Raw genomic sequence first — 57,671 nt, forward strand, 5'->3', positions numbered from 1 at the left:
GCGCCCCGCCGCCCTGCGCCGTTTTTATCGCCGTCTGCTAATGCCCAAGCCGACCTTCTTCTCCTTTCCTGAATGTGCATTGCTGGGGTGGAGGGGTCGCATCCATTTAAACGATTCAAGCCGTTTATGAAAAGCCGGATTATTTGCTGAGTTCAATGGGCGATTGGCATGATCCAATACTGACATGGTGTAGCTGGGGTGCGAAAGAATTAGGCATGGGTCAGATGTCGTTGTTCAGCCGGGCCGAGACTGCTGCTATGCGCGATCGGACTCTGGGGCGCAGATACTCGGCGGAGCGGGAAGCGTTTCGGCGTGAGCATGAGCGGCATCGTTCGTGGGGGCTGAAGCGGCGTCATGCGGAGAAGATGCGGCGGCTGCGTGAACTTGGTCTGGCGTCGTCTGTCCAGTTGCCCGAAGCTGAGCGGCCCAGCCAGCCGGTCTCGCCTGCGCCGGAGGAGGAGCTGATGGCGCCGGTTCCGCCGTCGCGGTCGGTTTCAGGGTCTGCCCCGCCAGTCCGGGCTCGAGTTGTCGGTTCGCGGGCTGCCGGTGGACCGTCTGAGCCGGGTCGGGTCGTCGGCCTGCGTCGGGGTTCGGGTTCTGCGGTTAGAGAACGGAGCTTGGATGGGGGTTTATTGCATTTCTTTGGTTCCTGTTCGGGAATGGTTTCGGTTACAGTCGATGCCGTATTCAGGCGTCGGGTGCGGGAAACTCATCGTGCTGTGGTCGAGGTTAGAAAAGATCTCTTGGCGATGTTGGGTGGCGGCGGGCTGGTTTGTGGTGGGGGGATTGGAGCGGCAGTTTCTGTCGGGGGGCGACATGGCTGCGTTGGGGGATGTGGCAGTTGCGCTGCTAAAGCAGATGCGGCACGGCTTGAACGGGCCTTGGATTGGGGTTTGGCATTTTTGACTTTCACTTGCGCTGGAGGTTGGCAAAGAAGCCGGCCTGGCGGGGTGGCGTGTTCGAGGCAACCCCTAGGTGTGCTCAGCTCCTTGCGGGATGGGGGACCGCTTGACTCCCTCGAGCGGGATCGCCATGCGTGGTGGTCGGTGAGGATTAGCTGCTCCTCCGGAGGACGACCAAGGTCATGCCCTGAGCTGGAAGGCGGCCGCGAACAGAGACGAGAACTGGTGCGGCGCCGAGGTGGTGGCGGGTGCGGCTGTCAGACCTCCGGCCTACGCCTCAGCTCAGACCTAACCAGGTTCAGGCTGGTCACGCTCGGGGCGCGCCCAAGCCCGGCGGGATGCCGAGGCTCAACCGGACGCACGGGCTCAAGTCGGCCGCCGAGGGCCAGTGGGAGGCCCGGGTTCAACAGCGTCGCCCCCGGCGGGGCGGGCCGACTGCGGAACAGGTTGAGCGACGCGAGCATGCTCGCCGCCGCCGAGGAACTGGCGGAGCGAGATCCCCGGAATCAGCGGCCGCCAGGTCCAGCAGCGCCAGGTCTAGGTCACGGCCAAGCCCCGACCAGGCCAAGCATGCCGAGCCGAATAGGGTCCAAGCCCGATCCGAGGAGCACTCCAGCCCGGTCCAAACAGATCCCGCCCGACCCATCCGAGCAGACCCAAGCCCGTCCCGAGCAGGCCCAAGCCCGTCCCGAGCAGAGCCAAGCCCGACCGAGCAGCCCCGCACCGATCCGAGCAGACCGAAGCCCGGCCAAGCAGGCCTGGCCCGACCGAACCGACCCAGCCCGGCCCGAGCAGGCCTGGCCCGGGCCGAGGGCTAACGACGGGGCGTGGAAAGGAGTTCGTCGAGGACGGCCGCAACCAGGGTGTGGTTGTGGACGTCGACTACGCGGACGAGAGGGGAGGCCGCAATGGCAGCCAGGCGTTTGTTGCGGCAGGTGGTGGGGTTTGTGGCTGCGGCGGCGATGTTGTCGGCGGCTCGGCCTGTGCCTGCCAGCACCAGCACGGGGCGGTGCTGGGCCAGGCTGTGTTCGGCGTCGGTTATGGCTATTTCGCCGCCGTTTGCCAAGACGGTCAGGCTGGGGCGGTTGGCGGAGAGGGCCGCGGCCACGGCGGCCAAGTAGGGGACCTCGTCGCCCCACGTGTCGCCTGGGGTCAGTACGAAGTGTGAGTGGTGGTGGTCCAGGGGGGCCGCGTCGGGGTTGGGCGGGTGGTGGCCGGGATAGGTGATTGTTCCGGTTGCCGCCACGCCGATCAGGGGGAACGGGAAGCCGGCGGCTCGGGATTCGCCCAGCAGGCGCATTACGCCGGCGTTGGTGCCTCCGTCGACTGCCGCCGCCTGGTGGGTTCGGATGGCGGGGGCGATCAGGTCGGTGAAGACGGGGGCTAGATTTTCGCCGGTGAGGCCGCCTGCGCCGCCGACCATGACCAGCACGGGGGTGGGGGCGGGTAAGGCCAGTGCGGCCACGGCGGCGGGCACGGCGTCGGGGGTGGTGACGAACGCCGCGACGGCGCCGTGTGAGCCGGGGAGCCGCACCACGGTCGGCATGCAGGGAACCCTACTGGGGACCGTGGTGCGGGCACCATTCAGCTAGACGAACGTGCGCGCCAGGACGCCGATGTCGGGCTGGTCGGTGAACAGGCCGTCGATGCCCGTACGGAGGAAGGTGATCTGCTCGTCGATGGCCTTGCCGTACGCGTTCGGGTCGGTGCCTACCCGCAGGTCGGCCGGCAGGAACTGGTTTTCGGCGCGGAACGTGTAGGGGATGACCTTGAGTCCGGCCGCGTGGGCGTCGCGGACCAGCGGGGTCGGCGTGCCCAGGGTTCCGTCGGCGTTGCGGGGGATGATCTGGTTCTTGTCGGGGCCGATTCCGTCGACGTACGACGAAAGCTCCTTGAGCCCGGCGGGGGTCAGATACTGGGCGTACGTCCTGGTGTCGTTGAACGGGCTGCCCGCGGCGCTCGTCAGGAACACCAGGTTGACCTGCACCCGGTACTGCTGGTGCAGCACCTTGAGGTTGGCCGCCTCGAACGACTGGATCCACACCCGGGCGCCGCGCCGGTCCAGACGGTTGCGGCGCAGCGTCTGCACGAGCGGGGTCTCCAGCTCCAGGCCCAGCCGGCGGAAGTACGTGGGGTGCTTGGTCTCCGGGATGACACCGATGTCGCGGCCCAGCTCCTTCGACAGCCGGGCCCGCAGCTCCAGCACCTCCTGGAAGGTCGGCACCTGGAACAGGCCGTCGTAGAGGGTGTTCTCCTGGCGTACGGCGGGCAGCCGCTCAACCGCGCGCAGGGTCTTCAGCTCGGCCAGCGTGAAGTCCTCGGTGAACCAGCCAGTGACGCTGACCCCGTCGAGCGAGACCGTCTTGCGGCGCCCGGCGAACTCCGGGCGGCTCGCCACGTCGGTGGTGCCGCCGATCTCGGGCTCGTGCCGGCACACCAGCACGTGGTCCTTGGTCGTGACCAGGTCGGGCTCCATGTAGTCGGCACCCATCCGGGCCGCGAGCTCGTACGACGCGAGGGTGTGCTCCGGCCGGTAGCCGGAGGCGCCGCGGTGGCCGAACACCTCGGTTTCCTTGCGGCCCCCGCTGTGCGTGAAAGCGGGCGAGGCAACCGCCCCGGCCAGAGCGGGAGCCGGCGAGGCAACCGCCCCGGCCAGAGCGGGAGCCGCTGCGGCGACGGCGCCCATGCGCAGCACCTGACGTCGGTCAGCCACGAATCCTCCACGGGACTCGCCGCCGGCGTACCTCGCCGGGGGTCCCGTGTGCAGTCGAAGGGACTGGATCGACGCCCCGGCGACCTTGACGTGGCGGGCGCGGAAACGGATCAGGAAGCGTCTGTCCGACCCGGCTCCGGCGCGCCGGCCGCCCGCCGGTGGCCGAGCATCCGGGCCTTGCTGCGCGGTCCGGGCCGGCTCGCCCGGCGGGGCTGCGGCTCCGGGAAGACGAACCGCTTCAACGCCCACAGCCGGAACACCATGGCGATCAGCGTGCCCAGAACGATGCCGCTCACGAAGTCGGCGACCTCCTGCACGGGCCGGGTCACGTCGGGCACCCGCAGGTCGAGCACGTAACGCGAGACGCCCAGCGGAATCAGGTTGAGCACGATGGCGACGGCGCTGACCGTGAAGAACATCAGAGCCTCGTGGTGGCGCTCACGTCCCCCGCGATGCCGGAACGACCACTCCCGGTTCAGCACGTACGACAACACGGTGGCGAGCGTGGTGGCGATGGCCAGCGCGGTGACCGGCTTCTCGTGCAGGACGGTCAGCTTCAGCGCGTAGTTGATGCTCGTCGTCACCAGGAAGCAGACACCCCCGACAAGCAGGAATTTCGCCGCTTCGTGGTGTTTGCTCCACATCCGGGTCAGCCACATTCCCGCGACCGTAGTACTAAAGGACAAGCCGTTCTCGTTCCGAGGTCCGGTTCAGGCGGAGCCCGTACGCCGATGAGTTCGCCCTCCGTTCCGGCGACGCTGCATGCATGTCCAAGCTTGTGCCGGCCGGGCTGATCGCCCTGGCGCTCGTACCCTCCGTGGCCGGAGTGGCCCGCCTGGGCTCCCTGGCCGCCGGTGACGCCCCCGCGCGCTTCGCCGACCTGCCCGCCCCGGTCGTGGCCCACATCGCCGGCGCGCTGATCTACAGCCTCGTCGGCGCCTTCCAATTCGACACTTCGTTCCGCCGTACGCACCCCGCCTGGCACCGCCGAGCCGGCCGGCTGCTGGTGGTGGCCGGCCTGGCCGTCGCCGTCAGCGGCGCGTGGATGACCCTGTTCTCCGACCTGCCCGCCAACGACGGAGCCGTGGTCAACGCCGCCCGCCTCGTCGTCTCCGGCCTGATGGCGTACGGGCTGGTGATCGCGGTCGTGGCGATCCGCCGCGGGAACATTCGCCGCCACCGGGCGTGGATGATCCGCGCGTACGCGCTGGCGCTGGGAGCGGGCACGCAGGCGTTCACCCTGGGCCCGCTCACAGCGGTCAACGGCGGCATGCCCGGCGTCCGGGTTCGCGCGGCCGGCATGCTGCTCGGCTGGGCGATCAACGTGGCCGTCGCCGAGTGGATCATCAGGCGGCGCGGCTACAGGCGCAGCTCCGGCCAGTCCAGCAGGCCCTCGCCCAGATCGCGGACGGAAGCCAGCAAGCCCAGGCGGGCCGCCCGCAGGGCCGGGTCCTCGGCCATCACGAAGACCTCGTCGAAGAAGCGGGACAGGGGCTCGACCAGCGGTTCCACCGCGGCCGTGAAGGCCACCAGGTCGGTGCCGTAGTCGGCCTTCACGCCGGCCACGGCCTCGTGCAGGGCCAGCTCGGCCGGCTCGGCGAGGACGGCCGGGTCGTAGCCGGCGGCGGTGCCGGCCGGGAGGATGCGGCGGGCCCGCTGGAGGGCGGCGGCCGCCGCCACGAAGCTGGGGTTGCCGGTCAGGGTGTCCAGCTGGGACAGCATGGTGTCGACGACCGACGGGCGGGCGTAGTGGCCGATCGCCGCGCGGACCCGGTCGACCGGCTTGCCCTCCTCGGTGAGCACCTGCTCGAGACGGCGGGCCAGGAAGTCGCCGGCCGCCTCGACCACGGAGGCCGAGACCTCGACCGGCTGCTGGGCGGCCGCGGCGCGCAGGCCGTCGAGGAGCGAGAGGCCGGACAGGGCCGGGTGGGCGCGGTGCACCGCGAGCAGACCGAGCACGGCCCGGCGTACGGCGAAGGGGTCGCTGCTTCCCGTGGGCAGCCCGACCGTTGCGGCCAGGCCGGCCACCAGGTCGAGGCGGTCGGCCAGGGAGAGCAGGGCCCCGGGGATCGAGGCGGGCAGGGCGTCGCCGGTGTTGCGGGGGAGTTCGGCCTCGTAGACGGCCTGGGCGACGTCGCGCGGCTCGCCCGCGTGCAGGGCGTAGTCGCGGGCCATCACGCCGGCCAGGCTGGTCATCTCGGTGACCAGCTGGGAGCCGAGGTCGAACTTGACCAGGCGGCCCGCGCGGCCCAGCGTGGCCGAGGACAGCCCGAGCGATTCGGCCAGCGAACCGGCCAGGGTGGCGATGCGGCCGGCCCGGTCGGCCATCGAGCCCAGCTTGTCGGTGAAGGTGAGGCGGGACAGGCGGTCGCGCATCTCGGTCACCGGCATGGCTCGGTCGGCGCGGTAGAAGAACGCGGCGTCCTCGTAGCGGGCCCGCAGCACGGCCTCGTTGCCGGCCCGGACCAGTTCGATGTCGACCGGGCCGTTGGCGACCGTGACGAACATGGGGAGCAGCGAGCCGTCGGCCGACCGTACGGGCAGGTAGCGCTGGTGTTTGCGCATGACCGTGGTCAGCACGGCGTCGGGCAGCGACAGGTAACTCTCGTCGAACGTGCCCAGCAGCGGCGTCGGCGACTCGACCAGATAGCTGATCTGCTCGATCAGCGCGGCTTCCCCGGCGACGTCGACGCGGCCCTCGGGATACACCTCGTCCTGCGCGCCGGTGACGATCAGGTCGTGGCGGTCCTCCTGGTCGGCCACGATGCCGGCCAGCGCGAGCGTCTCCATGAACGTCTCGGCCGACGCGACCGCCATGATCGGCTCGGCCGCCGTACGCAGGAGCCGGGTCTTGCGGTCGGCCGAGAGCGTGCCCACCGCGACCGGCACGACGTCGTCGCCCCACAGGGCGGTCAGCCAGCGGATCGGGCGGCTGAATGAGAGCTGCGGGTCGTTCCAGCGCATGTTTTTGGCCGCGCGCAGACCGGTCACGACCTTGGCCAGCACCGGCGCCAGCACCTCGGCCGCGTTGCCGCCGACCTCGTGCTTCTCGACCGCGTGATGCTCGGCGCCGCCGAAGGTCGCGGTCGTCAGGTCGTCCACCGAGACGCCCTGGCCGCGGGCGAAACCGGCCACGGCCTGGTCCGGCGCGCCGACCTTGGGGCCCTTCACCTGGCGTACGTGATCGGCCTCGCGGGCCGCGACCGAGGGCACCAGCGCGATCAGCCGCCGGGGGGTCGCGAACACCCGCACCTCGTCGTGCTCGAGGCGGGTGCCGGCCAGGCCCTCGGTCAGCACCCGCCGCACCTGGTCGCGGGCGGCGCGGGCCTCGGACGGCGGCAGTTCCTCGGTGCCGATCTCGAAGATCAGCGCACGGGCGTCCGCGCGGGCGGCGGGCGCGGCCAACGCGGAGGCGGCGGGCAGCGGCGGCACGAGGCCGAGCGGGTGACCCATCTCGTCGCGGCGGGCCACCCACAGCTTGGCGACCTCGCCGGCCAGGCGGCGCATGCGACCGAACTCGGAGGCCCGGTCGGCGGTCGAGACGGCGCCGCGCGAGTCGAGCACGTTGAACGCCTGCGAGCACTTGAGCACGTACGTGTGCGCGGGGACCGGCAGTCCGGCGTCGATCAGCCGCTGCGCCTCGGCCGCGTAGATCTCGAGCAGCTGACGGTTGGCGGCCACGTCGGCGTCGTCCAGGTAGTACCGCGACATCTCGTACTCGCTCTGGCCGAACACCTCCCCGTACGAGATGCCCGGGGCGTACTCGATCTGCTTGAAGTGGGTCTTTTCCTGCAGGGCCATGAGGATGCGCTCGATGCCGTAGGTGATCTCGACCGACACCGGCTCCAGGTTGAGCCCGCCCGCCTGCTGGAAGTACGTGAACTGGGTGATCTCGAGGCCGTCCAGCCAGACCTCCCAGCCCAGGCCCCACGCGCCGAGCGCCGGCGAGGCCCAGTTGTCCTCGACGAACCGGACGTCGTGCCGGGCCACGTCGATGCCCAGAGCGGCCAGGCTGCCCAGGTAGAGCTCCTGCGGGTTGCCCGGATCGGGCTTGAGGATCACCTGCATCTGGGTGTGGGTCTGCAGCCGGTTCGGATTTTCGCCGTAGCGCGAGTCGTCGGGCCGCACCGACGGTTCGACGTAGACCACGCGCCACGGCTCCGGGCCCAGCACCCGCAGGAAGGTGGCCGGGTTGAGCGTGCCCGCGCCGACCTCGGTGTTCATGGGCTGGACGGTCAGGCACCCCTGAGCCGTCCAGTACGCGGTCAACCGGGCCAGCGCGTCCTGCATGGTGAGCATGGGACCGAAGTCTAGGACGGGCCCCGCGCGGGTAGGTACCGAACATGCTCGCCGGAGACCTTTACGCCTTTCAGGACCTGTTGCCGGCCGACGAGGCCGCCGTCGTGGAGCGGGTGCGCGCGTTCCTCGACGACGAAGTCGTGCCAATCGCGAACGATCAGTGGCAGCGGGCCGAGTTCCCGCAACATCTGATCAAGCGGTACGCCGGGCTCGGCATCGCCGGGCGGGAAGGCTCGTCGCTGCTCAACGGCTGGCTGGCCCTCGAGATGGCCCGGGCCGACGCGTCGATGGCCACGTTCTACGGCGTGCACGCGGGTCTGGCCATGGGCAGCATCACGATGTGCGGCTCGGCCGGGCAGCGGGAGCGCTGGCTGCCCGCGATGGCGTCGTTCGACCAGGTCGGGGCGTTCGCGCTGACCGAGCCGACGGGTGGCTCGGACGTGGCGGCCGGGCTGCGCACGACGGCCCGGCGCGAGGGCGACGAGTGGGTGCTCGACGGGCAGAAGCGCTGGATCGGCAACGCGACCTTCGCCGACCTGATCGTGGTCTGGGCCCGTGACATCGAGGACGACCAGGTCAAAGGCTTTGTCGTACGCGGTGACGCCCCCGGCTACGAGGCCACCAAGATCGAGAACAAGATCGCCCTGCGTACGGTGCAGAACGCCGACATCAAGCTGACCGGCGTACGGGTGCCCGAGGCGGACCGGCTGCAGAACGCGAACTCGTTCAAGGACACCGCGAAGGTGCTGCGGCAGACGCGCAGCGGGGTCGCCTGGGAGGCCGTGGGGGTGATGCTGGCCGCGTACGAGATTGCCCTGAACTATGCCAAGGAGCGCGAGCAGTTCGGGCGGCCGATCGCCAAGTTCCAGCTCGTGCAGGACCTGCTCGTGCGCATGCTGGGCAACGTCACCGGCTCGCTGGGCATGTGCGTGCGCCTGGCCCAGCTGCAGGACGAGGGAAAGTACCGCGACGAGCACTCGGCGCTGGCCAAGGCGTACTGCACGACCCGGATGCGCGAGGTGGCCGGCTGGGCCCGCGAGCTGCTGGCCGGCAACGGCATCGTCCTCGACTACAACATCGGCCGTTTCGTCGCCGACGCCGAGGCGCTCTACTCGTACGAGGGCACCCGCGAGATCAACACGCTGATCGTCGGGCGGGCCGTCACCGGCGAAAGCGCTTTTGTCTGAGGCCCGTGCGAGACTGCCCTGCATGTGGGGGTGGGTGCTGGGGCGTGACCCGCAACTTGTCGTCGTGCGGCGGGCCGTCCGGGTCACGCTGGTCGCCTGCCTGGGGTTCTACCTCTGCCGGTACGTGCTCGGCAGCGCGTCCATGGCGCCGTACGCGTTGTTCGGGGTGGTCGCCCTGGGTGCGCTCTCGCAGATACCGGGCTCGCCCCGGCAGCGCGCGCGCACGCTGATCGCCGTCCTGCCGGTCGGGTGGGCGCTGGTCACGCTGGGCACGATGCTGTCGTTCAACGACGTCGCGGCGGCCGCGGGCGTGTTCGTGCTCGGCTTCGCGGTGAGCTTCGTCGGCGTCGGCGGGCCGCGTCTCGTCGGGCTGGCGGCCGGCATGCAGCTCCTCTACATCCTTCCGTGCTTCCCGCCGTACGATCCGGGTTCGCTCCCGGAGCGGCTGGCCGGGCTCACCCTCGCCGTCGTGCTGCTGGCCGGGGCCGAGCTGGTGCTGTGGCCCGACCCCACGCCGCCGCCCTACCGGCACCGGCTGGCCGGCGCGGTCTCGGCGCTGGCCCTGTGCCTGCGGGCGCTGGCCGACGACCGGTCGCGCCTGGCCGCGCTGGTGCCCGAGGCGACCGAGGCGGCCGACGCGCTGCGGCCCTCGCGCCTGCCGCCGACCGAACGACCCGCCTCGGCCGGGCGCCGCGACCGGGCGCTCTCGGCCGCCGCGGGCACGGCCCGGCTGCTGCTCGGCCGGGCCGTCGACCTCTATTTCACCGACGATCGCGAGGCGGTGACCGCGCCCGCCGCGCGGAAGCTGCTGCGGGCCACAGCGGGCTGTGTCGAGGCCACCGGCGTCTGGCTGCGCGGCGACGGGCCGCTGCCCGACACCGACCACGTCACGGCGGCGATCAGCGACTTCCGCGCGGCCCGCATGAACACCGACCCCGGCGGGCTGCCGCCCGAGCGGCTGCGGTTCGGCGCGCTGGCCCTGTCGATGGGGGAGTGGACCAAGTCGCTGGTCGTCGCGGTGCGCGTGGCCGCCGGCGAGCCGCCGGGGCACCCCGATCCCACGCCGGCGTCCGCGCAGCCGGGGCAGTTCTGGTACGCGTACGAGCGAACGCCTCATCTCTGGTGGCACCGGCTCCGGGAAAATCTGACGCCCCGCTCGGTCGCCTTCCAGGGTGCCCTGCGCCTGGCCGCCGCGCTCGGCGCGGCCCGCCTGATCGCCGGGGTGCTCGATCTGTCGCACGGCTTCTGGGTGCTGCTGACGATCCTGACCGTGCTGCGCGCCTCGGCCGCCGAAACCCGTTCGACGCTGCGTCCCGCGCTGGCCGGCACGGTCGCCGGGTCGATCGTGGCCGCCCTGCTCCTGATGCTCGGGCTCGACCCGCTGGTCTACGTGATCGCCCTGCCGGTCGTGATGATCGCCGGGTTCGCGGCCGGCCCGCTGCTCGGCCTGGGCTGGTCGCAGGGCCTGTTCACGCTGGTCATCACGCTGGTGTTCGCGCAGGTGACCCCGGTCGACTGGCGCCTGGCCGAGCAGCGCGTGACCGACGTGCTCGTGGGCGCGGCCATCGGCGTGCTGATCGGCCTGTTCGCCTGGCCGCGCGGCCGCGCGGGCGAGCTGCAGCGCGCGGTGGCCACGTTCCTGGCCTCCGCGGCCGCGGTCGTGCGCGAGACGGTCGACGTCATGGCGATGGGCCGCACGCCGGGCGACGCGTTGCCCAGGGCCCGGCGTGCGGGACAGCTGGCCGAGGCCTCGTTCGCGCTCTACCAGAGCGAGGGGCACCCCACCGCGTCGCTCGACTGGCAGGCCACGCTGATCGCCGGTCATCACGCGGTCCGCGGCGCCGAGGCCCTGGTGCGCTCCTGCCCGGCCGGCGGCCTGCTGCCGTGCGTGACCCAGCTGACCGCCCTGGCCGGGGACGTCGCCGCGAGCTACGACCGTGCGGCCGGACGGCTGGCGCGCGGCGAGACCCCGGCCCGGCCGCCGGCGGTCGCCGCACCCCAGGAATGGCCGGACGACCTCGGCCAGGACCTCTACGTCATCGCCGACCTGCGGGTGTGGCTCGACGGCCTGCGCGAGGACCTGACCAACCTGACCGGCCGCCCCGAGCTCGGCGACGACCTGCGCGATCGGGTGGCCCACGTGGCGGACGGCGCGACGTGAGCGGACCGCGTTAGATTCCGGATAAACCGGACCTTGTCCCGGTGGATGCGGGACGCTGGGTCGGGTGAAGGCCGGGCGTACGGAAGCTGCCGAGGGCGTCGAGCAGCGCATCGAGACGACGCTGCACGCGTACCCGGGGCTGAGCCTGACCAGGATCCCGCCGGCGCAGCTGGTGTCGCCGCCGACCCGCGAAGGGGTCCGGGTGCTGCGCGGCGGCCGGCTGCCGGGGCTGGGCGAGCTGACCGACGAGGTGTACGCGACCATCCGCGAGCTGTGGGAGCAGGCCGGCTGCCGCATCGAGGGCTACGGCCGCACGCTCGTCGTGCACGACCCGGCCGGCTACGTGATCACGCTGACGCAGCAGCCTGGCGACGACCCGATCCTGACCGTGGCGTCCCCGCCGATCCCGGCCCGGCTCATCGACCCGCCGCTGCTCGCGGGGCTGCTCGGCGGGCTCGCGCTGGGCTGCATCGGCCCGTGCTCCGCGGTCGGGCCGATGACGCTCTTCCCGTCGCTGGCCGGGCTGGCCGCGCCGTTCTGGGGCTGGATCCCGCTCTACCTGCTGATCGGCGCGGGCTCGGTGTGGCGCCCGGAGACCCGGCGGTTCGGCGTGGGCCTACTGGTCAGCGGCGCCCTGGTCGGCATCACCGTGGCCTGGTTCTTCTCCTGAGAACCGCCGGAAGCCGCCCCCGTCGTCCTTGGTGTCCCGTTTCGCCTCGTACATGGCCGCGTCCGCGCCCTTCATCAGCGCCTCGTAGCCGGTCGCGTCCTCGGGGTAGAGCGCGATGCCCACGCTGCCGCCGACCCGCAGTTCCCGGCCCTCGATCGTGAACGGCTGACGCAGCCGCTCGCAGATCCGCGCGGCCACGGCGTTCGCCACGGAGTCGTCCGGGTCGTGGGTGAGCAGGATCGCGAACTCGTCGCCGCCCAGCCGGGCCACCACGTCGTTGTCGCGCACCGCCCCGAGCAGCCGCTTGGCCACCTGCTGCAGCAGCACGTCGCCGGCCTGGTGCCCCGCGGTGTCGTTGACCTGCTTGAACCCGTTGAGGTCGAGCATCATCAGCGCCACCCGGCCGCGCGTGGCCTGAGCCTCCAGTACGGCCTGTCCCGCCTGCTCGATCAGGTGCGTACGGTTGGGCAGGCCGGTCAGCGAGTCGTGGAACGCCTGGTGGCTGAGCTGGGCCACGTGGGCCTGGGCGGCCTGGCGCATGCCGGCGCTGTCGATGATGAGCGCGCCCTCGACCGAAACCTGCTCGGCCAGGATGCGGTCCTGGCTGGTCCACCCGCGGACCGCGGCCGAGTCCCCGACCACGATCAGGCCGACCGGTCCCTGGGCCGACATCAACGGCAGGGCCACGTACGCCTGCAGGTTCATCCGCCGGACCAGGCCGCCGGGGTGCAGCGGAGTGATGGCGGCGTTGCTGACGAGCGACGCCTGCCCGCCCTTGGTCGCCTGCCACACCGGTGACTCCGCGGCCGCCTGCCCGACCAGCTCGTGCAACTGGTCGTCGCCGCCGGGCAGGTTGACGCCGTGCACGTAGCGGATCGTGCCCTCGGCGTCGGTCAGATACACGGCGCCGTGCTCGGCCCGGAATCCGTCGGCGGCCGAGGAGACCAGGATTCGGGCGGCGGCCTCGACGCTGGAAGCGGCCATGCCGGCCTCGAACAGCTGGCGGATGGTGCTCGACGCGTGCGCGAGGAACTGACGCTGCCGCTCGGCCGCGAGCGACTGCAGCGTGGTCGCCAGGTGCAGGGCGAGCGAGGCCAGCAGGTCGGGGCGCAGCGCTTCGAGCCGGCTGCCGGTGAGCAGCAGCACGCCGACGCTCTGCCCGCCGATCCGCAGCCGTACGGTCATCTGCTCGCCGGAGACCGTCGGCTTGGCCCCGGCCGCCTGCCGCAGCACCTTGCCCGCGGTGAACAGGTCACGGGAGCCGGCCGGGCCGACCCGCGCGATCACGTTCATGCCGGTCTCGGTGTCGAGCTCGAAGACGGTGGCCGCGGTCAGGCCGGCCGCCTCACGCAGGTGGGGTTCGGCCCGGTCGAGCACGTGCTGGACCGAGGGGGTGTCCTTGGTCATGAACGAGACGAGGTCGGCCAGCAGCGCGTCCTGGGGGTCCACCCCGAGGACGGCGGCGGTCCCGCCCGCACTCGTGCTCACGCTCATGCCCTGAGAAATCGGCACCCGTACGCCCGGGTTGACGGACAGCCGGTCGCGTTTCGGGTGCAGTCGGGCACATATCGATCCCCATCAACCCTTGACGGGATCTGAGAAAGATTGTTGAGTTGTGTTTGCTCCTGAGTGGGCCCGAGCGCAACCTTTGCCACCGAAGGGAACATCGCGCGTGAAAACACATCGCGGCGTGCTTGCCGCCCTGTCCGCAGCCGCCCTCCTCGTGGTGGGCGCGGCCGCCCCCGCCAGCGCCGCCCCCGAATGGCATCCCGGGATCCCGCCCCTGGCCACCCCGTGGACCAGCAAGGTCGGCCCGGGCAACGCCCTGCCCGAATATCCCCGCCCCCAGCTGACCCGGTCCAAGTGGCAGAACCTCAACGGCGTCTGGGAGTTCGCCAAGGCCACCGCCGGGCAGGCCGTGCCCACCGGCCAGAGCCTCGGCGAACGCGTCCTGGTGCCGTACCCGATCGAATCTGCCCTGTCCGGCATCCAGCGCCACGAGGACCGCATGTGGTACCGCAGGACCTTCACCGTGCCGGCCGGCTGGAAGATCGGATCGGGCAACCGGCTGAGGGTCAACTTCGGGGCGGTCGACTACGACTCGAAGATCTATGTCAACGGCACCGAGGTCGCCGCCCACCGCGGCGGGTACGACGGCTTCGAGGTCGACGTGACCGACGCGCTTCAGGGCACCGGGCCGCAGGAGCTGATCGTCTGGGCCGAGGATCTGACCGACGCCACCGGGCAGCCCATCGGCAAACAGCGCCGCACCAGCGACCGCGGCATCTTCTATCAGGGCAGCTCGGGCATCTGGCGTACGGTCTGGATGGAACCCGTGCCCGCGGCCTCGATCGGCGGGCTGACGATGACGCCCGCGCTGACCTCGCTGCGGCTCGCCGTGGACGCGCCGGCCGGGCTCACCGTCAAGGCCGTCGCCCGGGACGGATCCCGTACGGTGGCCTCGGTCTCGGGCGCCGCAGGCGCGACGCTGACGCTGCCGATCGCCAAACCCAGACTCTGGTCACCCGACAACCCGTTCCTGTACGACCTCGACGTGTCCCTGATCAGCGGGGGCCGCACGGTCGACACGGTCGGGTCGTACTTCGGCCTGCGCACGATCGGCTCGAAGAAGGGCCCCGACGGCAAGCTGCGGATCACGGTCAACGGCAAGATCGTGTTCAACATGATGAACCTCGACCAGGGGTTCTGGCCGGACGGCCTCTACACCGCGCCCACCGACGCCGCGCTGAAATGGGACCTGCAGCAGGACAAGGCGATGGGCTTCAACGCCGTCCGCAAGCACATCAAGGTCGAACCCGACCGCTGGTACTACTGGGCCGACAAGCTGGGCCTGCTCGTCTGGCAGGACATGCCGAGCGGCAACACCGGCCCGCTGCCCGCCGAGTGGCGTGGCCAGTTCGAGGCCGAACTGCACGAGATGGTCCGCGAGCACCGGTCCTGGACGTCGATCGTCGCCTGGGTGCCGTTCAACGAGGGCTGGGGCGAATGGGACCGGGCCGCCACCGGCCGCATCGCCGACGAAGTCAAGGCCCAGGACCCGTCCCGCCTGGTCAACGCGCACAGCGGCGTGAACTGCTGCAACTCCAAGGGCGACTCCGGCCGCGGCGACGTGATCGACTTCCACCAGTACCTCGGCCCGGCCTCCCCGACCCCGTCGGAAACCCGGGTGGCGATCGACGGCGAACACGGCGGCTACGGCCTCAAGACGTCCAACCACATGTGGTTCGGCGACGGGCAGGCCTACGAGATGGTGCCCGACCAGGCCACGCTGACCGCCAGGTACGTGGCCAACCAGACCGACGTGCTCACCGCGGCCGAACGCTGCGGCATCAGCGCGGCCATCTACACCCAGATCACCGACGTCGAGGGCGAGCTCAACGGCTTCTTCACGTACGACCGGCAGGTCACCAAGATGGACCTGCGCAAGGTCAAGGCGATCAACCAGAAGATCATCCGAGAAGCGGACGGCTCGGGCTCCTCGATTCCGCAGCCCCCCGCGGGCACCCCCGGACTGGAGGGAATCGCCTACTGGCCGCTCGACGGCTCGTACGGGACGCTCACCCCCGTCGGCGCCCCCACTTTCGTCGAAGGGCACAACGGCCAGGGCGTTTCGATCAACGGCTCGTCACAATTCCTGGACGCCGGAAAACCAGTCCTGAACACAGCGTCCGACTATTCCGCGGCCGCCTGGGTCAAACTCGACAAGGCCGACGGCGCCTTCCAGACTGTCGTTTCCCAGGACGGCCCCTCGAACAGCGACTTCTTCCTGCAATACTCCGGGGCCGACCAGCGGTTCGCGATGAGCTTCGCCGGCATCCGGGCGCTCGGACCGGCCAAGCCCGAGGTCGGCAAGTGGTATCACCTGGTCGGCGTGCGGGACACCGTCAAAGGCGAACTACGCCTGTACGTCGACGGCGAACTGGCCGGAACGGCGAGCGCATGCCTCCCGCAGGGCGCGCCGACGGGAAACACGGTGATCGGCCGGGGCAAGTACGGCGGGAATCCGGTCGACTACCTGGACGGAACGGTCGACCAGGTGCATCTTTACGACCGTGCTCTGTCTGCGGGTGAGATTCGGGAGCTCTACTCGTCGAACAACTGATTTCCCTGAACGAAAACGCCGCGCCGGGGCATTCCGGTGCGGCGTTTTCTTTTGGCCGGTTGAAACCGCGATGGTGTGGCGGCCTGGCCGGTGCGGTTCAGGGCCGGCGTGGCGGGGGCGCTCGCCGGTGGGGGCCGCGGGTGGTCTCGCGCCCGTGGACGGTGATCGCCGTGGAGGCGGGCGTTTCGGCGTTGGTGGCGGCTGCGCTGGGGATGGCGGCTGCGCAGGCGGCACTGGCGGTGGCGGCGCTGGCCGGTTGGCGGCGCTGGCCGGTGGCCGCGCTGGCGGTGGCACTGGCCCGTGGCGGCGCTCGTGGCGGCTGCGCTCGCGAGACCGGCGCTTGTGGCATCGGCCGTGCGTTAGCTCGCAGGGCCGGGCCGCCGTCGGCGAGTATGTGCTGTACCGGCGCGCGCCCGTCCCTGATCTTGGCGCGCACCACAGGGGCCCGCCCTCCACCGGGGGCCCCCGACCACCACCATTTTATCGAGCCGGGCCGATCTTCGGACGAGGCCTGTGGACAACTCGGGTTTGTGGACAGCCGCCGCCGTTCGGTGTCGACGTGGTATGAGCGGTGGCCGAAGGGCGGCAAGTCCGTCGTGCGCGCCGGCCTTCCGTGATGCGTTGCAGAGCAGAGGCCGGCCTGCCCGGGCGTGCGTCACAGAGCCAAGAACCGGTCTGGCGTTGCGGCGTGGAGGCGGCTCTGAGTAAGCGCGGTTGCGGGTGCGTGTGGCAGTCGAGGACGACGGTGTCGGGTGCGGCCAGACGAGGGCTGCGCGGACCTACGGCTGCATCGACGACGACTCGGGCTGTGCGGCCGTCTGGCGGCGGGCCTCGGTCACGTCGGCCATCAGGTCGTCCCAGTCGGGGTCGGAGCGCAGCGGGGCCAGGCCGGCCGGGCCGCCGACCCGGGCGTTGGCGTACTCCCACCAGGCGGCGACGCGTACGGGCCAGAGGCCGACCCGCATGGCGCCGGCCAGGAAGCAGCGGTGGGCGAGCAGGGTGGCGGCCAGGGTTTCCGGCTCGAGGTCGAGGGCCGGGTCGTCGATGGCCTTGCCCAGGGCCCGTACGTCGCGGTGCATCTCCGAATACGAGATCAGGTTGGGCATCGCGGGGATGCGGCGGTGGGCGCCCTTTTCGACCAGGTCGTCGGCGTAGACGGGGGTGAACACCATGTCGTCGACGGTCACGATCAGCGGCAGGACCTCGCGGCCGCGTTTGAGGTCGAGCTGTACGGCGGGGGCGCGGGTCGGGACGAAGACGGACTCGGCGGTCATCACGTCGTCCGGCGCGAGCTGGGCTGTATCGCCGATTGCGGGGATGTGCACCCAGAGCAGACCGCGCTTGATGGTGACCTCGACCCCCGGAACCTCGGACAGCGCCTCGGTCAGCTCATATACGTGCACGCGTCCGTTATACGGCATGGGCCCAAGGGGTGCGCGTTGTTAACAGGCGATTGCGGTGGGAGCGCTCCCATGTCATGCTGTCGAAACAGCCGGGGAGCGATGCCCCTCGATATCCCGGTTGATCCCCCGGCGCCCTGGGGCGCCACCGCGCATGTCTCGAGGAGCCACCACATGAGACCTGTCCTCATCCGCGGTCTGACCGCGGCCGCCGCCGCGTCGCTCGTCACGGGGGTGGGCATTTTCGCCGCCACCAGTGCGAGTGCCGCGGCCGGCTGCCGGGTCGACTATTCCGCCAACAGCTGGAGCACCGGCTTCACCGGCACGGTCAACGTGACCAACCTCGGTGACCCGATTTCCGGCGGCTGGCGCCTGACCTGGTCGTTCGCGGGGAACCAGCAGATCACCCAGGGCTGGAGCGCGACGATCACGCAGTCCGGCCAGAACGTCACGGCGACCAACCCCACCTGGTCGGCGTCGCTTCCGACCAACGGCAGCGCGAACTTCGGCTTCAACGGAAGCTACTCGGGCACCAACACCGCGCCCACCACGTTCTCGCTGAACGGCGTGGCCTGCACCGGCGCGACCGGCCCGACGACGCCCCCGGTGACCACCCCGCCGACGACGCCGCCCACCACCCCGCCGACCACGCCCCCGACCACCCCGCCGACGACCCCGCCGGCCGGCGTCAAGGTCGACAACCCGTACGCGGGTGTGAAGGGCTACGTCAACCCGGAGTGGAAGGCGAAGGCCGAGGCCGAGCCCGGCGGCAACCGGGTCTCGAACAACCCGACCGCCGTCTGGCTGGACCGGATCGCCGCGATCGAGGGCACCGACAGCAGCAGCTCCAACGGCTCGATGGGCGTACGGGATCACCTGGACGCGGCCCTGACGCAGAACGCCGGCTACATCCAGTTCGTGATCTACAACCTGCCCGGCCGGGACTGCGCCGCGCTGGCCTCCAACGGTGAGCTCGGTCCGAACGACCTGCCCCGTTACAAGGCGGAGTACATCGACCCGATCGCCGCGATCGAGGCCGACCCGAAGTACGCGAGCCTGCGGATCATCAACGTGATCGAGATCGACTCGCTGCCGAACCTGATCACCAACACCTCCGGTCAGGCCGGCGGCACGGCGACCTGCGACACGATGAAGGCCAACGGCGGGTACGTGCAGGGTGTCGGTTACGCCCTGAACAAGCTCGGCGCGCTGGGCAACACCTACAACTACGTCGACGCCGCGCACCACGGCTGGATCGGCTGGGACTCGAACTTCGGCCCCACCGCCGACATCATGCTCGAGGCCGCCCGCGCCTCCGGCAGCGTCAACAACGTGCACGGCTTCATCACCAACACGGCGAACTACTCCGCGCTGCGTGAGCCGTTCGTGCAGCCGACCACCACGGTCGGTGGCCAGAGCGTCCGGCAGTCGAAGTGGGTGGACTGGAACCAGTACACCGACGAGCTGACCTTCGCCCAGGCGTTCCGCACCAAGCTGGTCTCGATCGGCTTCAACTCGAACATCGGCATGCTGATCGACACCAGCCGCAACGGCTGGGGGGGCTCGGCCCGCCCGACCGCGGCCAGCAGCTCGACCGTGATCGACACCTTCGTCAACGAGTCGCGCATCGACCGCCGGATCCACGCCGGCAACTGGTGCAACCAGTCCGGTGCGGGTCTGGGCGAGCGCCCGACCGCGGCCCCGGCCGCCGGCATCGACGCGTACGTCTGGGTCAAGCCCCCGGGTGAGTCGGACGGCTCCTCCACGCTGATCCCGAACGACGAGGGCAAGGGCTTCGACCGGATGTGCGACCCGACCTACACCGGTAACGCCCGCAACGGCAACAGCCTCAGCGGTGCCCTGGCCGGCGCGCCGATCTCCGGCGCCTGGTTCTCGGCTCAGTTCCGCCAGCTGATGGCCAACGCTTACCCGGCGCTGTAGCGACGGGTAATTAGGACCGCCGGGCCCCGCTCTAACCCACGAGGAGCGGGGCCCGGTGTATTAGAAAGAACAGGTGGAAATCACCAAGGTCGCCTGGACCACTGCCGGTCGTCGCCTCACCGCGGCGGCCGGCAGTGTCGTGGGGGAGCGGTACGACACCAACTACGACGTAGTGCACCTCGACCCGGGCGGTCCGCTGGCGGTGGTGGCCGACGGCATGGGCGACGGGCCGGGCAGCACGGTGGCCGGCAGCACGGCCGTCGAGGTCTTCGTGCGCGAGGCCGCGGTGGGTGACGACGCGGCCGCGCTGCGGGCCGCGGTTTTCCAGGCCCAGGATTCCGTACGCCGGGCCGGCCGCACCCTGAACGGGCTGGCCGGCTGCACGCTGACCGCCCTGGTCGCGGCGGGCTCGTCGGACGGCGCGTCGGCCTGGATCGTGCAGCTGGGCGACTCCCGGGCCTACCGGCTGCGCGACGGCCTGCTCGACCTGCTGACCGTCGACCACACGATCGCCTGGCTGGGCATCCTGCACGGCTGGTTCGCGGCCGACTCCGACGAGGCCCGCGCCGCGCGCTACCGCCTGACCCGCTACGCCGGGCACCCCGACGCTCCCGAACCGGACCTGCTCAACGTGACCCTGCAGCCCGGCGACGTCTACCTGCTCTGCACCGACGGCGTCTCCGACCAGCTGACCTACGAGCACCTGACCCGGGTCCTGGCCACCGACGACCCCGGCGCGGCCGCGCACGCCCTGCTCGACGACACCCTGAGCGCGGGCGGCCGCGACAACGCCAGCGCGGTAGTCATCCGGGTGGAGCACACGGTCTAGGCCATCGCGCAAGATCGAGTCGGCTGCTTGAATGGTGGCTGATTCGCCGGCGCGACACCGAGGAGCTCTCAGGCATGGCAGCGGACGCCCCCGACGCACCGGTTCCCGAATCGACCGGGCAGCGGATGCTCGACGTCCTGGACAAGGCGATCGGCCTGCAGGCCGCGATGGTGCACAAGAACATCGCCCGGGCCCGCCAGCGGAACCCGGAGGCGACACCGGAGCAGGTGATCCGCAATCTCGAGCGGATGTACGTCAGCGCCCTGACCGGGACGGGGGCGGCGGTGGGCGGCACCGCGGCCGCGCCCGGGGTCGGCACGGGGGTCGCCCTGGCGCTGTCGGCCGGTGAGTTCTTCTCGTCGCTGGAGTTGAGTGCCCTCTATGCGCTTTCGATCGCCGAGGTCCACGGCGTTCCGATCGACGAGATCGAACGCCGCCGGACGATCGTCATGGGCATCATGCTCGGCGGATCCGGCAGCGCCACGATCTCCAAGGTCGCCGAGCGTACGGGGCAGCACTGGGGGCGTCAGGTGGTGGCCAAGGTGCCGGCCGAGACGCTGCGCCAGATCAACAAGGTCCTGGGCCGGCACTTCGTCACCAAGTACGGGACCAAGCAGGGGATCATCGTCCTCGGCCGGGTGGCTCCGTTCGGCATCGGCGCGGTGATCGGTGGCGGCGCCAACGCCGCCCTCGCGGCCCTGGCTGTGCGGGCCGGCCGGCGCGCGTTCGGCCCGGCCCCTCAGGAGTGGCCCGGCGGGTCGCCGGCCTCCGACGCCGAGCCGGGAGAGTGACGGACGGCGGCTGACCCGCGCCCCACGCGCAGAGCCAGCCGCTCATCCGCACCACTTCGTCCGGCGGAAACGGGCCGGCGCCGTCGCGGTCAAGGTGCCCACCCTGACCGGCCCCCGGGGAGTCGGACCCGCCGAGATGCACGAGCGAAGCAGCGAGCCACATCGGCGTTCCGGCATATGTGCCGAACGTAATGGCTCGCGGGCTGTTGGTAATAAACCTAGCGCGACCAGGCCGTGGGGACCTTAAAGGGAGTGGAACGGATTTACAGATCTCTCTTAAGTCCGCCGCCTGCGGGGCATGCTCTCGAAACCGGTGGGCAACATCTGCGTGTCGGCCGTCAAGGCCGTCCCGCGGCGGTTGCGCAGACGGAGCCGCAGAAGCATGCCGACGCCGAGGAAGACCATCAGCGCGCCGACGATCAGACCCACGCCGAGCACGTTCGAGCTGCTGGAAGCCGGGTTGAGGGCGGCCGTGCCGGAAGACGGGGCGGCCTCGGCCGGCGGCGGCGCCTCCTCCTCGACGGGCTCCTGTTCGTCGACCGGTTCCTCGGTCGGGGTGGCCGAGGGTGTCGGCGACGGGCTGTCGCTCGGTTCGGCCGCGACCGGGCTGACCACCTGGGCCTGCGCGCCGGTCGAGCTGAGCAGCCGGCCGGTGGCGTCGAAGGCCTGCGCCTGGAAGGTCACCTCACCGTCGTCGGGACCGGTGAACGCGATGTCCCAGCGGCCGGTCACCGTACGCCCCTGGCAGAGCTGCCCCGGATCGAGCCGCTCGTCGATCACCGTGGCCGTCTCGTCCTGCACGCCCGCGCGTACGGCGAAGGACTGGCCGTTCTCCACCCGGGTGACCCGGACCTGATCGAGGCTGACCCCCTTGGTCTCGATGGCCAGCGCCCACCGGACCTTGAGGCAGCGGCGGCCGCGGTCCGTGGAGACCACGGCGGTCACCGTGCGGGCGTTCTGGCCGATCGTGAACGTCTGCGGCGCCTGCCCGACCTTCACCTCGAAACCCGGCACGTCGGCGCGCGCGGGCGAGGGCCAGGCCACCGCCGCCACCGCGATCGCGACGAGGGCACCGCTGACTCGAGCCCCGCCTCGGGTCAGACGTCGCATGCCGATCATCTCCTTCAGGACTGAGGCCACAGTTGATGGTTCGCAGCGGAGGGCCGAAAGGTTCACCGGGTGCGCTGGGTCACTGCTCCGTGACGCCTTATTTTTCGCTTAGGCAGCTGTTTCTCCGGCGTGTCTCCGCAGGTCAGCGCCCATCTCGACCGGGTCGCTGGAAAGTACACGACAAAAGAACCGTCCGGCGTTCATCCGAACTCGCGTGCGGCACGTAGTTGGGGGATGGGCAGGGACCGGCCGATGCCGATCGCTGCCCGGCAACAACGTGATGCAGGGGGCATTCCCCACGGATGCCTGCGTCCCACCGCCCACGGGACGTGACCGCTGCGGAGAACGAGGAGTTATGGCCCGGACGAAGAACAACGAGCGATCCGCCAATCGTGTGGCCGTCGACGTCGGAGCTACCGGAACGCGCGAGCCCTCCAGGGGCGCCGTGGCGGTCCTTGCCGTAAGCGTGATCGCCGCCATCTGGGCGGTCGCGATGATGACCAAGCCCGGTCGCATCGGCTATGTGTACTTCTTCATGTACGCGGAGTTCTACATGGGCGTCATCACGCTCGTGTCGCTCTCCATCACGATCATGATCGGCCTGGTCTCCACCGACCGGCTGGTGCTCTCGATCCGTCAGCGCGTACTTCTGCAATCGGCCCACCGCACCACCGGCGTGATCGCGGTCGCCTCGCTCTTCGTGCACGTCTGGACCAAAGTCACCGAGAACCACGCCTCGCTGATCGACGCGTTCATCCCGTTCCTCTACCCCGGCGACAACAGGGTGTGGGTCGGGTTCGGCACGATGTCCGGCCTGATCATGATCCTGGTGATGTGGACCGGCATCGCGCGCTCCCGGTTCGTCGGCCGCGGCAGCCCCTGGATGTGGCGCGGCATCCACTCCATCTCCTACCTGATGTGGCCGATCGCCCTGATGCACGGTCTCGGCGCCGGTCGGCCCGCGGCCACCTGGGTCGTCGTCAGCTACATCGTCTGCGTGCTCGGTGTGCTGGTCGGCCTGGCCGTCCGCCTGTCGGTCTCGCTCAACCGCCGCAAGGACTTCGCCTCGACCGCCGCGTCGGGTGGCCTCAAGCCGGTCGGTTCGCTGGTGCCCACCAGCTCGCCGGCGATGCGCCGCCCCGGCCGCCGCGACCGTGAGCGGGCCGCCCCCGTCGAGCCCGAGCGGCTCGGCCCGGTCGCCGTGCTCGACACGTTCCAGCCGGCGCCGGTCACCGCTCCGCCCGTCGCCCCGCCGCCCGCCGACGACCTGGTCGCCCCGCGCCAGCGCCGGGGCCGCGCCGAGGAGGCGTTCGACGAGCCCACCGGCATGATGCCGCGGTACGACGAGGACGAGCGCCGGGGCCGCGGCCGCCGGGTCGAGGACGAGATCGAGTACGACGAGCCCCGCGGCCGCCGCTACCCGGGCGAAGACACCAGCACCCGGATGCGGCGTCCCGAGCTGGAGGACACGAGCGCCCGGATGCGACGTGCCGAGATCGAGGACACGAGCACGCGGATGCGGCGTCCCGAGATCGAGGACACCAGCACCCGGATGCGGCGCCCCGACTTCGAGGACACCAGTGCCCGGATGCGGCGTCCCGAGATCGAGGACACGAACACCCGGATGCGGCGTCCCGACCTGGAGGACACCCAGACGCGCATGCGCCGCGTGGAGATGGACGGCTTCGACGACACCCAGACCCGCATGCGCCGCGTCGAGATGGACGGCTTCGAGGACACCCAGACGCGGATGCGCCGTGTCGAGATGGACGGCTTCGAGGAGCCGGCCCCGCGCCGCCGCCGGTACGCCGAAGAGGACGAGCCCGCGCCCCGCTCGCGCCGCCAGGGTGACATGCCGCTCTACGAGGAGCCGCCGCGTTCCAGCCGGCACGCCGGCGGCTACGACGAGGTGCCCCGCCAGCGCGGGCGCTACGACGACGACGCGCCTCCGCCACGCCGTTCGCGTTCGGAATCCCGTTACGACCGGGAGACCGAGGATGCGCCCCGGGTCCGGCGCGACCGGGGCGCCGACATCTCAGGCGCCGATTCGGGGCGGCACAGCCGCAGCGGGTTTGTCGATCTCGCCGACAACCCCGATTATCTGGAGCCCGACGAGACGCCGACCCTGGTCGACATGGCGTCGCGTCGCGCTCGGCGGGAACAGCAGGACTCCGGACGCGTTCAGGCGGGCCGGGGAGCCCGCCGCGGTGGGCGCGGACGGGCGGAGGACGAGGCTGACGACGGTTACTGGTCGCAGCTGCGAGGGGAAGCGAATTGAGCGCGTCGCAGGTTCCGCCGGTCACCTCGATCGGCACTCCGCGGATCACCGCGGGCTTCGACGAGTACGGCCGTCTCGACCTGCTCGCGCACCAGGAGGTGCACGGCGGGTTCGCGGCGCTGTCCTCCGGTGAGCTGATCGGCCTGGCCGACCGCATCGAACTGCGCGGCCGGGGCGGCGCGGGCTTCCCGTTCGCCCGCAAGGTGCGCGCCGTGCTCGACTCGTGCCGCCGGCAGGAGCTGCCGCCGGTGATCGTGGTCAACGCGACCGAGGGTGAACCGCCGTCGTGGAAGGACAAGGCGGTGCTCACCCGGGCGCCGCACCTGATCCTCGACGGCGCCGCCCTGGCCGCGGCCGCGCTCGACGCGGAGGAGATCGTCATCGGCATCGCCGACGACGGCATCGGCCAGAGCTCGATCACCGCGGCCCTGGCCGAGCGGCGCATGCCCTGCCCGACCCGCATCGTCACCGTCCCGCACCGGTTCATCTCGGGCGAGGGCGGCGCGCTGGTGCGCGGCATCAACGGCGAGGCGCACATCCCGCCCGGCCGCAAGGTGCGTTCCAGCGACAACGGCGTCATGGGCCTGCCCACGCTGCTGTCCAACGCCGAGACGTATTCGCAGCTCGCGATCGCGGCCCGGCTGGGTCCGTGGGAGTACAACGCGGTCGGCATCCCCGAGGAGCCGGGCACGGTCATGCTGACCGTGGGCGGCTCGGCCACCAACCCGGCCGTGGTCGAGGCGCCGACCGGCACGCCGCTGATGGACGTGCTCAACATGTGCGGCGCCGACATCGGCCCGGGCCTGCTGGTCGGCGGTTACCACGGCAAGTGGATCACCGCCGAGGCCGCGCAGACCGTCACCATCTCGCGCAAGGGCTTCGCGGGCGTGGGCGGCACGCTCGGCGCGGGCATGCTGATCCCGATCGGCTCCAAGACCTGCCCGCTCGGCGAGGTCTCCCAGGTCGTGCAATATCTGGCCGGCGAGTCGGCCGGTCAGTGCGGTCCGTGCCGCCTGGGCCTGCCCGACCTGGCCCGCGCGGTCACGCTGGTGTCGCTCGGCGGTAACGCGGTCGAGAACGTGCGCCAGGCGGCCGGTGTGGTCAAGGGCCGCGGCGCCTGCAGCCACCCCGACGGCACGGCCCGGTTCGCGCTGTCCGCGCTCGAGGTGTTCGCCAAGGACGTCGAGGCGCACACCAACGGCGAGGGCTGCGGCAAGAGCGTCCGCGGGATCCTGCCGCTGCCCTACACGGCGGAACAGGGTGCGCGCCGGCTCGCGGTGGACTGGTCACGCTGCGACGGGCACGGGCTCTGCTCGGCCGTCGCGCCCGAGATCATCCGTCTCGACGCGAACGGCTTCCCGGCGTTCCCGCAGACGCCCCTGCCGCCGTGGCTCGAGAACGGCGCCCGCAAGGCCGTCAACGTCTGCCCGGCCCTGGCCCTGCGACTCACCGAGGCGGGAACCAAGTGAGACGGCGCGCTGTGCTGCTCTCGGCGGCGGGGGTGCTGTTCGCCGCCGGGTGCAGCAGCGCGCCCTCCGAGTCGTCGGCGTTCGTCGAGCCGGCCGCCGCGCCGGCCACGTCGGCCGCGCCGGAAGCCCAGGCCGACAAACCGGTCACGATCCCGGCGTCCCTCGAGTTCAGCGGCAAGACTCTTGACGGCCGGGCGTTCGACGCGACGACCCTGGCCGGCAAGCCCACCATCCTGTGGTTCTGGGCGCCCTGGTGTGCCACCTGCGCCAGTGAGGCCCAGAGCGTCCGCGATCTCCAGGAGGAGTACGGGGACCGCCTGTCGTTCCTCGGCGTCGCGGGCATGGGCGGCAACAAGGAGATGCACCAGTTCGTCGCCGATCTCGAGGTCGGCAACGTGACCCACCTCGACGACGGCGCCGGCAAGATCTGGAAGAAGTTCAAGATCACCGAGCAGAGCCTGTACGTGGTCCTGGACCGGGCGGGCAAGGTCGTGGTCACCGGCTATCTGGACGACCTGCAACTGACCCGCCAGGTGAAGTCGCTGGTCGCCTGACGTGGGCGGGGAGCTGCTGCTCGCGCTGACCGCCGGCATGCTCGGCGCGGTCAACCCGTGCGGGTTCGCGCTCCTGCCCGCCTACCTTTCCGTGCTGGTCGCGGCCGAACCGGGCCGGCCCGTCCGAGCCGTCGGGCGCGCGCTCCGGGCCGGCGCCGCGCTGGCCCTCGGGTACGCGGTCGTGTTCGGTGCGTTCGGCCTGGTGCTCACGCCGATCGCCGGGGCGCTGCAACCCCGCCTGCCCTGGCTGACCGTGGCGCTCGGCCTGGGGCTGGCCGCGCTCGGGGTGTGGCTGCTGGCCGGGCGATCCCTGCCGTCGATCACCGTGCGCGCGCCCGCGCTGACCGGCTCGACCGGGTCGACCGTGCTCTTCGGGATGGCGTACGCGGTGGCCTCGCTGGGCTGCGCGGTCGGGCCGTTCCTGGCGCTCGTGGTGTCGAGCCTGCGGGCGGGTTCGACCGGGTCCGGCGTCCTGCTCTTTCTCGCGTACGCGGGAGGAATGGCTCTGGTGGTGAGCGCGACCGCCGTGGCCGTGGCGCTGGTGCGGGTCTCGCTGATCAGCCGGATCCGTGGCCTGCTCGCGGCCGTCCCGCGCGTCGGCGGCGCGATCCTCGTCGTGTGCGGGCTCTACGTGGCCTACTACGGCTGGTACGAGCTGCGCCTGGCCGGAAATCTGCGGCTGGCCGGCACCGACCCGGTGATCAACGCGGCCGCGGTCGTGCAGCGCTGGCTCAGCTCGTCGGTCGCGTCGCTGGGCGCCTGGCCGTTCGTCGTCGTCGTCGCGGCGGCCCTGGTGGCGGTGGTGGTGGTGCTGACGAAGAAACGGCCCGCACGAGGCGGGCCGTTCTCCAGCGAAAGGGTCGATCAGGGGGTCAGGCGGCCGGCGGGTACGCGCTGACGAACTCGGTCTTCTCCGACGGCATCACGATCCAGAGGATCGGGTAGACGAGGATCTGGCTGCCCGGGATGGCCAGCAGGATGACGACGAAGAGCAGGCGGGCCAGCCACGGGTCGATCCCGAAGCGGCGGGCCAGTCCCGCGCAAACACCGGCGAAAAGCCGGCCCTCGCGCGGCCGGGTGAGGCCCTGGCGGGACATGCTGTCGTGCACGGCGTTCATGTGGTCTCGTTCTCCCAATTCTGCGGCTCGTTCGGCCTGATACATCAATGGTGGGCCCTGGCGGCGCCGCGCGGCATCCGGAAGTGCCCTGGCTCGACCCTGAGCCGCCGACCCTGATAACCACTTGCTAGAGAACTCTTTCTAAAGCATGCTCTAGTAATGGTGGACGACTTCAAGATCACTGATCCGCGTACCCTCCGGGCCTATGCCCACCCCTTGCGCGTACGGCTGATCGGGCTCTTACGCTCCGAGGGGCCGATGACGGCGACCCAGGCCGCGGCCGCGCTCGACGACAACGTTCCGAACTGCTCGTTCCACCTGCGCCAGCTGGCCAAATACGGGTTCGCCGAACGCGTCCCGGGGGCCGACGCGCGGGAACGGCCCTGGCGCGCGACGGCCGCCACGACCTCGTGGGACGACGACTCCGACGACCCGGCCATGCGCGCGGCCACCGACCAGCTCAACAGCGTGCTGCTCGGGGTGTTCATGCAGCGTGCCCAGGACTACCTGGCGGCCCGGGCCGACGAGCCGGTCGAGTGGCGGGCCGCGGCCGGGTTCGGCGACCTCCTCGTGCACGTCACGGCGGACGAGCTGATCGAGCTGTCCGAGCAGATCCAGGCGCTGGCGTCCCGCTTCGACGACCGGGCCACCGACCCCGCCGCCCGGCCCGCCGGCTCGCGCCCGATCCAGATCGTCCAGCTCGCCATCCCCCGCGGACCGGCCGGCGCGCGATGACGGCCACCGTCGACGCCCGGGGGAGCGGCCCGATGCGGCTGCTGCGGGAGGCCGCGTTCCGGCGCTACTGGTCGGCGCAGACCGTCTCGCTCGTCGGCGACCAGATCACCGTCATCGCCGTGCCGCTGCTGGCCGTTCTCGCCGTCGACGCCGGTCCGGCGCAGATGGGCTATCTGACCGCGGCCGCCCTGCTGCCCAACCTGTTCTTCTCGCTGCCCGCCGGGGCCTGGGCCGACCGCCGCCGCGACAAGCTCCGCATCATGGTCGTCTCGGATGTGAGCCGGGCGGTCCTGCTGCTCACCGTGCCGGTGCTGTGGTGGGCCGGACTCCTCACGCTGCCGCTCATGTGCGTCGTGTCGTTCCTGGTCGGCGTGTTCTCGGTGCTGTTCGAGGTCGCCCACGCCAGCCTGTTCGGCGCGCTCGTCCGCCGCCCCGACTACGTGGACGCCAACACGCTGATCAACGGCAGCCGCGCGGCGTCGTACGTGGCCGGTCCCAGCCTGGGCGGCCTGCTCGTGCAGACCCTGACCGCCCCGATCGCGCTGGTCGCCGACGCGCTGACCTACCTGGCCTCGGCCGCCTTCCTGGCCCGGGTCCACGTCGGCGACGGTCCGGATCAGTCAGCCTCGCCGGCCGAGGGGAAAGGCATGCTTGCGGGCGTACGGTTCGTGGCCCGCTCCGCCGTGCTGCGGGCGCTGCTGCTCGGCGCCACCACGCTCAACCTGTTCAACTACATCTTCGCGGCCCTGTTCGTCCTCTACGCGACCACCGAGCTGCACGTCTCACCCGGCACCCTCGGCGTGATCATCGGACTGGGGGCGTTCGGCGGCCTGCTCGGGGCCGCGATCACCGGCCCGCTCAGCCGCCGCATCGGAATCGGGCCGGCCGTGCTGCTCGGCTACGTCCTCTTCCCGGCCCCGCTGATCCTGGTCCCGCTGGCCGAGGGCCCGCAATGGGTCGTCTTCGCGGCCCTGTTCGCGGCCGAGTTCTTCGGAGCGCTCGGCGTCATGGTCCTCGACATTGCCGGCGGCTCCGCGCAGACGGCGGCCACACCACACTCGATGCTGGCCGTGGTGTCCGGCTTCAAGCGGACCGTCAACTATGGAATTCGGCCGATCGGCGCGCTGATCGGCGGCGGGCTGGGGGCCACCATCGGCGTACGGGAATCGCTCTGGATCGCCACCGTGGGCGCGCTCCTGGGTGCGCTGTGGATCTACTTCTCCCCCCTGCGGACCATGCGTGACCTGCCCTCCACCGACCCGGACTGATACCCCTATCAACCGATCGGTGGATCGGGGCGTCCGTCAGGGCCGGTGAATCCCGTAACTACGCAGTCGATTCGAGGTGGGGGTGCCGGCGGCCAGACTTTGTACATGGCAATCATCGAGGTCAGCAACCTGGTCAAGCGTTACGGCGACCACACCGCGGTCAACGGAGTCAGCTTCAGCGTCGAGCCGGGCGAGATCTTCGGGATCCTGGGCCCGAACGGGGCCGGCAAGACCACCACCGTGGAGTGCATCGAGGGTCTGCGTAAGGCCGACGGCGGGTCGATCAGCGTGTGCGGCATCGACACGCAGCACGACAAGACCGGCGAACTGCGGCAGGTCCTCGGCGCTCAGCTGCAAGAATCGGAGCTGCCGGACAAGTTGAAGGTCGGCGAGGCGATGCAGCTGTACGCCTCCTTCTACCGCAACCCGGCCGACTGGCGTGAACTCCTCGACTCCCTCAACCTGACCGGAAAGATCAACGCCCAGTACCGCAAACTGTCCGGCGGGCAGAAACAGCGCCTGTCCATCGCGCTGGCCCTGATCGGCAACCCCAAAGTCGCCGTCCTGGACGAGGTCACCACCGGCCTGGACCCCCAAGCCCGCCGCGACGCCTGGGACCTCATCGAGAGCATCCGGGACCGGGGCGTGACGATCCTGCTGGTCACCCACTTCATGGAAGAAGCCGAACGGCTCTGCGACCGCCTCGCCGTCATCGACTCCGGCCGCGTCGTGGCCGTGGACACCCCCGCCGGGCTGGTGTCCCAGGTCGACGAAACCCAGCGGGTCCGGTTCCGGCCGTCCGCGCCGATCGACCACGCCGTGCTGCTGGCCCTGCCCGAGGTGTCCACGGTCGAACGAGCCGGGCACCAGCTGGTCGTCACCGGCGCCGGGAACCTGCTGCTCGCCGTCACCACCGTGCTGGCCCGCCACCAGGTCACCGCCGGCGACCTGCGCGTCGAACAGACCACCCTCGACGACGCCTTCGTCGCGTTGACCGGCCGCCCCGTCCACGCCTGAACCTGCCTCCCCCCTTTCTTGAAGAATCGAGACTTGCCATGTCTGCTCTGACCAAGCTCACCGTCACCGAGACCAAACTGTTCCTGCGCGAGCCGATCGTGGTGTTCTTCGCCGTCGCGTTCGCCCCCCTCCTGCTGGTCATCCTCGGACTGATCCCGACCATGCGCGAACCGGTCCCCGAGCTCGACGGGCTACGGATGATCGACGTGTACATCCCGATCGTGGTGTCCATGGGCATCGCCCTGTTCTCCCTCAGCGGCCTGTCCCAGCTGTTCGCCTCCTACCGGGAGAAAGGCATCCTGCGGCGGCTACGCACCACTCCGGTCAAGCCGGCCGTGATGATCGGCGCGCAGCTGCTGATGGCCACCATCATGAGCCTGATCACCATGCTGGTCATCCTCACCATCGGCAAACTGGCCTTCGACATCGACCTGCCCGGGGCGATCCCGGCCTACCTGATCACCTACCTGCTGGTGGCGCTGGCCATGTTCGCCATCGGCCTGCTCGTCGCCGCCCTCGCCCCGTCGTCGAAGAGCGCGTCCGCGGTCGGCTCCCTGGTGTTCTTCCCGCTCATCTTCTTCGCCGGACTGTGGCTGCCCCGGGAGAACATGAACGACACCCTGCGCACCATCAGCGACCTCACCCCCCTCGGCGCCGGCGTCCAGGCCCTGCAGGACGCCACCGCCGGATCCTGGCCCTCACTACTGCACCTGGCCGTCCTCGCCGGCTGGACCGTCATCGCCGGAGCCCTCGCCGCCCGGTACTTCCGCTGGTCGTGACCCGAAGCCCGGACAACTCCAGAGCCCCACCTCGAACGGCCTGCAGGCATCCGCCCGCAGGCCGTTCTTGTCGTATCCGCGGACGACTCCAGAGCTGCCTGCGGGCCGTTCTTGTCGTACCCCTGGGCGACACTGGTGGGCGTGATCGGTGGACGAGCATGGAGGCCGTGGTGAGGCGAGAGGCGAGCATCGCCCACGTCGACCTCGACGCGATGTTCGCCGCCGTCGAGCAGCGCGACAAGGTGTCGCTGCGGGGCCGGCCGGTCATCGTGGGCGGGGTGGCCGGGCGTGGGGTGGTCGCGACCGCGTCGTACGAGGCCCGCCGTTACGGGGCCCGGTCCGCGATGCCGACCGCCGAGGCCCGGCGCCGCTGCCCGCCCGGCACGGCGTTTCTCGCGCCGAGGTTCGCCGCCTACCGCAAGACCAGCGAAGTCGTCATGGCCCTGCTCGGCGAGGTGTCTCCGCTGGTCGAGCAGGTCTCGATCGACGAGGCCTACGTCGACCTGGCCGCCGCGGGGCGGCACGACCTGTCCGTGGCCGGGGTGACCGCGCTCGCCGACGAGATCCGCGCCTCGATCGCGGCCGCCACGGGCGGGGTGACGGCCTCGATCGGTCTCGGCACCTCGAAGCTCGTAGCCAAGATCGGCTCCGACCTGAACAAGCCGGACGGCCTGACCATCGCCGCGCCGGGCCAAGAGCAGGCGTTGCTGCACCCCCTGCCGGTGACCCGGCTGCCCGGCGTCGGGCCCGCGACCATGGAACGGCTCCGACGGGCCCGGGTGCACACCATCGGCGACCTGGCCCGCGTCGAGCTGCCCGAGCTGATCGACTGGCTCGGGCAGGCCCACGGCGCGGGGCTCTACCGGCTGGCCCGGGCCGACGACGACCGCCCGATCGTGGGCGAGCGCGAGGCCAAATCGGTCTCGGCCGAGGAGACGTTCGAGGTCGACCTCACCGACCGGGCCCGCCTCAACGCCGAGATCGACCTCCTCGCGGCCCGGGTCGGCGGCCGGCTCCGCGCCGGAGGCCTGTCGGCCCGCACGATCACCCTCAAGGTCCGCCACTACGACTTCACGACGATCACCCGTTCCGCGACCCGGGCCCAGCCCACCGACGACCCGCGCCTGGTCGCCCAGTTCGCCCGGCGGCTGCTGGCCGACATCGACACGTCCGCCGGCATCCGCCTGCTGGGCGTGGGCGTCAGCACACTCGCCGACTTCGTCCAGGACGACTTGTTCGCCGCGGCGCTCGCCACCGACCTGCCCGCCGCGCCGATCGGCGATTTGTCCGGCTCGGCGGTCGGCGATTTGTCTGGCTTGGCAGTCGGGAGTGAGTCGAATGGCGTGTTCGGTGTGGCGGCCGGTGACTCATTCGGTCTCACGGCGAGCGGTGACTTTACCGATTTGTCCGGGTTTCCGGATGGGGGCAGATCTGGCGCGCTGTCCGAAGCCACGGTGGGCGATGCCAGCGAATTGGTAGGGGCGACGGCTGTCGGCGGGCCGGGTGACTTATCCGGCGTCGAGTTGGCTGATTTGCCCGGTGGGCGGCCCGGCGGTGGGCTTGCTGAGCTGTCCGGTGCCATGCCGGGTGACAGACCGTCCGGGGTGTCACCGGGTGCTGGGCCGGGGCGCGATCAGCGAGGGACTGCGCCCAGGGAGTGGCGGCCTGGTCAAGACGTGCGGCATGAGCAGCATGGAGCGGGCTGGGTCTGGGGGAGCGGACGGGGGCGGGTCACTGTGCGTTTCGAGGGGCCGGACACGCCGCCCGGCCCGGTGATCACCTTCTCGGTGGACGATTCCGCGCTGCACCCGGCGGATCCCCCGGACTGGCGAGTCCCGGCGCAGTGATGATCGGGCCGCGCCGGGGCGGGGAGCGGTGGGCAGCCCGGCGAAGTTCCCGCAGCTTCACGGGCGCGCCGGCGAAGTGACCCCGTTCTCGGGCTCGAAAGGGCCAGTCACGGGTGGGTGCGGGAGCGCGGGCCTGCCACGGTGAGTGCGTGGGGAGGGATGCCACGGGTTGGCGCTGGGAGGGCTTGCCATGAGCGGGTTGGGAGAGCGTGGCCACCCGCTGGGCCGGGGGTGCACTACGGCCATGAGGGGAACGAGAGGTCGCAGCGGCAGCCGCCGGAGGCGGGGTTCTGGCCTGGTGCTTCTGGGGGAGTCGACGAGGCGTACGGGATTGTTCGCCTGTGTTGGTGGGGCCAATGGCCGTGACGTTGTCGAAGCGTGGACGAGTTTGGCCGGATTATTCGCCTGTGATGTCGGCGACGATGACCGTGACGTTGTCGGGGGCGCCGTTTTCGAGGGTTCGGTGGACCAGTTCAGCGGCGGCGGTTTTGCGGTCGGCGTTGGTCAGCAGGGTTTCGGCGATCACGCTGTCTTCGACGTAGTCGGACAGGCCGTCGCTGCACAGGAGGAAACGGTCGCCCTCCTTGATGCTGATCATGCGGCCCGCGGGGCGGTAGGGGCCGCCCTGGACGGCCTGGGTGACCAGCGCGCGCTGGGGGTGGCGGCGGGCGTCGGCGGCGGTCAGGACGCCCTGGTCGACCAGGGCCTGCACGTAGGTGTCGTCGCGGGTCAGCTGGGTCATCTCGCCGTCGCGGACCAGGTAGCAGCGGGAGTCGCCGACGTTGAGGGCGGCCACGTGGTCGCCGGAGAGCAGGATCGCGGTGACCGTCGTGCCCATGCCGTCGCGGGCGTCGTCGTCGGCCACGGCGGCCTCGATCCGGCCGTTGGCGGTCTCGAGGGCGGAGATCAGGTCTTGGAGCGGCTCGCCGGTGTCGGGGCCCGCGTCGACGACGCTGAGCGACTGCACCAGGATGTCGCTGGCCAGCTCGCCGGCGGGCAGCCCGCCCATGCCGTCCGCAACCACGAGCAGCCGGTTCCCGACGAAGACAGCGTCCTCGTTGTTGGACCGCACCAGGCCCTGATCGGTGGCGGCGACCGCCCGGACAACAAGCGTCATGTGACAAGACTGCCAAAGCCCCGATCAGTTGTCTCTAGTACCTCCTAGGTAGTGCGGGGACGAGTTTGTGTTAAGGGCGGGCGAAACGCTGTGAACAGTACAAACGGAGCGGCTGTCCGGGCGGGCACCACACCGGAGGGCTACCTCGTGCGGGGCGGCGGGACAACAGGTGCGGCCGTGGTTGACAATCGTCGTCGTGACGACAGCCATCCATCAGCGCATAGCTACCGAACTCGGCGTCCGTGAGGGCCAGGTCACCGCGGCGGTCGATCTGCTCGACGGCGGGGCCACGGTCCCGTTCATCGCCCGGTACCGCAAGGAGGTGACCGGCGCCCTCGACGACACCCAGCTGCGCACGCTCGAGGAGCGGCTCGGCTACCTGCGGGAGCTGGAGGACCGGCGCGCCGCGGTGCTGGAGTCCATCCGCTCGCAGGGCAAACTCGACGACGCGCTCGAACAGGCGATCCTGGCCGCCGACTCGAAGGCCCGGCTCGAAGACATCTATCTGCCTTACAAGCCCAAGCGGCGTACGCGGGCCCAGATCGCCCGCGAGGCCGGCCTCGAGCCGCTGGCCGACAAGCTGCTGGCCGACCCCAACCTCGACCCGCGGGTGGAGGCGGCGGCGTTCAAGAACGAGCAGATCGCCGACGAGCAGGCCGCCCTCGACGGCGCGCGGGCCATCCTGATCGAGCGCTTCGCCGAGGACGCCGACCTGATCGGTGAGCTGCGCGAGCGGATGTGGACGCGGGGCCGCCTGATCGCCAAGGTGCGCGAGGGCAAGGAGAACGACGGCGCCAAGTTCGCCGACTACTTCGACTTCGCCGAGCCCTATCCGAAACTGCCCTCGCACCGCATTCTGGCCATGTTCCGGGGCGAGAAGGAAGACGTCCTCGACCTGACCATGGAGCCCGAGCCCGAGGACGAGTCGACGTTCGAGCCGCGCATCGCCGCCCGCTTCGGCGTCACCGACCAGGGCCGGCCCGGCGACAAGTGGCTCACCGACACCGTGCGCTGGGCCTGGCGCACCCGCATCCTCATCCACCTCGGCGCCGACCTGCGGGTGCGGCTGTGGCAGGCGGCCGAGGACGAGGCCGTCCGCGTGTTCGCGGCCAACCTGCGCGACCTGCTGCTGGCGGCCCCGGCCGGCACACGCAGCACGATGGGTCTCGACCCCGGATTCCGTACGGGCGTGAAGGTGGCCGTGGTCGACTCGACCGGCAAGGTCGTGGCCACCGACGTGATCTACCCGCATGTGCCGCAGAACAAGTGGGACGAGTCCATTCACCGGCTCGCCGCTCTGGCCAGCAAGCACAACGTCGACCTGATCGCGATCGGCAACGGCACCGCCTCGCGCGAGACCGACAAGCTGGCCGGCGACCTGATCAAGCGGCACCCCGAGGCCAAGCTGACCAAGGTCATGGTGAGCGAGGCCGGGGCGTCGGTCTACTCCGCTTCCGCGTACGCCTCCCAGGAGCTCCCGGGCATGGACGTGTCGCTGCGCGGCGCCGTCTCGATCGCCCGCCGCCTGCAGGACCCGCTGGCCGAACTGGTCAAGATCGATCCGCGTTCGATCGGTGTCGGGCAGTACCAGCACGACCTGTCCGAGTCCAAGCTGTCCAAGTCGCTGGACGCCGTGGTCGAGGACTGTGTGAACGCGGTCGGCGTCGACGTCAACACCGCCTCGGCGCCGCTGCTCTCCCGCGTCTCGGGCATCACCACCGGCCTGGCCGAGAACATCGTGCTGCACCGCGACTCGAACGGGCCGTTCAAGAACCGCAACGAGATCAAGAAGGTGGCCCGGCTCGGGCCCAAGGCGTTCGAGCAGTGCGCCGGCTTCCTGCGCATCCCGGACGGCGACGACCCGCTCGACTCGTCCGCCGTGCACCCCGAGTCGTACCCGGTGGTGCGGACGATCCTGGCTGAGGCAAAAACGGACATCAAGTCGCTGATCGGCAACAGCTCGCTGCTGCGCGCGCTGCGGCCCAAGCAGTTCATCACCGACGCGGTCGGCGTGCTCACCGTCACCGACATCCTGCGCGAGCTCGACAAGCCGGGCCGGGACCCGCGGCCCGAGTTCACGACGGCCACGTTCGCCGAGGGCGTCGAAAAGATCGCCCACCTCAAGCCGGGCATGGTGCTCGAGGGGGTGGTGACCAACGTGGCCGCGTTCGGCGCGTTCGTCGACATCGGCGTGCACCAGGACGGGCTCGTGCACGTGTCGGCGCTGTCCAACACGTTCGTGAAGGACCCGCGCGAGGTCGTGAAGTCGGGCGACGTCGTCAAGGTGCGGGTCGTCGAGGTGGACGAGCAGCGCAAGCGGATCTCGCTGACCATGCGGCTGCAGGACGAGCCCGTACGCAAGCCGCGCGAGCCGCGTGAGCCCGGCGCGCCGCGCGAGGACCGGCCGCAGCGCGGGCAGGGCCAGCCGCGACAGGGCGGTGGCCAGCCCCGGCAGGGCGGTGGCGAAGGCCAGCCCCGGCAGGGCGGTGGCGGAGGCCAGGCCCGGCAGGGCGGTGGTCAGCAGCGTCAGGGCGGCCGGCAAGGCGGCGGGGGGCAGCGGCAGCAGCAGCCGCAGACCAGCTTCAACGGTGGCGCGATGGCCGATGCGCTGCGCCGCGCGGGCCTGACCAAGGAGTGAGGCGATCGGCGGGCCGGGCGCGTCAGCGCGCGCTCGGCCCCCGCACCTCGACCTTGTCGAAGGCCACCTCGGCCGCCCCGGCCTCGGGCACGTCCCGGTCGAGGAAGATGCCCAGCAGCACCCGGCTGCCGCTGATCGGGGCCTCGCCCAGCGGGGCGTCGCCGAGCGCCACCCCGTCGCGCGTCACGGTCACGGTTTCGCCCACGACCCGCAGCCCGATCCGCGTCGCCGGCCCGCCCACCGCGATCGGCTGGTCGAGGGGCAGCGTGCGGGTCACGGTGACGTCCGCGCTCTGATGCGCGCCGACGAAGATGTTGCCGGGGCACACCCGGACGAGGTGACCGCCGCGCGGAAGCTTGAAATGGAACCAGACCGCCGCGCACGCGTTGGGGGTCAGCAGCCGCACGCTGACGTCGATGCTGAGGTCGTCGGGCAGCGTGTCCTGCGGGCCGCGGCACTTGTAGAGCGGCTTGGTGTCGATCCGCACGTGCAGTTCGCCCTCGGTGAAGGCGCACGACGACTTGCCGTCGGGTTCGGTCTTGGCCAGCCAGAGCCGTTGCCGGTCGAGGTCGTCGGCCAGCAGCAGCGGGCCCGGCGGGGGCGTGGGCGACGACGACCCGGCCGAGGGCCCGGGGGTGGCCGGGCCGGCGACCGGATCGGGCGGGGGACGGAAGACGAGCATCATGGTGCCGGCGATCACGGCCAGCACGAGCAGGGCGATCGCGGACGGCAGGAACCAGCGCTGCCCGCGGGGCCGATCGTCGGGGACCGGCTCGCCCATGCCCGGCACGGGCGACACGAGGACGGTCGGCTCCTCGCGCGGCCGGGCCGGCATCAGGCCGGTCACCGACTGCGCCTGGTTGGCCGCGGCGCGCAGATCGGGCTGCCCCTCCAGGGCCGAGACGGCGGGCCGGGACGGGCTGGAGACGAGCAGATCGAGCAGCTCGCGGGCCGAGGGCCGGTCGGCCGGGTTCTTTTGCAACGCCCGCCCGACCAGGTCGCGTAACGGGCCGCTCAGCCCGGACAGGTCGGGCTCGCGGGTGAGGATGCGTCCCGCCGTGGCCGGGGCGGACTCGCCGCCGAACGGGGTGCGGCCGGTGCCCGCGTACGTCACCACGCCGCCCCACGCGAACACATCGGCCGCGGCGGTCAGCGGCACGTCGTCGTCGCCGAACCGCTCGGGCGCCATGTAGGCCACCGTGCCCATCATGAACTCGGGCGACGTGTTCGCGGTGTGCGCGCCGTCGATGTCGCGGGCGATCCCGAAGTCGATCACCTTGGGCGTGCCCGGCGCGAGCAGCACGTTACGCGGCTTGAGATCCCGGTGGATGATCCCGGCGCCGTGGATCGCGGTCAGCGCCGTCGCCACCCCGATCGCGACACTGTGGAGATTGGCCGCGGTGAGCGGGCCCTTCTCGTCGACGACCTGCTGAAGGGTGGGACCCTCGACGTACTCGACGACCAGGTAAGGGTGCTCGGCGTCGGGGTCGGCGTCGACCACCTCGGCCGTGCAGAACGGCGGCACCTGCCGGGCGCGGGCCACCTCGCTGCGGAAACGGCGGCGGAACTCGTCGTCGGGCGCCAGGTCGGCCCGCACCACCTTGACCGCCACCTGCGTGCCCGCCGGTGTCGTCGCCAAGTAGACGGTGCCCATGCCGCCCTCGCCGAGCCGGCCGACGAGCTCGTACGAGCCCAGCCGGACCGGATCAGTCGGACGCAACGGCTCCGGACGCATGACCGCCCCCAGTCCCGGAGAAATGTGAAGGTGTCACTGTAACGGGTGACGTCCGCCTCCTGCTGTCGGCCGCGCGGCACGGCACGGACCGGGGACCTGCGGCATATCCTCGGCAAATGCTGATCGAGACCGAACGGCTCCTGCTGCGGCGCTTCCGCCGGGCCGACGCGCCGGTGCTCGCCGCATACCGGTCGGACCCGGACGTGGCGCGCTTCCAGTCGTGGGACGCGCCGTTCCCGTTGCTGCGGGCCGAGACCGCCGTGGCCAACTTCATCGCCTCCGATCCCGACAAGCCGGGCTGGTTCCAGTACGCGGTCGAGCGCACCGCCGACCGCGTGCTCGTCGGCGACGTGGCGGTCCACCTGCACGACAACCTCAAGCAGGCCGAGATCGGCTTCACGATGGCCAAGGAACATCAGCGGCACGGGTACGCCCGGGAGGCCGTGACCGCCGTGCTCGACCGCCTGTTCCGGGTGCAGGGGCTGCACAAGGTGGCGGGGGAGTGCGACTCCCGCAACGTGGCGTCGGCGTCGCTGCTGGAACGGCTCGGGTTCACCCGCGAGGGGCTGCTGCGGCAGCAGACCTACATCAAGGGCGAGTGGACCGACGACCTCATCTACGGGCTGCTCTCCACCGAATGGCTCCTCCCCTGATTTTCTGTCGTACCGGTGTGGTTAGGTTCCGGTCGTGGATCTCGATGGGTTCTGGGCGCTGGTCGAGCGCAGCGCGCGTAAGAAGGATCAGGACGAGCGGGCCGACTGGCTGACCGGCGAGCTGGCCGGGCTGCCACCAGCCGAGATCGAGCAGTTCGAGATCCTCTACTACGGCTTACGCGACCGCGCCGACACCTGGCACATGTGGGGCGCCGCGGCGCTCGTCTGTGACGGCGCGTCCGACGACGGGTTCTGGTATTTCCAGGCATGGCTGATCGGGCAGGGTCGCGAGGTCTTCGAGGCAGCCGTGGCCGATCCCGACTCGCTGGCCGACGTGCCCGCCGTCCGGTCGCTGGCCGGGCGTGACCCCGACGACTGGTCCGAAGACGAGTGGCCCGACTGGGAACTCCTCGACTACGTCGCCTCCGAGGCCTATGAGGAAGTGACCCACGGCGACGACCTGGACGACGCGCTCGAGGCCCGGCATCTGGTCTTCCGGTCGTCCCCCGAGCCCTCCGACCCCCGGTTCGACCTCGGCGATCCGGCCGAGCGGCAGCGTCGCTATCCGCGGCTGAGCTCCCTGTTCGACCCCGTCCCCTCCCTCTGATCCGTCCCGCTGAGGAGTCTCATGGCCCACCGCAGCCGGTTGTCCACCATCCTGATCGACGTGCCCGCCGGCGAGACGGCGCCGGCCGTCTCGTTCTGGTCGCGGGCGCTGGGCGTCGAAACCCGGCAGCCGCCGGACGAGCCTCAGTTCACCGGTCTGATCGGGGCGCTGCCGGGCCTCACCCTGGCCATCCAGGCGATCGACGGCGACGCGCGCTACCACGTCGACTTCGAGACCGACGACGTCGAGGCCGAGACCGCCCGCCTGATCGGGCTGGGCGCCGAGCAGATCGACCAGTGGCTCGAGTGCCGCATCCTGCGCATCCCCGGCGGCCAGCTGGCCTGCGTGATCCCGCGGCACAGCGACGACGAGACCTTCGACCGCCTGTCGACCCTCTGGAACTGAGAAGGCCCCGCCGGTGGGCGGGGCCTCGATCTTGTACGGGGTGGCTCGGCGGAAACCGGCACGGCCATCAGCCCGCCTTCACCCGGTCGGTGAACGCGCCCAGGTTGGTCATCGCCCGGTCGACCCGCTCGTCCAGGGTGAGCGTCTCCTCCCGGCTGACCAGGCGCATCTTCGGTTTGCGCTTGCCCCGCAGATAGAGCGAGCAGGCCAGGTCCGAGCAGATGTACTGCCCGACGGTGTTGCCGTTGCGACCCGAGGCGCCGGCCAGCGGAGCCACGAACAGCGCCACCCCCGACGACGCGTGATCGGTCAGGCAGACCTGACACATGCTCGACCGGAGCGCCCCGGTCCGGCGCGGTTCGGGCCGGCGCAGCACGATGCCGGTCGGACCGTCCGGGCCCGGCACGACCAGCAGGGCCCGCAACGGCGCCGCCGGGTCGGTCCAGCCGAGAAAGTCCAGGTCATTCCAGGGCACCGGGCCGGCCGGCAGCTTGATCCGCCCGGCCTCGCCCTTGCTGCAGTTGACGAAGGAGCCCCGGATCTCCTTCTCATCGAGTGGTTCCATGGTCGCGAAGCTAACCGACCCCGCCGCCATGGTCATCCGCATTTCCGCCTCAGCAGGTAATAGACGAAGCCCTCCCAGTCGGGCTCGGGATCGTCGGGCCGGAAACCGGCGGCGGCCGCGCAGCGCACAGAGGCCGTGTTGTCCGGTTCGACGCCGGCCGCGAACACCCGCACGTCCGCGGTCTCGGGCGCCGCGACCACGGCAAGCAGCGCCGACGTGCCATAGCCCTGCCGTTGCCGCCGGGGGTCGACGACGTAGGCCAGCCCCATCGACGGCCCAGGCTCGACCCGGTCGACCACGGGCTCCCGATAGCGGCACCAGACGTCGTACACCTCCCCGCCGATGTGCCCGACCGGCACACCGGACTCGTCGAGCGCGACCCACGAGTGCCCCCGCAGCCCCCGCAGCCCGCGGAACTCGACGCCGACGCCGTGCCCGCGGATGCGCAGCTCCCGGGCCGGCCAGTCCGGTCCGCCCAGCCGGCGCCGCACCTCCGGATCGGCGAACCAGCCCTGCACAGCCGGCAGCAGTTCCTCCGTGAACGGCACAAGCGTGACCCGTGGCCGGTTCCTCATGCGCCGATGGTCCCGCGGCCACACAAGCCGGCGTCGTCCGCACGCTCGATCCGGCCCTCCCGATCATCTGAGATCGCGGAAGCGCGGTCACCTAGATAATTGAGAGCCGCGCCTGTTGTTCGGGGGAGAGGCGCAGCGTTTCGGCGGCCATGTTTTCGGCCAGGTGGGTCAGGGACGCGGTGCCCGGAATGGGCAGCATGACCGGGGAACGGCCGAGCAGCCAGGCCAGGACCACCTGCGCCGGGGTCGCGCCGGTCTCGACGGCGATCTCGGTGACCGCCCCGCCGTCGTGCGCGAGCGGCCGCCACGGCATGAAGGCGATGCCCGCCTGCTCGCAGGCTCGGAGCACGGGCTCGTGCGTACGGTCGAGAAGGTTGTAGCGGTTCTGCACGCTCGCGATGCCGGTGATCGCCCGTGCGGCCGCCAGCTCCGGCACCGACACCTCGGACAGGCCGACCAGCTCGGCCTTGCCCGCGGTCACCAGCTCGGCCAGCGTGCCGACTTGATCGGCGAGCGGCACGCCGGGGTCGACGCGGTGCAGCTGCAGCAGCGCGATCCGGTCGATCCGCAGCCGTCGCAGGCAGCCGTCCACCTGGCGCCGCAACGACTCCGGGCGGCCGTCGAGCCGCCAGTCGCTCAGGGCGCCCGATCCGCTCACGCCCACCTTCGTCGTGACAACCAGCTCTTCCCCGTACGGGTGGAGGGCCGCGGCGACAAGCTCCTCGTTGGCGCCCCCGCCGTACAGGTAAGCGGTGTCGATCAGCGGCACCCCCAGCTCGACGGCCCGCCGCAGCACGGCCACCGACGACTCCCGGCGCTCCGCCGAGGTGGGCAGCTGCATCGCCCCGAACCCGATCCGTCCAACGCTGATATGTGGCATCGCGTGTCCCCCCGTTCGCAGCCTGTCAGGTCAGGGCAAGCGCGGGGTGGAGGGGGACAGCCGGGAGGCCGAGTCGATCGGGGCGGGGCGCAGCAGGCGGGTGCAGATCAGGGCCGCGGTCAGCATGGCGATCAGCAGGATCCGGGAGGTGGTCTCGGGGCCGGTCGAGGCCAGCAGGTAGCCGCCCAGCACGGCGCCGATGGGCACTGCGCCGTCGGTGATGACGGAGGCCGCGCTGACTATGCGGCCCAGGGCGGCGTCGGGCACGGCCCGGACGCGGGTGACTGTCAGCGTCACGGCGACGACCGTGCCGACTGCGCCTACCCCGGCCCACGCGATCACCAGCACGACCGTGTGGGTGCTGAGCGCGATCATCGCCAGCAGGACTGTCCAGGCCCAGACGCAGCCCAGGAACAGCGCGCGCGGGGAGAAGCCTCGCTCGAGGCGGGGGGCCGCGAAGGAACCGAGGATGCCGCCCACGCCCGCGGCGGCCAGGATGGCGCCGACCGTCCAGGCCGGACGGTTCTCGCGGGTGCTGACCACCAGGATCATCAGGATGACGCACTGGAACAGGATGTTGGTGAAACCGGTGACGATGGTGGTGACGCGCAGGTAGGGGATCCGCCACATCCAGATCAGGCCCTCGCCCATCCGCCGCCAGAAATGCGTCGTCTCCGGCAGCACGCCGTCGGCCGCCGGGGCCGGACGGGGATCGAACAGGCGCCGGGGCATCGCGGCGAGGGTCGACAGGCAGAAGACGTACGAGAAAGCGTTGAAAAGGAACGGCGCCCAGCGGGACAGGTCGAAGAGCACGCCGCCGACCACGCGGCCGGCCAGGTTGCCGATCGGCTGTTCGGCCTCGAGGAACGAGAACGCGACCGTACGCTCCCGCTCGTCGACCACGTCGCGGACCGCGCCCACCTCGGCGATGCCGAACACGACGAACGCGCAGCCCTCGATCACCGCCGCCACGATCAGGACGACGGCCAGGCCGCGCAGGTCGAGCACCGACGCGAGCAGCACGGCCACCGTGGCCACCAGGCCCACCGCCTGCGCCACCAGCATGAGCAGCCGCCGGTTGACGGTGTCGGCGATCAGCCCGGCCGGCACCTGGAGGATCAGCGTGGGAATGGTGGCGGCGAACGCTGTCCAGCCCGCCAGCTCGGGTGAGTCGAACAGCGCCAGCGCCAGCAGCGGGTACGCGATGCGCACGCCCGCGGTGCCGACCAGCGACAGCGCGTTGCCGCTCCACAGGGCCAGGAACCGCCGGTTGTGCAGGATCACGACGACAGCCAGGCCGTCAGCTGGACGATGTCGGACGGCTCGGCCCGGTGTACCGCCACGACCACCTCGGGCCGGCGGAACAGCGCCGACACCGACGCCTCCTCGGTGAGATGCCGCAGGCTGAGCGCCAGACCGGCCCACGACTCGGGGCTGCCACCCCCGGCCACCTCGGCCGTGTAGAGCGCCAGCGCCCGCTCATAGTCGCCCTCGAGATAGGCGACGTCGGAGGCCGGCACCTCCGGCGGGAGCGAGGCCACCCCGGCGGCCTGGTTCATCTTGAGCACGCCGACCGGCAGCCGCGAGCGCGGAGGCACCGCGGGCGCCGCGACCACACTCGACGACGGCAGCGGACCCGGTGCCTGCCCGGCCCGCCACCGCTCGACCAGCCCGGTGACGTCGGCGGTCATGTTGCGCACCCGCCACGCCACCAGGTGACCGGCCGAGGACTCGCGGGCCAGCGACTCGAGACGGGCGGGCACGGTTTCGCCCGACCAGCGCCCGGCCGACGCGCTCATCTCTTCGACGAACGCCGTGCCCGCCTCGGTGAGCAGCGGCGACGCCCCGGCCACGAGCAGCGCCTGCCGCACCTGGGTGCGCCACCGGGCGAACTCGACGTCGGCCCGCGCGGAGCCGCCCGCGTTCCGGTACGTACGCCAGAAGTCGGTCACCCCGAGGTGGGCGTAGATGCCCTGCAACAACCCGGACAACGGGCGGGGGTCGTCGCGCCAGGGGGCGTACATGTCCTTGACCGTGGACGGCTTCTGCAGCTCGACCTGGTCGGTGAGCGCGGCCAGCTTGGCGTGCTGGCACTCGTGGATCAGGGTGAGCGCGAACTGGTGCGGCCCGCCCGCGGCGCTCATGTGCACACCCCCGTACGCGTGCAGGGAGGTGTTGCTGACCCCGTTGGCGGCCGGCTCGGCGGTCAGCGGCACCACCGACCGCAGCACTTCGTCGATCCCGGCCGAATACTGCTCGTACTGCCGCCGCAGGATCTCCAGCGCCCCGTGGAAGGCCCGGGACCAGGCCGCTGCCTGAGCCGCCGTCAGCCTCGGGGGCGGGGTGGTCAGGTGCGCCCTGGTGTACGGGTCGGAGAAGTCGCGGAAGGGGTCGAGGTCGTCGAGGTAGACCGTCCGCAGGGTGGAATAGGTGGTGCCCAGCTTGCGCAGCGGCAGCCACCGATCGTCGGCCTCGCTGCCCGGGTCACGCAGCTCGATCCGGGTGTCGTCGAGCGCGATCTCGGCCCGGCCCGGCTCGACCGTCACCATCGCCCGCGCATGCGTGCCCGGTGGCGCCAGCCGCGCCAGGCCGAGCCTCGGCAGCATGACCGCGCCGTCGCGCACGACCACCTCGACCCGGCCCTCGCGGCGCGATGTGATCGCGTGCGCCGCGGCCAGCCAGCCCGGATAGCCCAGGTCGGCCCAGAGCGGCACCTCGTCGCCGGTCCGGTGGGCCAGCCGGCGGATGCAGTGCACCAGCCAGACACCGACGTTGGGATAGTCGAGCAGCTCGTCCGGCAGATCGGGCGCGAACCCGGTGTGCCCGGCCCGGGCGGCGTCGTCGAGCAGCAGGCGCAGCAGCACCTTGCGCTTGCGCCGTTGCCCGGTGGCCAGCGCGGCCAGGCTGTCCGGAGTGCCGAAGCCCGTGCCGATGTCCCGCGCGAGGGTCTCGGGGTCAATCTCCACCGGCCGGCCTCCTCACCTGGATCTTCGCCAGCTCGCCGGACACCCGGGCCCGGATGTGGCCGATGAGCAACGTCAGGTCGGGGCAGTAGACGGAGGGGTTGCGGAAGCCGGAGCCCGCCCGGAAACGGTGGGTGTAGTTGCCGCCGCCGCAGATTTCGTGGATCGCGCAGGCCCGGCACGACGAGCCCAGGGCGTCCCGGCCGATCTGCCGGGCCACCATCTGCGGTTGCCGCAGCGCGGAGTCGAACGGGTTGCCGCGGCCCGGCGGCCGGACCCGGGTCGCGCCGGCGAACGCGGTCTTGAGCGTGTCGACCTGCTCGATCGTGCCGTCGGTTTCGATCACGGCGACCCGGATCGGCGACAGCCCGACCGATTCCGATCGGCCCGAGCCGCCCAGGATCAGCGCGAGGATGTCGTCGAACAGGCGCACCCCGGTCTCGCGGACCGGCGCGTCGAACCACCGGTCGAAGATCAAGGACAGCCAGCTCCCGTACGCCGGAGGACCGCCCTCGGCGCGGCCGGGCGGGGGAGTCGTCCAGTTGCCGTGCGGCAGCAGGAAGTCCACGGTCGGCGGTCCGAGATCGACCAGGGCCTCGTACGTCGTCACCGGGTCGTTCCGCAGGTCGACGGTGCACAGCAGACCGGCGTACAGGCGCGGATGTTGTCGCAGCACCCGCAGCCCGCGCACGACTCCGGCGTGGCTGCCCCGGCCGTCCCGGAACTGCCGATGGCGGTCGTGCCCGGCCTCGTCGCCGTCGACGCTGACCGCGACCCGGATGTTCCAGCGCTCGCAGACCTCGGCCACGCGCTCGTCGAACAGCAGCCCGTTGGTCTGCATGCCCAGCCGCAGCCGGCGACCGGGCCCGACGATGCCGGTGGCCAGCGCGGCCAGCCGGTCGAGGTGCGCGGCCCCGGCCAGCAGCGGCTCGCCGCCGTGAAAGACCAGGCTCACTGACGGGCCGGCGTGCCCGGCGATCTGGCGGCAGGCTCGTGCGAACACGGCCTCGCTCATCACCCGCGGCTGGGCCCGCCAGCCCTGGTCGGCCGACTCGTAGACGTAGCAGTAGCCGCAGGCCAGATTGCACCGGCTATGGATCTTGACGACGAACTGGTTGAAGGTGTGCGGCGCCCAGCCGCTCGCGGTTAGCGCCGGCACGTCGAGGTCGTCGGGCCAGCCGGTTCCGGACACGTTCATCAGCCGGCCCCCCGAGCCGCCGTGCGGACTCAGAGATCGGCGTCGACGAACGAATTGAACCCGCCCGGGCTCTCCAGCTCGTCGGGCGAGTAGACCCGGTCGATCGCCGCCCGCAGGGCGGGGCTCAGCCCGGCCAGCAGATCGTCGTCGGCGTCCCGCAGGTCGATGCCCTCCGGCTCCCGAGCTTCCATGCCGCGCCTCCGATCGCCCCGGACCCGCCGCACGGGGATCATCCGGCGGAGTTTCATGGCACTCTATCGCGACCCCGCGACAGCAAAGTGCGGCGCATCGATCACCTCCAGTGAGGATGAACGAGGCGCCGCACTCCACAAGCGACGAATCTAGGTCAGCTCTCCAGGCGGAGCCAGACCGCGCCCAACGGGGGCACGCGCAGCGACACCGAGTGGTCGAAGCCGTGCCACGGCAGGTCGTCGGTGTCGACGCCGCCGAGGTTGCCGACGCCCGAGCCGCCGTACAGCTCGCTGTCGGTGTTGATCACCTCGGTCCACCGGCCCGGCCGCGGCAGCCCGATGCGGTAGCCCTCCTGCGGCACCGCCGAGAAGTTGACGATGCAGGCCATCGGGGCGCCGGCCGGGGCGAAGCGCACGAACGAGAACGTGTTGTGCTGCGAGTCCTCGCTGGTGACCCACCGGAAGCCGCTCGGCGACGTGTCCTGCGTCCAGATCGCCGGGGTCTCGCGGTACGCCCGGTTCAGATCCCTGACCAGGGCCTGGACCCCGCCGAACTGCGGGTCGGAGAGCAGCCCCCAGTCGAGGCCACGCTCCTCGCTCCACTCCCGCAGGTCGCCCAGCTCGGCCCCCATGAACAGCAGCTGCTTGCCGGTGAAGGCCCACATGAACCCGAGCAGGGCCCGCGTGTTGGCCAGCTTCTGCCACAGGTCGCCGGGCATCTTGCCGGTCAGCGAGCCCTTGCCGTGCACGACCTCGTCGTGGCTGATCGGCAGGATGTAGTTCTCGCTCCAGGCGTACACCGTCGCGAACGTCATCTGGTGGTGGTGCCACTGGCGATAGATCGGCTCCTTCTCGATGTACGAGAGGGTGTCGTTCATCCAGCCCATGTTCCACTTGAAGCCGAACCCGAGGCCGCCCAGGTGGGTGGGGCGGGTGACGCCCGGCCACGCGGTCGACTCCTCGGCGATGGTGATCGCGCCCGGGTAGTTCTTGTAGACGGTCGCGTTCATCTCCTGCAGGAAGCTGATCGCGTCGAGGTTCTCCCGGCCGCCGTACTGGTTGGGGGTCCACTCGCCGTCCTTGCGCGAGTAGTCGAGGTAGAGCATCGAGGCCACCGCGTCGACCCGCAGGCCGTCGGCGTGGAACTCCTCGCACCAGTAGAGCGCGTTGGCCACCAGGAAGTTGCGCACCTCCTTGCGGCCGAAGTCGAAGACGTACGTGCCCCAGTCCGGGTGCTCGCCGCGGCGCCAGTCGCCGTGCTCGTAGAGCGGGGTGCCGTCGAAGCGGGCCAGCGCCCACGCGTCCTTGGGGAAGTGGGCGGGCACCCAGTCCAGGATCACGCCGATGCCGGCCTGGTGCAGCTTGTCGACCAGGTAGCGGAACTCGTCGGGGGTGCCGAAGCGCGAGGTCGGGGCGTAGTAGCCGGTGACCTGATAGCCCCAGGAGCCGCCGAACGGGTGCTCCATCACCGGCATCAGCTCGACGTGCGTGAAGCCGGTCTCGACCACGTAGTCGACGAGCTGCTCGGCCAGCTCGGTGTAGGACAGGCCGGGCCGCCACGAGCCGAGGTGCACCTCGTACGCGCTCATCGGCTCCTGATGCCACTGCTTGGTGGCCCGCTCGGTCATCCAGTCGCCGTCGGCCCACTCGTACGAGGTGTCGTAGACGACCGACGCGGTGGCCGGCGGCACCTCGGTGTGCTGGGCGAGCGGGTCGGCGTGCTCGCGCCACACCCCGTCCTGGCCCAGGATCTTGAACTTGTACTTGCTGCCGACCCGCGCCTCGGGCAGGTAGATCTCCCACACGCCGCTCGAGCCGAGCGAGCGCATCGGCCAGCCGTCGTACGGGCCCCAGCCGGTGAAGTCGCCGATCACCTGAACGCCCTGGGCGGCCGGGGCCCACACCGCGAACCCGACCCCCTGACCCTCGGGGCCGCGCGGCTGCGCGCCGAGCACCTTCCACAGCTTCTCGTGCCGGCCCTCGCCGATCAGATGCAGGTCGAGTTCGCCCAGCGTCGGCAGGTGCCGGTACGGGTCGTCGGAAACCTCACCGTCGACGTCGAGCCGGTAGTCGAGCACGGAGCCGGGCAGCTCGGCGGCGAAGATGCCGTCCGGGTGCACCTTGGTCATCTCGACGCGCTCGCCCTCGTGCACCACGGCCACGGCCTTGGCGCCCTTGCGCAGCGTGCGGATCACCGTGTTCCCGCCGCCGGGGTGCGCGCCGAGGATCGAGTGCGGGTCGTGGGTGTCGCCGGCCACCACGCTGTTCATGGCGCGCTGGTCGGCGGCGAGCGAGGACGCGGATTGGCCGATCACGTGAGGGTCTCCTCCAACAGTTTTCGTCTGGGTAAGTCAGCCGGTTTCAAGGTCAGCCGACGAGCCGGGCGATCGACCGCAGCGGGATCCGCAGCCATCCGGGCCGGTGCCGGGATTCGTACGCGGCCTCGTAGACCGCCTTGTCGAGCTCGTACGCCGCCAGCAGCGCGCCGTGCGCCCGCGGGTCGGTGCCGGACACGTTCGCGTAGCCGTCACAGAAGGCGGCCCGGTTGCGGTCGACCCACTCGCGGGCCCGCGCGGCCAGGTGCTCGTCGTCGCCCTGTTCGACCAGCAGCTGGTAGGCCGCGTACTCGTAGGAGCGCAGCACCCCGGCCACGTCGCGCAGCGGGGAGTCGGGCAGCCGGCGTTCGTCGAGCGGCGCGCCCGGCTCACCCTCGAAGTCGATCAGCAGCCACCCCTCGGGCACCCGCAGCACCTGACCGAGATGCAGGTCGCCGTGCACCCGCTGCACCTCGACCTGCTCGCTGGTCAGGGCCCGGAACTGCGCCTCGATGGTCGGCACGTACTGCTGGATCTCGGCGACGGCCTGGGCCGCCTCGCGCAGCCGGGCCAGCATGGCGTCGACCGGGAACGGGGCCGGCCCGGAACCGAGCGCCCCGGCCAGGTCGGCGTGCACCGACGCGACCGCCTCGCCCAGCCGGTACGACTCGCCCTGGAAGTCGCCGCCCACCTCGTCGGCGCCCATCTCGGCGTCGGCGAACAGGTCACGCGCCGAGGCCGTGGCCATGGCCCAGCCCTCGGCCGAGTTGGCCGCGTACTGCGTGACCATGCCCAGCGGGCACGGCTCGCCGCTCTCGGTGGTCTCGAACGAGCCGAGCAGCCGGGCCACGTGCGGGTTGTTCCGCCGGCCCAGCACCCGGTTCAGTTCGATGTCGGGGTTGATGCCCGCCGACACCCGGCGGAACACCTTGAGGATTGCGTCCTGCTCGAAGATCACGCTGGTGTTGCTCTGCTCGGCGTCGAACACCCGCGGCCACAGGTCGACCGGGAACTCGGCGCCGGGCTCGGGCTCGAAGATGACGTCACCGACCGTGCCGCCGGCCGCGATCAGCGCGAGGAGCTTGCGCGCGGCCGTGGTGTCGTAGAGCGCGTCGTACCCGATCCGGTCGCCGTCGGTCCCGATCGTCGCGACCTCGCTGTACTCGACCATCGGGCCGGTGCCCCAGGCCACGACGACCTGGTAGCGCTCGGAGCTGCCGTCGGCGTATTCGACGTCGATCAGGACCAGGTCGAGGTTCTCGTCGAGCGTCGTCGTCGACGCCTCCTTGACCGACGACAGGGTGCGGGCACGTCCGGCGTACCACCTCTGCTGGGGCAGCCATTCGGCGAAAGGCAACGTCATTGCTTCTCCTCGGACCCACACAGCTGGAACCAGTAGAAGCCGTGCCCAGGGAGGGTGAGAAGGTACGGCAGCTGTCCGATACGCGGGAAGTTCACATGCCCGGTCAGTTCGACGGGCGTGTACCCGTTCCAGTGCTGCAGGTTCAGCTCGATCGGTTGCGGGAAGCGCGACAGGTTATTCACGCAGAGCACGACATCGTCGCCGTCCTCGCGCAGGTACGCCAGCACCGACGGGTTAGATCCGCCCAGTTCGCGGAAGGTTCCGACGGCGAACGCTTCGTGGCGACGTCGCACCGCCAGCATCGTACGCGTCCAGTTGAGCAACGAGGTGGAGCTGTCCCGCTGCGCCTCGACGTTGACCGCCTGATAGCCGTACACCGGGTCCTGGTTGGCCGGCAGATAGAGCCGCCCGGGATGCGCCGTCGAGAACCCGGCGTTGCGGTCGGGCGTCCACTGCATCGGCGTACGCACGCCGTCGCGGTCACCGAGCCAGATGTTGTCGCCCATGCCGATCTCGTCGCCGTAATACAGCACCGGCGAGCCGGGCAGCGACAGCAGCATGGCGGTGAACAACTCGATCTGGTTGCGGTCGTTCTCGAGCAGCGGGGCGAGCCGGCGCCGGATGCCGACGTTCGCCTTCATCCGCGGGTCCTTGGCGTACTCCGAGTACATGTAGTCGCGTTCCTCGTCGGTCACCATCTCGAGCGTCAGCTCGTCGTGGTTCCGCAGGAAGATGCCCCACTGGCAGTTGTCCGGGATGGCCGGCGTCTGCGCCATGATCTCGGAGATCGGGAAGCGCGACTCGCGCCGGACCGCCATGAAGATGCGCGGCATCAGCGGGAAGTGGAACGCCATGTGGCACTCGTCGCCGCCGGCCTTCGGGTCGCCGAAGTACTCGACCACGTCGGCCGGCCACTGGTTGGCCTCGGCCAGCAGCACCCGGCCCGGGAACTCGTCGTCGATGACCTTGCGGCAGTGCTTGAGGAACGCGTGCGTCTCGGGCAGGTTCTCGCCGTTGGTGCCCTCCCGCTCGTATAGGTAGGGCACGGCGTCCAGCCGGAAGCCGTCGATGCCCAGGTCGAGCCAGAAGCGCAGGACGTCGAGCATCGCCTCCTGCACGGCCGGGTTGTCGTAGTTGAGGTCGGGCTGGTGCGAGAAGAACCGGTGCCAGAAGAACTGCCGGCGAACCGGGTCGAACGTCCAGTTCGATTCCTCGGTGTCGACGAAGATGACCCGGGCGTCGGAATACTTCTCGCTGGTGTCGCTCCAGACATAGAAGTCCCCGTACGGGCCCTCAGGGTCACGCCGCGACTCCTGGAACCACATGTGCTGGTCGGAGGTGTGGTTCATGACCAGGTCGGTGATCACGCGGATGCCGCGCTTGTGGGCCGCGTCGAGCAGCGCCACGAAATCCTCGACCGTGCCGAACTCGGGCAGCACGCGGTAGAAGTCGCTGATGTCGTAGCCGCCGTCGCGCAGCGGCGACTGGTAGAACGGCGGCAGCCACAGGCAGTCGACACCCAGCCACTGCAGATAGTCGAGCCGCTCGATCAGGCCGCGCAGGTCGCCCGAGCCGTCGGTGCCCGAGTCGTAGAACGCCCGGACGAGCACCTCGTAGAAAACGGCACGCTGGAACCACGTACGGTCGGCCGGCAGCGCGCGGGCGTGACCGAAGTCGTCCGCGGAGGGGTGCTCCACCACTCCGTCCTCGACATGGCTGCCATCGGCCGGATCGTGTTCGGCCGCCTCGTCGAGGCTGAGATCGTTCTGGTCCATCAGGTTCCCCACCTACCCACCCGCAGGTACTTGAATCTTTACTTCGGCTCGATCACGAAGATGTGCGCCGGTTCGACGTACGGATCGATCCGTACGGCGTTGTGCTGCCCCCACTCGTACGTGGCCCCGGTGATCTGGTCGGTCACCGTGAACCGGTCGTGCCAGTCCAGTCCCAGCGCCGGCATGTCCAGCGCCGTGTTGCCCCACTGCACCGCGGCCGAGTCGAAGGTGACCACCACGAGAACCGTGTTCCCGGTGTCGGGGTCACGCTTCGAGAAACACAACAGGGAGCCGTTGTCGATCTCGTGGAACTTGAGGTTGCGCAGCCAGTGCAGGGCGGGGTTCTCGTCGCGCACCTGGTTGAGCCGGGTGATGTACGGCGCCAGCGACCGGCCGGACCGCTCCGCCGCGGCCCAGTCCCGGGGCTTGAGCTGGAACTTCTCGTTGTCAATGTATTCCTCGGCGCCCGGCCGCGGGACGTGCTCGAACAGCTCGTACCCCGCATACATGCCCCAGGACGGCGTGAGCATGCTGGCCAGGACCGCCCGGATTTTGAACATCGGCGGGCCGCCGTGCTGCAGGGACTCGTGCAGGATGTCGGGGGTGTTGGGCCAGAAGTTGGGGCGCATCCAGTCAATCGTGGTGAGCAGCTGCTCCATGTACTGGCGCATCTCCCAGGCCGTGGTGCGCCAGGTGAAGTACGTGTACGACTGGGTGAAGCCGACCTTGCCGAGCCCGTTCATCATCGCGGGCCGGGTGAACGCCTCGGCCAGGAACAGCACGTCGGGGCTGCTCTCCTTGACCTTGGCGATCAGCCACTGCCAGAAGTTGAGCGCCTTGGTGTGCGGGTTGTCGACGCGGAAGACCTTGACGCCGTTGTCCACCCAGTGCATGACGACGCGATAGACCTCCTCGCGCAGCGCCTTGTAGTCGTTGTCCCAGTTGATCGGGTAGATGTCCTGGTACTTCTTCGGCGGGTTCTCGGCGTACGCGATGGTGCCGTCGGCCCGCCGGGTGAAGAACTCGGGGTTGGACTTGACCCACGGGTGGTCGGGGGCGGCCTGCAACGCCAGGTCCATGGCGACCTCGAGGCCGTGCTCCTGCGCCTTGGCGATGAACGCGCGGAAGTCCTCCAGCGTGCCCAGCTGCGGGTGGATCGCGTCGTGGCCGCCCTCGTCGGAGCCGATCGCCCAGGGCGAGCCCACGTCCTCCGGGCGGGCCACCAGCGTGTTGTTGCGGCCCTTCCGGTTGATCTTGCCGATCGGGTGGATCGGCGGCAGATAGAGGATGTTGAAGCCCATGGCCGCGACGGCCGGGATGCGCTCGGCCGCGGTGGCGAACGTGCCGTGCTTGATCGGCGTCGCGTCCGGACCGATCTCGGCGCCCTCGGAGCGGGGGAAGAACTCGTACCACGCCGAGTAGAGCGCGCGCTTGCGATCGACCCAGATCGCGTACGACCGGGTGGTCGTGACCAGCTGCCGCACCGGGTTGTGCCAGAGCAGCTCCTCGAGGTCGAGCGCCGGGGACACCCGGGCGAACAGCGACCGCTGCTCGTCCCGCAGGGCCGCGGCGGCGTCCCGGACCCGCTCCTCGTCGTGCGCCGGCACGATCTTGGTCGCCAGGTCGAGCACGTCGGCGCCCTCGGCCAGGTCGTTGGCCAGATCCTCCAGGCCCTGCCCGGCGCCGATCTTCTTGACCACGGCGTCACGCCAGGTCCGGTACGGGTCGTCGAACGCCTCGACGGTGAACGTCCACCGGCCGACCCGGTCCGGGCGGATCGTGCCGTGCCACTGGTCGAGGCCGGGCTCGCCGGGACGCATGCGGGTGAACGGCTCGGACTCGCCGTCGGGCCCGCGCCATACCACGTTGACGCCGAGCGCGTTGTGACCTTCTCGATAGGACACGGCGGAGACCGGCACCAATTCGCCGACAACCGCCTTCGCCGGATAACGGCCACAGGACACCGAGGGCGTCACGTCTTCGATGGGAAAGCGACCGGTCATGATCTCCACCGTAATCAGAAGGGCGCGGGCGGGTTCGGCGAAACCAGACCGCCGTCAGGGCATACTTCTCCGCTGTGGAGGCGCCGCAAACGGTGGCGTGCCGATGTAGTCAACCTACCGGAGACCGATCAGGCGGGCTCATCGAGGCGCGGTCTTGCACCGCCGATGAATTCTTCCAATTCGGCCGCACGCATCATCCGTTCCTGCTTACCGATTTTGAGCATCGGAACGTTACCGGCCGGCAAATTTCTGTTTCCCGCCCGTCGGCGCCGCGTAACCACCGGTCCCGATGGTCGCGCTCCGAGTCCGCGCGGGGCGGGCGCCGGTCGGTCTGACCGCCGGCAGCCGGGCCGCCCCGGCGCCCGGCCGGTATTGCTGCTCTCCTGTTCCAATGCAGAGCGCGCCTCGCCGCTGTCCACGGTGACCGGCGGCGGGAACGGCGGGAGCCGCGTCCCGGTCGAACCGGCGCTGTTCGGCCCGGCCGCACGTGCGCGATCAGCCGCGCCCCGCCCATCGCACCGTCCTGGACCACAGGGCGCTCACTCAGCCTGGCGGCGGCCGCCACGCACCAGTGGCCGCGCTGGGCTCAGCGGCACCACCGGCCCCGTCGGACATGACTGGGATGCGTCGTTGACCAGCAGTGCCAGGCCCGGATCGGGGCCTGATCCGGGCCTCCCGAGGTCGTTTTTCGCATGCACGGGAGCGCGTCGGTTGCCGTGCGGTCCCTTCCTGGTGACCCCCCTCAGATCCCCCTCCGCCGAGGCCGAGAGGTATTCCGTGACGCGGACCGACCGGGACGCGCCGAGCGGAGGAGACCACGTGGCTGGACCGTCTGTCGAGCTGTCGCCCGTCATCGCGGCAAGCACGCACTGGCTCTCGCGTGCCTACCCGGCGGGTAGCAACGACACGATCGCCCACACCCTGTCGGAGCTGCAGGCCCGGCAGGCCGTGACGGTCGCCGCCTGGCTGCGCTACCCGACCGAGGTCGACGCGGCCCTGGTCGCGATCGCCGGCCCCGGTGGCTCGGCCGTCCTCGACTGGCGCGCCGGCAGCGAGCCCGAGGACGAGGAGGCCGAGGAGGAGGGCTGGCGCACCTGGGTCGACGAGGTCGTCGTCAGCTGGGCCGCCTGCCTGCTGGCCAACCCGGAGCTGGCCCGCCGCGGCGTCGACGCCGTGATCGCCGCGGTGCCGCTGTCGGGCGACCGGCCGCTGCCCTACCCGCGCAAGACCGGCGGGGCGCCCGCCGAGTTCCGCCGGCTGCTCGAGCCCGACATGCGCGACCGCGACGCGGCCGTCCTGCTCCGCCACCCCGACTTGCTCGAGCCGGTAGCCGAAATGCACCGCGGCACCTTGCTCTACTTGCTCGACGCTGAATCGGTTGGTCTTGCCGGCTCGGCGGCCGGCCTCGCCTCGGGCTCGGCGGGGATTGCGCCCCAGGAGACCGACGTCGCGGACACCGAGAGCTGAGCTAGCCATTTCGGCGCCCGCGACATCGACGGGCGCAATCCGACTGACCTTGCGCTGACATCACAGGCCGGCACTCCCACGGATGGGGGTGCCGGCCTTGTTGTGCGTGTGAGCTTGCGCCGGCAACCCATCGGGGTGCGGTTCTTGGTTTTGGGCGTGACCACTTACGCACGTCGTCGCGGCGCGGTGAGCGTTCTGGACGCGTAGCGGCCAGCTCGCCGTGTCGTGACCCTCGGCGTGAGCAGCGGTCCGCACCCACCACCCCGCTACGACATCCCGGTCTTGATCTTTGGTTTACGGCATGTCGTGCAGCTCGCCATCCCGGTCTCGACCTTGTGGAAGTTGCAGGTGGCGCTGGTTACAGGCTTTCGTGGAGTTCGCCGCGCAGTTTGGCCAGCGCCTTCGTCAGCAATCTCGACACGTGCATCTGGGAGATGCCGAGACGCTCGGCGATCTGGGACTGGGTCAGGTTGCCGTAGAAGCGCAGCGTCAGGATCTTCTGCTCGCGCTCGTCGAGCGTGGCCAGCGCCGGCCCCAGGGCGACCCGCGTCTCGGCCAGCTCGAACTCGTAGTCCTCCGCACCCAGCGTGTCGCCCAGCGACGTGCTGCCGTCGGCGCTGATCGGGGTGGACAGCGAGGTCGCGTTGTAGGCGCGGGCGCCTTCCAGGCCTTCGAGCACGTCTTCTTCGGTGACACCGAGGTGGACGGCGACGTCGGCGACTGTGGGGGAGCGGCCCAGCGAGTGGGTCAGCGTGGCGTTGGCCTCGGTGATGGCCAGGCGCAGTTCCTGCAGGCGGCGCGGCACGCGGACCGACCAGGTGCGGTCGCGGAAGTGGCGCTTGATCTCACCGATGATGGTGGGGATTGCGTAGCCGGCGAAGTCGATGCCGCGTTCGGGGTCGAACTTGTCGACTGCCTTGATCAGACCCACGGTGGCGGTCTGGACGAGGTCGTCGGTGGGCTCGCCGCGGCCGGAGTAGCGGTTGGCCAGGTGCCGGGCCAGGGGGAGCCAGGCCTCGACGGCCTCGTTTCGCAGACGCGGGCGGGCGGGGTCGGTGGCGGTCAGCTTGGACAGCGTGACCAGCAGTTCCGTGGCAGATTCGGGCACTTTGGTGTGCACGCTCATGTCGGGTCCTCCCGAGACGGGCAGAGAGCCGTGCCCGCTTGCGGCGACCGTTCGGATGGTTTTAACGCTAACTGAGAAGATGAGGCTTGCCTAGACGAAAGTACGAGTGTCACCCGACAACCCCCGAGGTCCGGGTACGGGGACGGGATTTAATGTCGGTGCCCCGTGGTAAACACCGTGGGCACAACCGGCACCTCAAGACGGGAAACAAGATGGCCATTCTCGGCATCGACATCGGCGGCTCCGGCGTCAAGGGCGCCCCGGTCGACACCGCCAACGGCGAGCTGCTCGCCGAGCGGTTCCGGGTGCCCACGCCCCAGCCGTCCGACGTCACCAGCGTGGTCGAGGCGGTCGCCGAGGTCGCGGCCCAGTTCGAGGGCGGCTTCGACCGGGTGGGCATCACCTTTCCCGGTGTGGTGGTCGACGGGGTCACCCGCACGGCGGCAAATGTCGACAAATCGTGGCTCGACGCCCCGGCCGCCCGGCTGTTCAGCGACCGGCTGGGCAAGCCGGTCTCGGTGCTCAACGACGCCGACGCCGCGGGTGTGGCCGAGGTGGCGTTCGGCGCGGGCCGCAACCAGACCGGCCTGATCATGATGCTCACGTTCGGCACGGGCATCGGCAGCGCGCTGTTCCTCGACGGCACCCTGATTCCGAACACCGAGTTCGGCCACCTCGAACTCGACGGCCACGACGCCGAGACCCGCGCGGCCGACCGGGCCCGCGAGGTCGAGGATCTGAGCTGGGAAAAGTGGGCCGGCCGGGTCCGGCACTATCTGGCCCACGTCGAGATGCTGCTCTCCCCGCGGCTGTTCATCATCGGCGGCGGCGTCAGCAAGAAGGCCGACCGCTGGCTTCCGCTGATCGACATCCGCACCCCGATGGTGCCGGCCGCGCTGCTCAA

Annotated in this window: 44 protein-coding genes and 1 pseudogene (1 of these 45 cut by a window edge); 23 read left to right on the plus strand and 22 right to left on the minus strand. The window is 70.8% G+C overall.

Going from position 1 to position 57,671, the window contains the following annotated elements; all coding sequences use genetic code 11:
- Window positions 1–1,716: 1,716 nt before the first annotated feature.
- From ACZ3I4_RS23135 to ACZ3I4_RS23145, 3 genes are all read right to left on the minus strand, one after another.
- The gene (locus tag ACZ3I4_RS23135) at window positions 1,717–2,448 is read right to left on the minus strand and encodes a hypothetical protein (RefSeq protein WP_465384066.1); all 732 of its coding nucleotides are present in this window, start codon (window positions 2,446–2,448) and stop codon (window positions 1,717–1,719) included.
- A gap of 42 nt (window positions 2,449–2,490) precedes the next feature.
- Window positions 2,491–3,615: a glycerophosphodiester phosphodiesterase gene (locus ACZ3I4_RS23140; protein WP_465384067.1), complete on the minus strand. Its 1,125-nt coding sequence runs from the start codon at window positions 3,613–3,615 to the stop codon at window positions 2,491–2,493.
- A 110-nt stretch (window positions 3,616–3,725) separates the two neighbouring features.
- Window positions 3,726–4,274 carry a GtrA family protein gene (locus ACZ3I4_RS23145; protein WP_465384068.1) on the minus strand — a complete coding sequence of 183 codons (549 nt, stop codon included), beginning with the start codon at window positions 4,272–4,274 and terminating at the stop codon, window positions 3,726–3,728.
- 107 nt (window positions 4,275–4,381) lie between these two features.
- Between ACZ3I4_RS23145 and ACZ3I4_RS23150 the strand changes: the two are divergent.
- Window positions 4,382–4,951: pseudogene (locus ACZ3I4_RS23150) on the plus strand (DUF2306 domain-containing protein); the annotation flags it as partial.
- 23 nt (window positions 4,952–4,974) lie between these two features.
- On the opposite strand, the gene ACZ3I4_RS23155 reads toward ACZ3I4_RS23150, so the two are convergent.
- Window positions 4,975–7,914, minus strand: coding sequence for a glycine--tRNA ligase (locus tag ACZ3I4_RS23155; protein ID WP_465384069.1), 2,940 nt, complete (start codon window positions 7,912–7,914; stop codon window positions 4,975–4,977).
- Window positions 7,915–7,958: 44 nt separating this feature from the next.
- Between ACZ3I4_RS23155 and ACZ3I4_RS23160 the strand changes: the two genes are divergently transcribed.
- The 3 genes from ACZ3I4_RS23160 to ACZ3I4_RS23170 all read left to right on the plus strand — a co-directional run bounded on the left by ACZ3I4_RS23160 (window position 7,959) and on the right by ACZ3I4_RS23170 (window position 11,932).
- Complete coding sequence (locus ACZ3I4_RS23160; RefSeq protein ID WP_465384070.1) at window positions 7,959–9,101, plus strand: acyl-CoA dehydrogenase family protein; 1,143 nt, start codon at window positions 7,959–7,961, stop codon at window positions 9,099–9,101.
- Between the two features lie 22 nt (window positions 9,102–9,123).
- Entirely contained in the window at window positions 9,124–11,262 is a 2,139-nt protein-coding gene (locus ACZ3I4_RS23165; RefSeq protein WP_465384071.1) for an FUSC family protein, read from the plus strand.
- 64 nt (window positions 11,263–11,326) lie between these two features.
- Complete coding sequence (locus ACZ3I4_RS23170; protein ID WP_465384072.1) at window positions 11,327–11,932, plus strand: hypothetical protein; 606 nt, start codon at window positions 11,327–11,329, stop codon at window positions 11,930–11,932.
- Here ACZ3I4_RS23170 and ACZ3I4_RS23175 read toward each other — a convergent pair.
- Window positions 11,879–13,426, minus strand: coding sequence for a diguanylate cyclase domain-containing protein (locus ACZ3I4_RS23175; RefSeq protein WP_465384073.1), 1,548 nt, complete (start codon window positions 13,424–13,426; stop codon window positions 11,879–11,881). The two genes, ACZ3I4_RS23170 and ACZ3I4_RS23175, sit on opposite strands and share 54 nt — an antisense overlap.
- Before the next feature lie 178 nt (window positions 13,427–13,604).
- Here ACZ3I4_RS23175 and ACZ3I4_RS23180 point away from each other — a divergent pair, with 178 nt between their 5' ends.
- The gene (locus ACZ3I4_RS23180) at window positions 13,605–16,055 is read left to right on the plus strand and encodes a LamG-like jellyroll fold domain-containing protein (protein WP_465384074.1); all 2,451 of its coding nucleotides are present in this window, start codon (window positions 13,605–13,607) and stop codon (window positions 16,053–16,055) included.
- Between the two features lie 779 nt (window positions 16,056–16,834).
- On the opposite strand, the gene ACZ3I4_RS23185 is transcribed toward ACZ3I4_RS23180, so the two are convergent.
- Complete coding sequence (locus ACZ3I4_RS23185) at window positions 16,835–17,458, minus strand: hypothetical protein (RefSeq protein ID WP_465384075.1); 624 nt, start codon at window positions 17,456–17,458, stop codon at window positions 16,835–16,837.
- 171 nt (window positions 17,459–17,629) lie between these two features.
- Here ACZ3I4_RS23185 and ACZ3I4_RS23190 point away from each other — a divergent pair, with 171 nt between their 5' ends.
- The 3 genes from ACZ3I4_RS23190 (at window position 17,630) to ACZ3I4_RS23200 (ending at window position 21,016) form a co-directional block, all read left to right on the plus strand.
- Window positions 17,630–19,396 (plus strand): glycoside hydrolase family 6 protein, encoded by a 1,767-nt coding sequence (locus ACZ3I4_RS23190; protein ID WP_465384076.1) that lies wholly within the window; start codon window positions 17,630–17,632, stop codon window positions 19,394–19,396.
- Window positions 19,397–19,469: 73 nt separating this feature from the next.
- A complete protein-coding gene (locus ACZ3I4_RS23195; RefSeq protein ID WP_465384077.1) occupies window positions 19,470–20,225 on the plus strand; it encodes a PP2C family protein-serine/threonine phosphatase in 756 nt (251 codons plus the stop codon).
- Window positions 20,226–20,299: 74 nt separating this feature from the next.
- Complete coding sequence (locus ACZ3I4_RS23200) at window positions 20,300–21,016, plus strand: hypothetical protein (protein ID WP_465384078.1); 717 nt, start codon at window positions 20,300–20,302, stop codon at window positions 21,014–21,016.
- 276 nt (window positions 21,017–21,292) lie between these two features.
- Here ACZ3I4_RS23200 and ACZ3I4_RS23205 read toward each other — a convergent pair whose 3' ends face one another.
- Complete coding sequence (locus ACZ3I4_RS23205; protein ID WP_465384079.1) at window positions 21,293–22,126, minus strand: hypothetical protein; 834 nt, start codon at window positions 22,124–22,126, stop codon at window positions 21,293–21,295.
- A 445-nt stretch (window positions 22,127–22,571) separates the two neighbouring features.
- On the opposite strand from ACZ3I4_RS23205, the gene ACZ3I4_RS23210 reads away from it, so the two are divergent.
- The 4 genes from ACZ3I4_RS23210 to ACZ3I4_RS23225 are packed head-to-tail and all read left to right on the plus strand — an operon-like array spanning window position 22,572 to window position 27,325.
- Window positions 22,572–24,404: a ferric reductase-like transmembrane domain-containing protein gene (locus ACZ3I4_RS23210; RefSeq protein WP_465384080.1), complete on the plus strand. Its 1,833-nt coding sequence runs from the start codon at window positions 22,572–22,574 to the stop codon at window positions 24,402–24,404.
- A complete protein-coding gene (locus ACZ3I4_RS23215) occupies window positions 24,401–25,873 on the plus strand; it encodes an NADH-ubiquinone oxidoreductase-F iron-sulfur binding region domain-containing protein (protein ID WP_465384081.1) in 1,473 nt (490 codons plus the stop codon). The genes ACZ3I4_RS23210 and ACZ3I4_RS23215 overlap by 4 nt, the downstream gene beginning before the upstream one ends.
- The gene (locus ACZ3I4_RS23220; protein WP_465384082.1) at window positions 25,870–26,427 is read left to right on the plus strand and encodes a TlpA family protein disulfide reductase; all 558 of its coding nucleotides are present in this window, start codon (window positions 25,870–25,872) and stop codon (window positions 26,425–26,427) included. The genes ACZ3I4_RS23215 and ACZ3I4_RS23220 overlap by 4 nt, the downstream gene beginning before the upstream one ends.
- Window position 26,428: 1 nt before the next feature.
- Window positions 26,429–27,325, plus strand: coding sequence for a cytochrome c biogenesis CcdA family protein (locus ACZ3I4_RS23225; RefSeq protein WP_465384083.1), 897 nt, complete (start codon window positions 26,429–26,431; stop codon window positions 27,323–27,325).
- Here ACZ3I4_RS23225 and ACZ3I4_RS23230 read toward each other — a convergent pair.
- Window positions 27,300–27,545, minus strand: a complete 246-nt coding sequence (locus ACZ3I4_RS23230) for a PspC domain-containing protein (protein WP_465384084.1) — start codon at window positions 27,543–27,545, stop codon at window positions 27,300–27,302. The two genes, ACZ3I4_RS23225 and ACZ3I4_RS23230, sit on opposite strands and share 26 nt — an antisense overlap.
- 159 nt (window positions 27,546–27,704) lie before the next feature.
- On the opposite strand from ACZ3I4_RS23230, the gene ACZ3I4_RS23235 reads away from it, so the two are divergent.
- The 5 genes from ACZ3I4_RS23235 (at window position 27,705) to ACZ3I4_RS23255 (ending at window position 33,191) form a co-directional block, all read left to right on the plus strand.
- A complete protein-coding gene (locus tag ACZ3I4_RS23235) occupies window positions 27,705–28,280 on the plus strand; it encodes a winged helix-turn-helix domain-containing protein (RefSeq protein ID WP_465384085.1) in 576 nt (191 codons plus the stop codon).
- A gap of 32 nt (window positions 28,281–28,312) precedes the next feature.
- On the plus strand, window positions 28,313–29,548 hold the full coding sequence (locus tag ACZ3I4_RS23240) for an MFS transporter (protein ID WP_465384086.1): 1,236 nt from the start codon (window positions 28,313–28,315) through the stop codon (window positions 29,546–29,548).
- A gap of 105 nt (window positions 29,549–29,653) precedes the next feature.
- Entirely contained in the window at window positions 29,654–30,565 is a 912-nt protein-coding gene (locus ACZ3I4_RS23245) for an ABC transporter ATP-binding protein (RefSeq protein WP_465384087.1), read from the plus strand.
- 38 nt (window positions 30,566–30,603) lie between these two features.
- Window positions 30,604–31,344, plus strand: a complete 741-nt coding sequence (locus ACZ3I4_RS23250; protein ID WP_465384088.1) for an ABC transporter permease — start codon at window positions 30,604–30,606, stop codon at window positions 31,342–31,344.
- Window positions 31,345–31,511: 167 nt separating this feature from the next.
- On the plus strand, window positions 31,512–33,191 hold the full coding sequence (locus ACZ3I4_RS23255; protein WP_465384089.1) for a DNA polymerase IV: 1,680 nt from the start codon (window positions 31,512–31,514) through the stop codon (window positions 33,189–33,191).
- Window positions 33,192–33,588: 397 nt separating this feature from the next.
- Here the strand turns inward: ACZ3I4_RS23255 and ACZ3I4_RS23260 are convergent, their stop codons facing one another.
- Window positions 33,589–34,308 carry a PP2C family protein-serine/threonine phosphatase gene (locus tag ACZ3I4_RS23260; RefSeq protein ID WP_465384090.1) on the minus strand — a complete coding sequence of 240 codons (720 nt, stop codon included), beginning with the start codon at window positions 34,306–34,308 and terminating at the stop codon, window positions 33,589–33,591.
- 196 nt (window positions 34,309–34,504) lie between these two features.
- Here ACZ3I4_RS23260 and ACZ3I4_RS23265 point away from each other — a divergent pair, with 196 nt between their 5' ends.
- Entirely contained in the window at window positions 34,505–36,946 is a 2,442-nt protein-coding gene (locus tag ACZ3I4_RS23265) for a Tex family protein (RefSeq protein WP_465384091.1), read from the plus strand.
- Between the two features lie 22 nt (window positions 36,947–36,968).
- Here ACZ3I4_RS23265 and ACZ3I4_RS23270 read toward each other — a convergent pair whose 3' ends face one another.
- On the minus strand, window positions 36,969–38,681 hold the full coding sequence (locus ACZ3I4_RS23270) for a serine/threonine protein kinase (RefSeq protein WP_465384092.1): 1,713 nt from the start codon (window positions 38,679–38,681) through the stop codon (window positions 36,969–36,971).
- Window positions 38,682–38,797: 116 nt separating this feature from the next.
- Here ACZ3I4_RS23270 and ACZ3I4_RS23275 point away from each other — a divergent pair, with 116 nt between their 5' ends.
- The 3 genes from ACZ3I4_RS23275 to ACZ3I4_RS23285 are packed head-to-tail and all read left to right on the plus strand — an operon-like array spanning window position 38,798 to window position 40,346.
- Window positions 38,798–39,334, plus strand: a complete 537-nt coding sequence (locus tag ACZ3I4_RS23275; RefSeq protein ID WP_465384093.1) for a GNAT family N-acetyltransferase — start codon at window positions 38,798–38,800, stop codon at window positions 39,332–39,334.
- A gap of 34 nt (window positions 39,335–39,368) precedes the next feature.
- Window positions 39,369–39,941 (plus strand): DUF4240 domain-containing protein, encoded by a 573-nt coding sequence (locus ACZ3I4_RS23280; RefSeq protein ID WP_465384094.1) that lies wholly within the window; start codon window positions 39,369–39,371, stop codon window positions 39,939–39,941.
- Window positions 39,942–39,962: 21 nt separating this feature from the next.
- On the plus strand, window positions 39,963–40,346 hold the full coding sequence (locus ACZ3I4_RS23285; RefSeq protein ID WP_465384095.1) for a VOC family protein: 384 nt from the start codon (window positions 39,963–39,965) through the stop codon (window positions 40,344–40,346).
- A gap of 67 nt (window positions 40,347–40,413) precedes the next feature.
- Here ACZ3I4_RS23285 and ACZ3I4_RS23290 read toward each other — a convergent pair whose 3' ends face one another.
- From ACZ3I4_RS23290 to ACZ3I4_RS23340, 11 genes are all read right to left on the minus strand, one after another.
- Window positions 40,414–40,911: an FBP domain-containing protein gene (locus ACZ3I4_RS23290; RefSeq protein WP_465384096.1), complete on the minus strand. Its 498-nt coding sequence runs from the start codon at window positions 40,909–40,911 to the stop codon at window positions 40,414–40,416.
- A 32-nt stretch (window positions 40,912–40,943) separates the two neighbouring features.
- Window positions 40,944–41,486, minus strand: a complete 543-nt coding sequence (locus tag ACZ3I4_RS23295) for a GNAT family N-acetyltransferase (protein ID WP_465384097.1) — start codon at window positions 41,484–41,486, stop codon at window positions 40,944–40,946.
- A 91-nt stretch (window positions 41,487–41,577) separates the two neighbouring features.
- Entirely contained in the window at window positions 41,578–42,366 is a 789-nt protein-coding gene (locus ACZ3I4_RS23300) for an aldo/keto reductase (protein ID WP_465384098.1), read from the minus strand.
- A gap of 30 nt (window positions 42,367–42,396) precedes the next feature.
- The gene (locus ACZ3I4_RS23305; RefSeq protein WP_465384099.1) at window positions 42,397–43,650 is read right to left on the minus strand and encodes an MFS transporter; all 1,254 of its coding nucleotides are present in this window, start codon (window positions 43,648–43,650) and stop codon (window positions 42,397–42,399) included.
- Window positions 43,647–45,332, minus strand: coding sequence for an HEXXH motif domain-containing protein (locus ACZ3I4_RS23310; RefSeq protein ID WP_465384100.1), 1,686 nt, complete (start codon window positions 45,330–45,332; stop codon window positions 43,647–43,649). Before ACZ3I4_RS23310 ends, ACZ3I4_RS23305 begins: the two co-directional genes overlap by 4 nt.
- On the minus strand, window positions 45,322–46,527 hold the full coding sequence (locus ACZ3I4_RS23315) for an FxsB family cyclophane-forming radical SAM/SPASM peptide maturase (protein ID WP_465384101.1): 1,206 nt from the start codon (window positions 46,525–46,527) through the stop codon (window positions 45,322–45,324). Before ACZ3I4_RS23315 ends, ACZ3I4_RS23310 begins: the two co-directional genes overlap by 11 nt.
- Window positions 46,528–46,556: 29 nt before the next feature.
- Window positions 46,557–46,718: a hypothetical protein gene (locus ACZ3I4_RS23320; RefSeq protein WP_465384102.1), complete on the minus strand. Its 162-nt coding sequence runs from the start codon at window positions 46,716–46,718 to the stop codon at window positions 46,557–46,559.
- A gap of 155 nt (window positions 46,719–46,873) precedes the next feature.
- The gene (glgB, locus tag ACZ3I4_RS23325) at window positions 46,874–48,988 is read right to left on the minus strand and encodes a 1,4-alpha-glucan branching protein GlgB (RefSeq protein WP_465384118.1); all 2,115 of its coding nucleotides are present in this window, start codon (window positions 48,986–48,988) and stop codon (window positions 46,874–46,876) included.
- A gap of 97 nt (window positions 48,989–49,085) precedes the next feature.
- A complete protein-coding gene (locus tag ACZ3I4_RS23330) occupies window positions 49,086–50,396 on the minus strand; it encodes a maltokinase N-terminal cap-like domain-containing protein (protein ID WP_465384103.1) in 1,311 nt (436 codons plus the stop codon).
- Window positions 50,393–52,171: a maltose alpha-D-glucosyltransferase gene (treS, locus tag ACZ3I4_RS23335; protein WP_465384104.1), complete on the minus strand. Its 1,779-nt coding sequence runs from the start codon at window positions 52,169–52,171 to the stop codon at window positions 50,393–50,395. The genes ACZ3I4_RS23330 and treS overlap by 4 nt, the downstream gene beginning before the upstream one ends.
- A 38-nt stretch (window positions 52,172–52,209) precedes the next feature.
- On the minus strand, window positions 52,210–54,174 hold the full coding sequence (locus ACZ3I4_RS23340) for an alpha-1,4-glucan--maltose-1-phosphate maltosyltransferase (RefSeq protein WP_465384105.1): 1,965 nt from the start codon (window positions 54,172–54,174) through the stop codon (window positions 52,210–52,212).
- Window positions 54,175–54,993: 819 nt separating this feature from the next.
- Between ACZ3I4_RS23340 and ACZ3I4_RS23345 the strand changes: the two genes are divergently transcribed.
- Window positions 54,994–55,641: a hypothetical protein gene (locus ACZ3I4_RS23345; protein ID WP_465384106.1), complete on the plus strand. Its 648-nt coding sequence runs from the start codon at window positions 54,994–54,996 to the stop codon at window positions 55,639–55,641.
- Between the two features lie 358 nt (window positions 55,642–55,999).
- Here the strand turns inward: ACZ3I4_RS23345 and ACZ3I4_RS23350 are convergent, their stop codons facing one another.
- Window positions 56,000–56,767, minus strand: a complete 768-nt coding sequence (locus tag ACZ3I4_RS23350) for an RNA polymerase sigma factor SigF (RefSeq protein WP_465384107.1) — start codon at window positions 56,765–56,767, stop codon at window positions 56,000–56,002.
- Window positions 56,768–56,979: 212 nt separating this feature from the next.
- Here ACZ3I4_RS23350 and ppgK point away from each other — a divergent pair, with 212 nt between their 5' ends.
- Window positions 56,980–57,671: the 5' portion of a polyphosphate--glucose phosphotransferase gene (gene ppgK, locus ACZ3I4_RS23355; protein WP_465384108.1), read on the plus strand. Its footprint extends 106 nt past the window's final position; 692 of the gene's 798 nt are visible here — the first part of the coding sequence; the start codon lies at window positions 56,980–56,982; the stop codon falls past the right edge of the window.

The sequence above is a fragment of the Actinoplanes sp. NPDC021490 genome (genome assembly GCF_055562135.1).

Bases quoted from the DNA above. Each gene is read 5' to 3' on its own strand.
- ACZ3I4_RS23190 (WP_465384076.1), top strand. From the start codon at position 17,630: ATGAGACCTGTCCTCATCCGCGGTCTGACCGCGGCCGCCGCCGCGTCG.
- ACZ3I4_RS23135 (WP_465384066.1), bottom strand. From the start codon at position 2,448: ATGCCGACCGTGGTGCGGCTCCCCGGCTCACACGGCGCCGTCGCGGCG.
- ACZ3I4_RS23290 (WP_465384096.1), bottom strand. From the start codon at position 40,911: ATGGAACCACTCGATGAGAAGGAGATCCGGGGCTCCTTCGTCAACTGC.
- ACZ3I4_RS23240 (WP_465384086.1), top strand. From the start codon at position 28,313: ATGCGGCTGCTGCGGGAGGCCGCGTTCCGGCGCTACTGGTCGGCGCAG.
- ACZ3I4_RS23320 (WP_465384102.1), bottom strand. From the start codon at position 46,718: ATGGAAGCTCGGGAGCCGGAGGGCATCGACCTGCGGGACGCCGACGAC.
- ACZ3I4_RS23205 (WP_465384079.1), bottom strand. From the start codon at position 22,126: ATGCGACGTCTGACCCGAGGCGGGGCTCGAGTCAGCGGTGCCCTCGTC.
- ACZ3I4_RS23160 (WP_465384070.1), top strand. From the start codon at position 7,959: ATGCTCGCCGGAGACCTTTACGCCTTTCAGGACCTGTTGCCGGCCGAC.
- ACZ3I4_RS23315 (WP_465384101.1), bottom strand. From the start codon at position 46,527: ATGAACGTGTCCGGAACCGGCTGGCCCGACGACCTCGACGTGCCGGCG.
- ACZ3I4_RS23165 (WP_465384071.1), top strand. From the start codon at position 9,124: ATGTGGGGGTGGGTGCTGGGGCGTGACCCGCAACTTGTCGTCGTGCGG.
- ACZ3I4_RS23250 (WP_465384088.1), top strand. From the start codon at position 30,604: ATGTCTGCTCTGACCAAGCTCACCGTCACCGAGACCAAACTGTTCCTG.
- ACZ3I4_RS23350 (WP_465384107.1), bottom strand. From the start codon at position 56,767: ATGAGCGTGCACACCAAAGTGCCCGAATCTGCCACGGAACTGCTGGTC.
- ACZ3I4_RS23175 (WP_465384073.1), bottom strand. From the start codon at position 13,426: ATGAGCGTGAGCACGAGTGCGGGCGGGACCGCCGCCGTCCTCGGGGTG.
- ACZ3I4_RS23285 (WP_465384095.1), top strand. From the start codon at position 39,963: ATGGCCCACCGCAGCCGGTTGTCCACCATCCTGATCGACGTGCCCGCC.
- ACZ3I4_RS23235 (WP_465384085.1), top strand. From the start codon at position 27,705: ATGGTGGACGACTTCAAGATCACTGATCCGCGTACCCTCCGGGCCTAT.
- ACZ3I4_RS23295 (WP_465384097.1), bottom strand. From the start codon at position 41,486: ATGAGGAACCGGCCACGGGTCACGCTTGTGCCGTTCACGGAGGAACTG.
- glgB (WP_465384118.1), bottom strand. From the start codon at position 48,988: ATGAACAGCGTGGTGGCCGGCGACACCCACGACCCGCACTCGATCCTC.
- ACZ3I4_RS23200 (WP_465384078.1), top strand. From the start codon at position 20,300: ATGGCAGCGGACGCCCCCGACGCACCGGTTCCCGAATCGACCGGGCAG.
- ACZ3I4_RS23270 (WP_465384092.1), bottom strand. From the start codon at position 38,681: ATGCGTCCGGAGCCGTTGCGTCCGACTGATCCGGTCCGGCTGGGCTCG.
- ACZ3I4_RS23300 (WP_465384098.1), bottom strand. From the start codon at position 42,366: ATGCCACATATCAGCGTTGGACGGATCGGGTTCGGGGCGATGCAGCTG.
- ACZ3I4_RS23330 (WP_465384103.1), bottom strand. From the start codon at position 50,396: ATGACGTTGCCTTTCGCCGAATGGCTGCCCCAGCAGAGGTGGTACGCC.
- ACZ3I4_RS23245 (WP_465384087.1), top strand. From the start codon at position 29,654: ATGGCAATCATCGAGGTCAGCAACCTGGTCAAGCGTTACGGCGACCAC.
- ACZ3I4_RS23145 (WP_465384068.1), bottom strand. From the start codon at position 4,274: ATGTGGCTGACCCGGATGTGGAGCAAACACCACGAAGCGGCGAAATTC.
- ACZ3I4_RS23340 (WP_465384105.1), bottom strand. From the start codon at position 54,174: ATGACCGGTCGCTTTCCCATCGAAGACGTGACGCCCTCGGTGTCCTGT.
- treS (WP_465384104.1), bottom strand. From the start codon at position 52,171: ATGGACCAGAACGATCTCAGCCTCGACGAGGCGGCCGAACACGATCCG.
- ACZ3I4_RS23275 (WP_465384093.1), top strand. From the start codon at position 38,798: ATGCTGATCGAGACCGAACGGCTCCTGCTGCGGCGCTTCCGCCGGGCC.
- ACZ3I4_RS23155 (WP_465384069.1), bottom strand. From the start codon at position 7,914: ATGCTCACCATGCAGGACGCGCTGGCCCGGTTGACCGCGTACTGGACG.
- ACZ3I4_RS23230 (WP_465384084.1), bottom strand. From the start codon at position 27,545: ATGAACGCCGTGCACGACAGCATGTCCCGCCAGGGCCTCACCCGGCCG.
- ACZ3I4_RS23260 (WP_465384090.1), bottom strand. From the start codon at position 34,308: ATGACGCTTGTTGTCCGGGCGGTCGCCGCCACCGATCAGGGCCTGGTG.